The sequence below is a fragment of the Rhodococcus sp. (in: high G+C Gram-positive bacteria) genome, assembly GCF_049591685.1.
Taxonomy (GTDB): domain Bacteria; phylum Actinomycetota; class Actinomycetes; order Mycobacteriales; family Mycobacteriaceae; genus Rhodococcoides.
Genome location: NZ_JBAWFH010000070.1, coordinates 1 through 41,785, shown reverse-complemented (window position 1 = coordinate 41,785; position 41,785 = coordinate 1). Strand labels below are relative to the sequence as shown.

General features: G+C 64.8%; 42 protein-coding genes, 1 tRNA gene and 2 pseudogenes. 16 read left to right on the top strand and 29 right to left on the bottom strand.

From position 1 onward, the window contains the following. Positions 1-965 (bottom strand): 30S ribosomal protein S1 (gene rpsA, locus WBQ44_RS03405; protein ID WP_495565325.1); only part of this gene is annotated, 965 nt, incomplete at its 3' end. Between the two features lie 383 nt (positions 966-1,348). Here rpsA and WBQ44_RS03400 point away from each other — a divergent pair. Then, positions 1,349-2,152, top strand: a complete 804-nt coding sequence (locus WBQ44_RS03400) for a class I SAM-dependent methyltransferase (RefSeq protein ID WP_495565333.1) — start codon at positions 1,349-1,351, stop codon at positions 2,150-2,152. Here WBQ44_RS03400 and WBQ44_RS03395 read toward each other — a convergent pair. Continuing rightward, complete coding sequence (locus WBQ44_RS03395) at positions 2,141-3,238, bottom strand: isocitrate/isopropylmalate dehydrogenase family protein (RefSeq protein ID WP_495565332.1); 1,098 nt, start codon at positions 3,236-3,238, stop codon at positions 2,141-2,143. The genes WBQ44_RS03400 and WBQ44_RS03395 overlap by 12 nt on opposite strands. A gap of 11 nt (positions 3,239-3,249) precedes the next feature. Between WBQ44_RS03395 and WBQ44_RS03390 the strand changes: the two genes are divergently transcribed. The 3 genes from WBQ44_RS03390 to trxA all read left to right on the top strand — a co-directional run bounded on the left by WBQ44_RS03390 (position 3,250) and on the right by trxA (position 5,433). Beyond that, the gene (locus WBQ44_RS03390) at positions 3,250-3,765 is read left to right on the top strand and encodes a 2'-5' RNA ligase family protein (RefSeq protein ID WP_495565324.1); all 516 of its coding nucleotides are present in this window, start codon (positions 3,250-3,252) and stop codon (positions 3,763-3,765) included. Positions 3,766-3,986: 221 nt separating this feature from the next. Continuing rightward, positions 3,987-4,985, top strand: a complete 999-nt coding sequence (locus tag WBQ44_RS03385) for a helix-turn-helix domain-containing protein (RefSeq protein WP_495565323.1) — start codon at positions 3,987-3,989, stop codon at positions 4,983-4,985. Positions 4,986-5,058: 73 nt separating this feature from the next. Next, positions 5,059-5,433 carry a thioredoxin gene (gene trxA, locus WBQ44_RS03380; RefSeq protein WP_495565322.1) on the top strand — a complete coding sequence of 125 codons (375 nt, stop codon included), beginning with the start codon at positions 5,059-5,061 and terminating at the stop codon, positions 5,431-5,433. A 62-nt stretch (positions 5,434-5,495) separates the two neighbouring features. Here trxA and polA read toward each other — a convergent pair whose 3' ends face one another. After that, complete coding sequence (gene polA / locus WBQ44_RS03375; RefSeq protein ID WP_495565321.1) at positions 5,496-8,237, bottom strand: DNA polymerase I; 2,742 nt, start codon at positions 8,235-8,237, stop codon at positions 5,496-5,498. Between the two features lie 295 nt (positions 8,238-8,532). Between polA and WBQ44_RS03370 the strand changes: the two genes are divergently transcribed. Genes WBQ44_RS03370 through WBQ44_RS03355 form a run of 4 tightly spaced genes read left to right on the top strand, consistent with a single transcriptional unit; the run spans position 8,533 to position 12,668 of the window. Next, positions 8,533-9,825 carry a branched-chain amino acid ABC transporter permease gene (locus WBQ44_RS03370; protein WP_495565320.1) on the top strand — a complete coding sequence of 431 codons (1,293 nt, stop codon included), beginning with the start codon at positions 8,533-8,535 and terminating at the stop codon, positions 9,823-9,825. Positions 9,826-9,830: 5 nt separating this feature from the next. Beyond that, the gene (locus WBQ44_RS03365; protein ID WP_495565331.1) at positions 9,831-10,820 is read left to right on the top strand and encodes a branched-chain amino acid ABC transporter permease; all 990 of its coding nucleotides are present in this window, start codon (positions 9,831-9,833) and stop codon (positions 10,818-10,820) included. After that, positions 10,813-11,865, top strand: coding sequence for an ABC transporter ATP-binding protein (locus WBQ44_RS03360; RefSeq protein ID WP_495565319.1), 1,053 nt, complete (start codon positions 10,813-10,815; stop codon positions 11,863-11,865). The genes WBQ44_RS03365 and WBQ44_RS03360 overlap by 8 nt, the downstream gene beginning before the upstream one ends. Continuing rightward, the gene (locus tag WBQ44_RS03355; protein ID WP_495565318.1) at positions 11,862-12,668 is read left to right on the top strand and encodes an ABC transporter ATP-binding protein; all 807 of its coding nucleotides are present in this window, start codon (positions 11,862-11,864) and stop codon (positions 12,666-12,668) included. Before WBQ44_RS03360 ends, WBQ44_RS03355 begins: the two co-directional genes overlap by 4 nt. Positions 12,669-12,841: 173 nt before the next feature. On the opposite strand, the gene WBQ44_RS03350 is transcribed toward WBQ44_RS03355, so the two are convergent. Then, positions 12,842-14,188 (bottom strand): ABC transporter substrate-binding protein, encoded by a 1,347-nt coding sequence (locus tag WBQ44_RS03350; RefSeq protein ID WP_495565317.1) that lies wholly within the window; start codon positions 14,186-14,188, stop codon positions 12,842-12,844. A 182-nt stretch (positions 14,189-14,370) separates the two neighbouring features. Continuing rightward, entirely contained in the window at positions 14,371-14,988 is a 618-nt protein-coding gene (locus tag WBQ44_RS03345) for an ANTAR domain-containing response regulator (RefSeq protein ID WP_495565316.1), read from the bottom strand. Between the two features lie 164 nt (positions 14,989-15,152). On the opposite strand from WBQ44_RS03345, the gene WBQ44_RS03340 reads away from it, so the two are divergent. Then, positions 15,153-15,229: transfer RNA gene (locus tag WBQ44_RS03340), tRNA-Leu, on the top strand. 288 nt (positions 15,230-15,517) lie between these two features. Here WBQ44_RS03340 and WBQ44_RS03335 read toward each other — a convergent pair. Next, positions 15,518-16,489, bottom strand: a complete 972-nt coding sequence (locus WBQ44_RS03335) for an AraC family transcriptional regulator (protein ID WP_495565315.1) — start codon at positions 16,487-16,489, stop codon at positions 15,518-15,520. A gap of 111 nt (positions 16,490-16,600) precedes the next feature. Between WBQ44_RS03335 and WBQ44_RS03330 the strand changes: the two genes are divergently transcribed. Both WBQ44_RS03330 and WBQ44_RS03325 read left to right on the top strand, forming a co-directional pair. Beyond that, positions 16,601-17,482: an NmrA family NAD(P)-binding protein gene (locus WBQ44_RS03330; protein ID WP_495565314.1), complete on the top strand. Its 882-nt coding sequence runs from the start codon at positions 16,601-16,603 to the stop codon at positions 17,480-17,482. Beyond that, entirely contained in the window at positions 17,479-17,958 is a 480-nt protein-coding gene (locus tag WBQ44_RS03325) for an anthrone oxygenase family protein (protein ID WP_495565313.1), read from the top strand. The genes WBQ44_RS03330 and WBQ44_RS03325 overlap by 4 nt, the downstream gene beginning before the upstream one ends. Here WBQ44_RS03325 and WBQ44_RS03320 read toward each other — a convergent pair. Further along, positions 17,955-18,146 carry a hypothetical protein gene (locus tag WBQ44_RS03320; RefSeq protein WP_495565312.1) on the bottom strand — a complete coding sequence of 64 codons (192 nt, stop codon included), beginning with the start codon at positions 18,144-18,146 and terminating at the stop codon, positions 17,955-17,957. The two genes, WBQ44_RS03325 and WBQ44_RS03320, sit on opposite strands and share 4 nt — an antisense overlap. A 76-nt stretch (positions 18,147-18,222) precedes the next feature. Here WBQ44_RS03320 and WBQ44_RS03315 point away from each other — a divergent pair, with 76 nt between their 5' ends. Next, positions 18,223-18,792, top strand: coding sequence for a DNA-deoxyinosine glycosylase (locus WBQ44_RS03315; RefSeq protein WP_495565330.1), 570 nt, complete (start codon positions 18,223-18,225; stop codon positions 18,790-18,792). A 249-nt stretch (positions 18,793-19,041) separates the two neighbouring features. Here WBQ44_RS03315 and WBQ44_RS03310 read toward each other — a convergent pair. After that, a pseudogene (locus tag WBQ44_RS03310) lies at positions 19,042-19,974 on the bottom strand (glycosyltransferase 87 family protein); the annotation flags it as partial. Between the two features lie 120 nt (positions 19,975-20,094). Between WBQ44_RS03310 and WBQ44_RS03305 the strand changes: the two are divergent. Further along, the gene (locus tag WBQ44_RS03305) at positions 20,095-21,108 is read left to right on the top strand and encodes an alpha/beta hydrolase (RefSeq protein ID WP_495565329.1); all 1,014 of its coding nucleotides are present in this window, start codon (positions 20,095-20,097) and stop codon (positions 21,106-21,108) included. Positions 21,109-21,128: 20 nt separating this feature from the next. Here WBQ44_RS03305 and WBQ44_RS03300 read toward each other — a convergent pair whose 3' ends face one another. The 9 genes and pseudogenes from WBQ44_RS03300 to WBQ44_RS03260 form a co-directional block, all read right to left on the bottom strand. Continuing rightward, positions 21,129-22,061, bottom strand: coding sequence for an acyl-CoA thioesterase (locus WBQ44_RS03300; protein WP_495565311.1), 933 nt, complete (start codon positions 22,059-22,061; stop codon positions 21,129-21,131). After that, positions 22,062-23,480 carry a pyruvate kinase gene (gene pyk, locus WBQ44_RS03295; protein ID WP_495565310.1) on the bottom strand — a complete coding sequence of 473 codons (1,419 nt, stop codon included), beginning with the start codon at positions 23,478-23,480 and terminating at the stop codon, positions 22,062-22,064. A gap of 173 nt (positions 23,481-23,653) precedes the next feature. Further along, the gene (locus tag WBQ44_RS03290; RefSeq protein WP_495565309.1) at positions 23,654-24,631 is read right to left on the bottom strand and encodes a TM2 domain-containing protein; all 978 of its coding nucleotides are present in this window, start codon (positions 24,629-24,631) and stop codon (positions 23,654-23,656) included. 82 nt (positions 24,632-24,713) lie between these two features. Next, entirely contained in the window at positions 24,714-25,772 is a 1,059-nt protein-coding gene (lgt, locus tag WBQ44_RS03285; protein WP_495565328.1) for a prolipoprotein diacylglyceryl transferase, read from the bottom strand. Continuing rightward, positions 25,772-26,575: a tryptophan synthase subunit alpha gene (gene trpA / locus WBQ44_RS03280; protein ID WP_495565308.1), complete on the bottom strand. Its 804-nt coding sequence runs from the start codon at positions 26,573-26,575 to the stop codon at positions 25,772-25,774. Before trpA ends, lgt begins: the two co-directional genes overlap by 1 nt. Continuing rightward, on the bottom strand, positions 26,572-27,927 hold the full coding sequence (trpB, locus tag WBQ44_RS03275; protein WP_495565327.1) for a tryptophan synthase subunit beta: 1,356 nt from the start codon (positions 27,925-27,927) through the stop codon (positions 26,572-26,574). The genes trpA and trpB overlap by 4 nt, the downstream gene beginning before the upstream one ends. A gap of 94 nt (positions 27,928-28,021) precedes the next feature. Further along, positions 28,022-28,831, bottom strand: coding sequence for an indole-3-glycerol phosphate synthase TrpC (trpC, locus tag WBQ44_RS03270; protein WP_495565307.1), 810 nt, complete (start codon positions 28,829-28,831; stop codon positions 28,022-28,024). 77 nt (positions 28,832-28,908) lie between these two features. Further along, the gene (locus WBQ44_RS03265) at positions 28,909-29,598 is read right to left on the bottom strand and encodes a TIGR02234 family membrane protein (RefSeq protein WP_495565306.1); all 690 of its coding nucleotides are present in this window, start codon (positions 29,596-29,598) and stop codon (positions 28,909-28,911) included. Between the two features lie 14 nt (positions 29,599-29,612). Further along, a pseudogene (locus WBQ44_RS03260) lies at positions 29,613-31,202 on the bottom strand (anthranilate synthase component I). Positions 31,203-31,278: 76 nt separating this feature from the next. Here WBQ44_RS03260 and WBQ44_RS03255 point away from each other — a divergent pair. Together WBQ44_RS03255 and WBQ44_RS03250 are read left to right on the top strand one after the other, a co-directional pair. After that, the gene (locus WBQ44_RS03255; RefSeq protein WP_495565305.1) at positions 31,279-31,743 is read left to right on the top strand and encodes a peroxiredoxin; all 465 of its coding nucleotides are present in this window, start codon (positions 31,279-31,281) and stop codon (positions 31,741-31,743) included. Positions 31,744-31,836: 93 nt separating this feature from the next. Next, a complete protein-coding gene (locus WBQ44_RS03250; RefSeq protein ID WP_495565304.1) occupies positions 31,837-32,334 on the top strand; it encodes a MarR family winged helix-turn-helix transcriptional regulator in 498 nt (165 codons plus the stop codon). A gap of 23 nt (positions 32,335-32,357) precedes the next feature. Here the strand turns inward: WBQ44_RS03250 and hisI are convergent, their stop codons facing one another. The 12 genes from hisI to WBQ44_RS03190 all read right to left on the bottom strand — a co-directional run bounded on the left by hisI (position 32,358) and on the right by WBQ44_RS03190 (position 41,447). Further along, positions 32,358-32,696 carry a phosphoribosyl-AMP cyclohydrolase gene (gene hisI, locus WBQ44_RS03245; protein ID WP_495565303.1) on the bottom strand — a complete coding sequence of 113 codons (339 nt, stop codon included), beginning with the start codon at positions 32,694-32,696 and terminating at the stop codon, positions 32,358-32,360. 23 nt (positions 32,697-32,719) lie between these two features. Beyond that, entirely contained in the window at positions 32,720-33,493 is a 774-nt protein-coding gene (hisF, locus tag WBQ44_RS03240) for an imidazole glycerol phosphate synthase subunit HisF (RefSeq protein ID WP_495565302.1), read from the bottom strand. Next, positions 33,490-34,320: an inositol monophosphatase family protein gene (locus tag WBQ44_RS03235; RefSeq protein WP_495565301.1), complete on the bottom strand. Its 831-nt coding sequence runs from the start codon at positions 34,318-34,320 to the stop codon at positions 33,490-33,492. Before WBQ44_RS03235 ends, hisF begins: the two co-directional genes overlap by 4 nt. Positions 34,321-34,325: 5 nt before the next feature. After that, positions 34,326-35,060 carry a bifunctional 1-(5-phosphoribosyl)-5-((5-phosphoribosylamino)methylideneamino)imidazole-4-carboxamide isomerase/phosphoribosylanthranilate isomerase PriA gene (gene priA, locus WBQ44_RS03230; RefSeq protein WP_495565300.1) on the bottom strand — a complete coding sequence of 245 codons (735 nt, stop codon included), beginning with the start codon at positions 35,058-35,060 and terminating at the stop codon, positions 34,326-34,328. Positions 35,061-35,099: 39 nt separating this feature from the next. Next, a complete protein-coding gene (locus tag WBQ44_RS03225; RefSeq protein WP_495565299.1) occupies positions 35,100-35,396 on the bottom strand; it encodes a hypothetical protein in 297 nt (98 codons plus the stop codon). 13 nt (positions 35,397-35,409) lie between these two features. Then, complete coding sequence (hisH, locus tag WBQ44_RS03220; RefSeq protein ID WP_495565298.1) at positions 35,410-36,039, bottom strand: imidazole glycerol phosphate synthase subunit HisH; 630 nt, start codon at positions 36,037-36,039, stop codon at positions 35,410-35,412. A gap of 10 nt (positions 36,040-36,049) precedes the next feature. Beyond that, a complete protein-coding gene (locus WBQ44_RS03215) occupies positions 36,050-37,162 on the bottom strand; it encodes an MFS transporter (RefSeq protein WP_495565326.1) in 1,113 nt (370 codons plus the stop codon). A 55-nt stretch (positions 37,163-37,217) separates the two neighbouring features. Further along, positions 37,218-37,844, bottom strand: coding sequence for an imidazoleglycerol-phosphate dehydratase HisB (hisB, locus tag WBQ44_RS03210; RefSeq protein WP_495565297.1), 627 nt, complete (start codon positions 37,842-37,844; stop codon positions 37,218-37,220). Further along, positions 37,841-38,986, bottom strand: coding sequence for a histidinol-phosphate transaminase (locus WBQ44_RS03205; protein ID WP_495565296.1), 1,146 nt, complete (start codon positions 38,984-38,986; stop codon positions 37,841-37,843). The genes hisB and WBQ44_RS03205 overlap by 4 nt, the downstream gene beginning before the upstream one ends. Then, the gene (gene hisD, locus WBQ44_RS03200) at positions 38,983-40,323 is read right to left on the bottom strand and encodes a histidinol dehydrogenase (protein ID WP_495565295.1); all 1,341 of its coding nucleotides are present in this window, start codon (positions 40,321-40,323) and stop codon (positions 38,983-38,985) included. The genes WBQ44_RS03205 and hisD overlap by 4 nt, the downstream gene beginning before the upstream one ends. A 78-nt stretch (positions 40,324-40,401) precedes the next feature. After that, positions 40,402-40,923 (bottom strand): DinB family protein, encoded by a 522-nt coding sequence (locus WBQ44_RS03195; protein WP_495565294.1) that lies wholly within the window; start codon positions 40,921-40,923, stop codon positions 40,402-40,404. 56 nt (positions 40,924-40,979) lie between these two features. Continuing rightward, complete coding sequence (locus tag WBQ44_RS03190) at positions 40,980-41,447, bottom strand: SRPBCC family protein (RefSeq protein WP_495565293.1); 468 nt, start codon at positions 41,445-41,447, stop codon at positions 40,980-40,982. A 68-nt stretch (positions 41,448-41,515) separates the two neighbouring features. Between WBQ44_RS03190 and WBQ44_RS03185 the strand changes: the two genes are divergently transcribed. Then, the coding region (locus WBQ44_RS03185) for a LysE family transporter (RefSeq protein ID WP_495565292.1) at positions 41,516-41,785 on the top strand (270 nt) is incomplete at its 3' end.

Sequence of the window (41,785 nt, the reverse complement as noted above, 5' to 3'; positions counted from 1 at the left end):
ATGTGCACCAGACCCTCGATGCCCTCCTCGACACGGACGAACGCGCCGAACGGCACCAGCTTGGTGACCTTGCCGGGCACGATCTGCCCGATCGCGTGCGTACGGGCGAAGTGACGCCACGGATCCTCCTGAGTGGCCTTGAGCGACAACGAAACCCGCTCGCGGTCCTTGTCGACGTCGAGCACCTCGACGGTGACCTCGTCGCCCACCTGGACAACCTCGGAGGGGTGATCGATGTGCTTCCAGGACAGCTCGGAGACGTGCACGAGTCCGTCGACGCCACCCAGGTCCACGAAGGCACCGAAGTTGACGATGGAGGACACGACGCCCTTGCGGACCTGGCCCTTCTGCAGCTGGTGCAGGAACTCGCTGCGGACCTCGGACTGGGTCTGCTCAAGCCATGCGCGACGCGACAGGACTACGTTGTTGCGGTTCTTGTCGAGCTCGATGATCTTGGCCTCGATCTCCTTGCCGACGTACGGCTGGAGGTCGCGAACGCGACGCATCTCGACGAGCGAAGCGGGAAGGAAGCCACGGAGACCGATGTCGAGGATGAGTCCACCCTTGACGACCTCGATGACGGTGCCCTTGACGGCCTCGTCCTTCTCCTTGAGCTCCTCGATCGTGCCCCAGGCGCGCTCGTACTGTGCGCGCTTCTTGGACAGGATCAGGCGGCCTTCTTTGTCCTCCTTGGTGAGGACGAGTGCTTCGATCTCATCGCCGACGGAGACGACCTCGTTGGGGTCGACGTCGTGCTTGATGGAGAGCTCGCGGGAAGGGATGACGCCTTCGGTCTTGTAACCGATGTCGAGCAGAACCTCGTCGCGGTCGACCTTGACGATGGTGCCTTCGACGATGTCACCATCGTTGAAGTACTTGATCGTGGCGTCGATAGCGGCGAGAAAGTCCTCTGCGGAGCCGATGTCGTTGACGGCTACCTGCGGTGAGGTTGTGGTTGAGGGCATGTGTTGAGTTGCTCCGGACGGGTTGGGTATCGGTTGATGGATGTTCGGTCGGACCTTCACGTTTTTCGTACTGTAAGTCGCTGTTGCGAATAGCGCGTGCACCACGAAGGGCACGAACTGTCGAACAGATGAAGAACAAATGTATTCCCGCCGCGGCTGGGCGATACAGACGCAGCATGGACACACTCGCGTCCCACAGGGTACGCGACCCGGTCACACCTGGGCAAACCTACCCACCCGGCCGTTGTACCCCTGCGCCACTCGGTGCGACTAGCGTGTCGGCGGTGACCGACAGTTCCTCACACGATTCTCCGCCGCACGATCCTTCGCCGGCCGATCGTTCGCCGCCCGATGCGCCTCGGTCCCCCGTCCTACCAGGTCGAATCAAGATCGGCAGCGACGCCAGCGACCGGGCGTCGCGCACCTGGTGGGATTCGGACGCCGACGAGTACCACCGGACGCACGGCGAGTTTCTCGGTGTCGACGCCGCGCAAGGCGAGTTCGTGTGGTGCCCCGAAGGCTTGCACGAGGGCGACGTGCACTTGCTGGGCGACGTCGCGGACAAAGACGTGCTCGAGGTGGGGTGCGGGTCGGCGCCGTGTGCGCGTTGGCTGCAATCGCAGGGCGCGCGGGCCGTCGGCCTCGACATCTCCGCAGGGATGCTGCAGAAAGGTCTCGACGCCATGGCCGCAGGCGGGTCTGCAGTGCCGCTCGTTCAGGCGAGCGCGGAAGGTCTTCCCTTCGCGGACGAGAGCTTCGATGTGGCGTGCTCGGCCTTTGGGGCAGTGCCCTTCGTCGCCGATTCGGCGCGGGTGATGGCCGAGGTGGCGCGGGTTCTGCGCCCTGGTGGGCGCTGGGTGTTCGCGGTCAACCACCCGATGCGGTGGATCTTCCCGGACGACCCGGGGCCGGTCGGGTTGACGGCGACGATTCCGTATTTCGACCGAACCCCGTACGTCGAATTCGACCCTGACGGTACGGCGACCTACGTCGAGCACCATCGCACCGTCGGCGATCGGGTCCGCGAGATCGTCGCAGCCGGCCTGGAACTGCGGGACATCGTCGAGCCCGACTGGCCCGAGTGGCTCGACCGCGAATGGGGCCAGTGGAGTCCACTGCGCGGTCAGCTCTTTCCCGGCACCGCCATCTTCGTCTGCGTCAAGCCGCTTCGAGCGTCAGACGCGTAATGCTCGTGCGAGCACCGTCTCGGTGAACTCGCTGGTTGATGCCTGACCCCCGAGGTCGGCGGTGGCCACCCCCGACTCGAGCGTGCCGCGCACGGCGTGCCGGATACGTTCCGCGGCGTCGGAGAACCGTGCGTCGCCGTCGTGCGCGGTCAGCCAGTCGAGCAGCATTGCCGCGGACAAGAACAGGGCCGTCGGGTTTGCTCGATTATTTCCGGCGATGTCCGGAGCCGACCCGTGCGCCGCCTGTGCCATCGCCTGCGTTGCGGACGAGTTCAACGAGGGGGCCATCCCGAGCGATCCGGACAGTTCACCGGCGAGATCCGACAGGATATCCCCGAACATGTTTTCGGCGACGATCACGTCGAAGTCGCCACCCCGGCGAACCAGATGAGCGGTCAGGGCGTCGATGTGCTCGTCGTCGACGGTGACGGTGGGAAAATCTTCGGCAACGGACCGGCATGCCTCGAGGAACAGCCCGGTCGTCAGCGTCAGCACGTTGGTCTTGTGCACGACGGTAACGCGCCTGCGCCGAGTAAGGGCGAGAGTGAAGGCCTCGCGTGCGATGCGCTCGCAGGCCGTGCGGGTGAACACTCCTACTGCGAGCGCGACGTCGGGAGTCGGCATGAACTCGCCGCTGCCCACGAACATGTTGCGATCGGCGTAGAAGCCCTCCGTGTTTTCCCGCACGATCACCAAATCCATGGTCGGCGACATCGCACGTACGCCCGGGTGTGCAGCGGCGGGCCGGATATTGGCGAACAGGTCGAACTTCTTGCGCACGACTCCGCCCGGTGTGAGCCCCGATGCGAAGGGCTCGGGGTACGACGCACTGTCGTGCGGACCGAGGATCCATGCCGAGAGGGACTCCAGCGCGTTCAGGGTGATACCCGGGATCGGCGAGCCGTGCGAGTCGATCGCGTCCGCACCGAAGGGAAGTTCCACCCACTCCGCCGAGGGGGCGTGAACCGCCGACAGGGCGGTCTCCACCAGCCGCATCGTCGCGGGGACGATTTCGTGCCCGATGCCGTCGCCGATCAACGCGCCGATTCTTACCGTCTTGGATTCACCGTGAGCCACGTCCGTCATCATGGCTCACTATGGTGCAGTCTTTGGAACTGATCCTCGACGACACGCTCGACAAGGCTGTTCGACGCGAGTGGCACATGCTTCTCGACGCCGACCTGCCCAGCCAGGGTCGTCACACGGGAGAATCGAACCGCCCTCACATCACCCTGGCGGTCGCGGACGACCTCGACGAGATGGATGCCCGGATCGACGAAGAGATGCTGGCAGTTCGCTTCCCTGTCCGGTTGGGTGCGTTCGTCGTCTTCCGCGCGAAACACTTGACCCTCGCCCGGCTCGTCGTGCCGTCGAAGGAGCTCGTCAGCCTGCACGGCCGCACGTCGCTGCTGGCGGGTGCCGGCGACGACGTCCGGGCGCACACGACGCCGGGCAGGTGGACACCGCACGTGACGCTTGCCCGGCGCCTGACTCGCGTAGAACTCGCCGAGGCATTCCTGCGCTTGCACGGCTGCCCGTCGGATCTCGTGGGCAGCACCGCGGCGCTACGCCGGTGGGACGGCGAGGAGAAGCGGGAATGGCAGGTTCGCTGACCCCGCGTTTCAGCGGCCGGATCTAGAAACGGTAGTCGCCGAACTGAGTCGCCTCCGCATGGGTGTCGGGCGCGAACCCGAGTGCTGTAGCCGCGTACACGGTGGTCAGAACCGCGAGGAATATCAATGCCAGTGTCATGCCGCAAGCGTGCTACCAGGCGCTCGAGCCCGAAAGTGGCAGATACGACATAGTTCGTCGACTTTCTGCCATACTCGTGTTCATGCTGAAACGAGTGGTCGTACCGCTGCTGCCGCTGACGGAACAGTTCGAGTTGGGCGTTGCCTGCGAGGTGTTCGGATTCGATCGGTCCGACGAGGGCCTGCCCACCTACGACTTCTCGTTGATCGCGGGCGTCGACGAGCCGATCAGATCCCGTTTCGGCTACACCATCGACGTGCCGTACGACCTCGATCAGCTCGACGAAGCCGACCTGATCGTCGTCCCGGCGGGCGGCACGTACACCTCCGTCGACGGCGCCTACTTGTGCAACGCCGACTACGACGCGTCGATCGAGCCGCTGCTGGCAAAGTTGAGGGCTGCGGTTGCCCGCGGAGCCATGGTCGCCAGCCTGTGCAACGGGGCATTCCTTCTCGGCAAGGCCGGCCTCCTCGACGGGCGACGCTGTACGACGCATTGGCGACACTCGGAGCGTCTCGCGGCCGAGTACCCCCTGGCAGACGTCGACTGCGATGTTCTCTACGTCGACGACGGCGCTGTACTGACCAGCGCCGGTACGGCAGCGGGAATCGATCTGTGCCTGCATATCGTGCGTCGAGAACAGGGCAGCATCGTCGCGAACGGTATCGCTCGCCGGATGGTCGTGCCGCCGCACCGCGACGGTGGCCAGGCCCAGTTCGTGACGACTCCCCTACCCACCACGCAGGTGGAAACCCTTGCGCCGCTGCTCGACTGGATGACCGAGAACCTCGACGCCGAGATGACGGTGCAGAAGCTGTCGGTGCGAGTGAACATGTCGGCACGCACGTTTGCCCGCAGGTTCCAGGCAGAAACCGGTACGACGCCGGCTCGATGGCTCAACGACCAGCGAGTGCTCGCCGCGCAACAGTTGCTCGAGAACTCCGACATGTCCATGGACGTGATCGCCGAAAAAGTCGGCTTCGGCAACGCTGCAGTGCTCCGCCAGCACTTCGTCCGAGTACGGCGCACAACGCCCAATTCCTACCGCCGCACGTTTCGGTCGGAACCCGCTCGGGTGTAGCCGGGAAGCATTTCGCACCCTCGTGCGTTGGTGCCTACTACAGAGCGAGAATGACTTCGATGAAAGGGCAGGCGTGGCAACACAGACTTTGACTCAGCAGAACTTCGACGAGATCGTCGGCAACAACGACGTGGTCCTCGTCGACTTCTGGGCATCCTGGTGTGGGCCCTGCCGTCAGTTCGCACCGACCTTTGAGAAATCCTCCGAGGCACACCCGGACGTGGTGCACGCCAAGGTGGACACCGAGGCCGAGCAGGGGCTCGCGGCAGCAGCCAACATCCAGTCGATCCCGACGATCATGGCGTTCCGTGAGGGCGTCCTCGTTTTCGCACAGCCCGGTGCACTTCCCGCACCTGCGCTGGAAGATCTCGTGGGCCAGATCAAGGCACTCGACATGGACGAGGTTCGCAAGCAGATCGCCGAGCAGGAGACGTCGGCAGACGCCTAATTAGTAAATACGTAACGAACGAGGGGCCGATCGCATCCGCGACCGGCCCCTCGTTTGTTCGGTCAGTGAGCCGCTTTGTCCCAGCTCGCACCGGTGCCGACGGACACCTCGAGCGGGACGGACAGCACGATCGCCGACGACATCTTGTCTCGAACGAGCGCCTCGACCTGCTCACGCTCCGACTCGACGACCTCGAGAACGAGCTCGTCGTGCACCTGCAGCAGCATTCGTGAACGAAGCCCGGACGACTTCAGCGATTCGTGAACATCGATCATCGCAACCTTGATGATGTCGGCGGCCGTTCCCTGGATCGGAGCGTTGAGCGCTGCTCGTTCAGCTACCTCTCGCCGCTGCCGATTGTCGCTGGTCAGATCCGGTAGGTAGCGACGCCGGCCGTACAACGTCGAGGTGTAGCCGACCTTCCGCGATTCCTCGACGGCATTCCGCAGATAGTCCCGCACGCCGCCGAACCGAAGGAAGTACGCCTCCATCTGCTGCTTGGCCTCATCGGTCGAGATCTTGAGCTGCGCGGCCAGCCCGAACGCACTGAGTCCGTAGGCGAGCCCGTAGGACATGGCCTTCACACGGCGACGAAGCTCCGGGGTGACTTCTTCGATCGGCACCCCGAACGCGCGCGCCCCGACGAAACTGTGCAGATCCTCACCGGTGTTGAACGCTTCGATCAGGCCCTCGTCGCCCGACAGGTGCGCCATTATTCGCATCTCGATCTGGCTGTAGTCGGCGGTGAGCAACATGTCGTAGCCCTCACCGACGACGAAGCCGTTGCGAATCTGCCTGCCCGCTTCGTTTCGCACCGGGATGTTCTGCAGGTTCGGTTCGGTCGACGACAACCGCCCGGTCGCGGCAACCGTCTGATTGAACGTCGTGTGGATACGTCCATCGTCCGCGACCGACTTGAGGAGGCCGTCGACCGTCACCTTCATGCGGGTGGCGTCACGGTGATCGAGCAAGAACTTCAGGAACGGATGCTCGGTCTTCTCGAACATTCCCTGCAGAGCGTCGGCGTCGGTGGTGTAGCCAGTTTTCGTCTTCTTCGTCTTCGGCATGTCGAGTTCCTCGAAGAGGACGACCTGCAGCTGCTTGGGGGACCCGAGGTTGATCTGCTTTCCGATGATCTCGTACGCCGCGTTCGCTGCCTCGCTGACCTGGTCGGCGAAACGGCTCTGCATTGCGTGCAGGTGGTCGCGATCGACAGCGATACCCGTCGCCTCGAGGTCTGCGAGAACGGACAGCAACGGCAGTTCCATGTCCGACAGCAGCGACGTCGACTCGATGTTTTCCAGCTCGGCATCGAGAGCAGCGGCGAGGTCCGACACGGCCTGCGCGCGCAATATTTCACCCTCGGCGACGGCGGCCGCAGCGACGTCCTCGGTGTCGAGCAACGACAGCTGCCCCTCCACCGAATCCTCGGCTCGCAATTCACGCTTGAGGTAGCGCAGCGACAGATCGTCGAGATTGAAACTGCGCTGTCCGGGTCGGACGAGGTATGCGGCCAGCGCCGTGTCGCTGGTCAACCCGCCGAGCGACCACCCACGGCCACGCAGCGCATGAATGGCCCACTTGGCCTCGTGCAGAGCCTTGGGCTGTGCCGCGTCCGCCAACCAGGCCGCGAGTGCCTGCTCGTCGGATTGATCGAGCAATGCGGTGTCGACGAAGCCGCCCTCACCGTCGGCCGCCGCGATGGCAACGGACACGGCATCGCTGTCGAACGGCCGCCTGGGGCCGACGACGGAAAGACCGTGCCGCTCCCCGCTGGACGCGTGGGTCGCCAACCACTGTGCCAACTCCCCCACCGGCACGGTGCCGCCCTTGACGTCGAAGCCCTCTTCCGCTTCCGGCTCCGCGGACGACAACGTGTCGAACAGCCGGTCGCGCAGCACCCGAAATTCGAGGTCGTCGAACAAACCGTGGATCTTCTCTCGATCCCACGCGGCCAGTTCGAGTTGGTCCGGTGTGTACGGCAACGGAACGTCCCTGACCATTTCGGTGAGTTCGCGGTTGAGCACGACGCTGGACAGGTTGGCGCGCAACGCATCGCCCACCTTGCCCTTCACCTGGTCGACGTTGTTGACCAGTTCCTCCAGCGAGCCGTACTGAGCGATCCATTTGGTCGCGGTCTTCTCCCCGACGCCGGGGATACCGGGAAGGTTGTCGCTCGGGTCGCCGCGCAGAGCAGCGAAGTCGGGGTACTGCGCGGGTGTGAGCCCGTACTTGGTTGCCACCTCTTCGGGCGTGAACCGGGTGAGCTCGGAGACGCCTTTCTTGGGGTAGAGCACCGTCACGTTGTCGGTGACCAACTGCAGCGCGTCGCGGTCCCCGGTGACGACCAGAACCCGATACCCGAGAGCCGCCGCCTGCGTCGTCAGGGTGGCGATGATGTCGTCGGCCTCGAACCCGGCCTCGGCCATGACCGGGATGCCCATCGCCCCGAGGACATCTTTCGTGATGTCGACCTGCCCGGCGAACTCGTCCGGAGTCTTGCTGCGATTCGCTTTGTACTCGGGGAACCGCTCCGCACGAAACGTCTGCCGCGAGACGTCGAACGCAGCCGCGATGTGCGAGGGCTTCTCGTCACGCAACAGATTGATGAGCATCGAGGTGAACCCGTACACCGCGTTGGTCGACTGCCCGCTGGTGGTCTTGAAATTCTCGACGGGCAGCGCGAAGAAGGCGCGGAACGCGATGGAGTGGCCGTCGATCAGCAACAGCGTCGGCTGCTTGCCGTCCGCGGACTTGCCGGTCGAGGGAGCGGATACGGCACTTGCGTCGGTTACGGGGCTCACGATTGCCCAGTCTAGGTAAAGCGTCCGACAGGACGTAAGTGGACGGGAGACACCGGCTCACTCGTCAACCCGGTAGTTCGAAACACAAATGATACTTGCCGGAAATTCCAGACGCCGATTTCGAGCGCTTTCAACGGCTAGAGTCCGACAATTGCAAGCAGCCGAGCCCGAACACGGGCTCACCCCGACAACCGTCCGGAGGACGTGCGTGGCTCCAAATGTTCGATGGACCCGAAGGAAAACACGGTTCCGGTTCACCAACCGAAACTCGCTCCGCCTATTGAGACAGACCCTCATGTTGGCGATTCTCGGATCCATAGCAGCAGTGACGTTCGGCGGAACTGCTCTGGCGCAGGAAACGACCCCAACTCCCCCACCAGCTGTGTCGACGTCGGAGTCACCGCCGGCCGATGCAGTTTCCGTCAGCGGAAGCCTCAACAACGGCGGCGAGCGCCTCGAAGGCGTCGACGTCCGAGCCCTCGATTCGTCCGGTGCCGAGGTGGCCCGAACCACCTCGGAAACCGGCGGCCGCTGGACGCTCGAGATATCCCCCGGCACATACTCGTTCGAAGTGGTCGAAGACAGTCTGCCCGACGAGGTCAGCGTGCAGGGCCAGGTCGAACGAGAGGTTCTCGCCGGCCGGGCCAACACCGTGATCTTCTCGTTCGGTGAGGCGCGAACCGCGACCGAGGTGCCGCTCTACGAGCAATTCATCAGAACCACCGTCGACGGTCTTCGCTTCGGTCTCGTCATCGCGCTCGCCGCGGTCGGACTGAGCCTGATCTTCGGTACGACGGGTTTGACCAACTTCGCTCACGGTGAGCTCGTCACGCTCGGCGCCGTCGCGGCGTGGGTGTTCAACGTCAGTCTCGGCCTCCAGCTGATACCGGCGACGATCCTCGCAGTCATCGTCGGCGTCGCCATCGGCTGGCTGAACAACGCCGCGATTTGGAGACCACTGCGAAAGCGTAAGACAGGGCTGATCGCCCAGCTCGTCGTCTCCATCGGCCTCGCGATCGCGCTGCGCTACCTCATCCTCGTCTTCTTCTCCGACCGCGCCGAACCCTTCGCCGACTACCAGGCACAGACCCAGAACGAGTGGGGGCCCCTCGCGATCACCAACGTCAACCTCGCCTGCATCGTCATCAGCATCGTCGTCCTCGTCGGCGTCGCATTGATGCTGCAGCGCACGCGCATCGGCAAGGCAATGCGCGCCGTGGCCGACAACCGCGACCTCGCGGCATCGTCCGGCATCAACGTCGAACGCGTCGTCACCTTCGTCTGGTGTATGGGTGGTGGCCTGGCAGCCCTCGGCGGCGTCCTGTTCGGCCTATCCGAACTCGGCGGCCGAGTGCAGTGGGAAATGGGCTTCAAGCTTCTGCTGCTCATGTTCGCCGGAATTACCCTCGGCGGCTTGGGAACCGCGTACGGAGCACTCCTCGGCTGCGTGATCGTCGGACTCCTCGTGCAGTGGTCGACGATGATCATCAATCCCGATCTCAAATACATCGGAGGACTGCTCGTCTTGATTCTCATCCTCGTCGTCAGGCCCCAGGGCATACTCGGCTCGCGGCAAAGGATCGGGTGACCTCCATGGATATTCTCGGAGCACTACAGGTTTCGCTGGCCCAGCTGATCGGCCCCTCGGCAATCTTCTACGCCCTTCTCGCAATCGGTTTGAACCTCCACTTCGGCTACGCCGGTCTGCTCAACTTCGGTCAGATCGGCTTCGCATTGCTCGGCGGCTACGGCGTCGGCATCATGACCATCACCTACCAGCAGCCGTTGTGGGTGGGAATCCTCGTCGGTCTCGGCGCGGCCGGATTGTTGGCCCTGGTACTCGGTATTCCGACACTGCGTCTACGAGCCGACTATCTGGCCATCGTGACGATCGCCGCCTCGGAAATCTTGCGGCTCGTCTTCCGGTCGACCGCAAGCGATCCGATCACCAAATCAACCAACGGCATCTTCGGATTCGCCGATCCGTTCACCTCGCTCAGTCCGTTCGATTCGGGCAGGCAGTACGCCTTCCTCGGCGTCAAGTTCTACGGCGACGACCTGTGGGCGATGGTCGTGGGCTGGACTCTCGTCCTCCTTTTGTGCGGGCTGGTGTACCTTCTCACGCACAGCCCGTGGGGGCGCGTACTCAAGGCAGTGCGCGAGGACGAGGACGCTGCACGGTCTCTCGGCAAGAACGTCTTCGTCTACAAGATGCAGGCACTGGTACTCGGTGGCGTCATCGGCGGCATGGGCGGCGTGTTCAACGCACTCCAGACCAAGTCCATCAACCCCGACTTCTACTCGACCGCGCAGACGTTCTTTGCGTTCGGTGCTCTCATCCTGGGCGGCGCGGCCACGGTGTTCGGTCCGGTCCTGGGCGCGATGCTGTTCTGGTTCCTGCTCTCCATCCCCGACGCTCTGCTCCGGCAGGCCATCGCAGGCCCCGACCCCCTGCTGAATCTCACCGAACAGCAGGTCGGCGCAACGCGATTCGTGCTGCTGGGCATTCTGATCGCCGTCCTCATGGTGTTCCGACCCCAGGGCATCCTCGGCAACAAGCGAGAGGTCCAACTCAATGCGTAAAGAAACAGCGCCGCCGCCGACGCGTGCCGCCCGCGCCCTCACAGCCGAGCAACGCGTCGCACTGTTCGCCGACGTCCCCAACAAGCCGGGCGCACCCAAGCCCGACCCCACCCTCGTCGTGGACGGTGTCTCGCGCACCTTCGGTGGCCTCAAAGCAGTCGACGTCGCGCACCTCGAGATTCAGCGCGGGTGCATCACCGGGTTGATCGGACCCAACGGTGCCGGCAAGACGACTCTGTTCAACCTGCTCACCGGCTTCGACCGCCCCGACACCGGAACCTGGTCGATGGACGGGCAATCGCTCGGCAAGATGCACCCACACCAGGTGGCCCGCAAAGGCGTCGTGCGCACCTTCCAGCTGACGAAGGCACTGTCGAAACTGACGGTGCTCGACAACGTTCGGCTCGGCGCGACAGGTCAACGCGGCGAACGCATCCTGAGCACACTGGCACCCTGGACCTGGAAGAAACAGGAACGCGAGGTGACCGAGCGGGCGTACCAACTGCTCGAACGGTTCAAGCTCGACGCCAAGGCCGACGATCTCGCCGGATCGATGTCCGGTGGTCAGCGAAAGCTCCTCGAGATGGCGCGGGCACTGATGACGGACCCCGCGGTGGTCATGCTCGACGAGCCGATGGCCGGCGTCAATCCTGCTCTCACACAGAGCCTTCTAGGTCACATCAAGTCGCTCCGCGACGACGGTATGACGGTGGTGTTCGTCGAGCACGACATGGACGTCATCCGAGACATCAGCGACTGGGTAGTCGTCATGGCCCAGGGCAGCGTCATCGCCGAATCGACGCCGGAGGAGCTGTCCAACAACGGCGCCGTCGTGGACGCGTACCTGGGCAGTCATCACGACCAGGCACTCGAATTCGACTCCGACGGTAATCCGGTGGGCGCGACGGCAGTACTGGCCGAGGCACTGCAACAGGCCGAGGTCGAAGAACTCGAAGCAGGAGGTGACCTGTCGGAGCCGGAGTTCGCGTCTCCGACCGACACCTCGGCGGCGGTGGGCAAGCACGCCAAGGGAGACGAGAAATGAGCGAACCGAACACCGAGAAGCTGACAGCCGCCGAGTTCGCGGCCACGCCGGGCGAACACGCTCGACTGGCCGAGGGTGCTCTCGTCCGCGCGGACAACCTGGTGGCCGGCTACATCCCGGGCGTCGACATTCTCAGCGAGTGCAACTTCTTCCTCCGTGACGGCGAGATCGTGGGCATCATCGGGCCGAACGGCGCCGGCAAGTCCACCCTCCTCAAGACGCTGTTCGGCCTCATCCCGGTCCGGGAAGGCTCGGTGAAGTTGCGCGGTGACAACATCACCGCGGCGGAAGCGCACGTGCTCGTCACCAAGGGTGTCGGCTACGTTCCGCAGACGCAGAACGTGTTTCCGTCGCTCACCATCGAGGAGAACCTCGAGATGGGAATCTATCTGCGTCCCAAGAAGTTCTCCGAAAGGTTCGATTTCGTCAGCGAACTCTTCCCGCTCCTCGGGGAACGCCGAAAGGTGAAGGCAGGCGCCCTGTCCGGTGGCGAACGACAGATGGTCGCCATGGGCCGGGCACTGATGATGGAGCCATCGGTACTGCTCCTGGACGAGCCGTCCGCCGGCCTCTCCCCCATGTTCCAGGATGAGGTGTTCATCCGCTGCAAGAAGATCAACGCGACGGGCGTCTCCATCATCATGGTGGAGCAGAACGCCCGTCGTTGCCTTCAAATCTGCGACCGCGGCTACGTCCTCGATCAGGGGCGAAATGCGTACACGGATACCGGAACCAACCTGATGAACGACCCCAAGGTCATCGAGCTGTATCTCGGCACGTTGGCGGGCAGCAAAGAGAAGTAGGTTCGCTTACCGACGGAATAGCCCGGACTCCCGCAGGGTCCGGGCCTTTCCGTGTGAGTGGACGATCACCCATGGGGCCACGAAGGGGCCGACCATCTGTCTCGGACGTGAGCGAGCCCCGATCCGCGGTGCGGATCGGGGCTCGCTGACTTCGATCAGATGATTACGCCAAATCACTCACCGACGACGATGTAATCCGGTGTCGGCTCGACGAGCTTGTTGTCCGGTCCGAACAGCAAGCTGCCGTACGAACCGGTAGCAGGCTCGCCACCGTCGGTGAAGTTGAGCTCACCGGTGACACCGTCGTAGTCGACGTCGGTGCCCGCCTGGAGAAGCGGAAGGCACTGCGCGAACGTGGTGCACTTCTCGCCTTCCTTGGTGACGCTGTTGATGTTGGCCGCGATATCGGTGCCCGCGGTCGACTTGGCCTGTTCGGCAGCAAGCGCCGAGATGATGACCGCGTCGTACGTCTCACCCGCGTAGTTGAAGTCCACGAGCGCGGGATCGACAGCCTTGAGGCGGTCCTGGAACTGCGGTCCGACATCGGTGAGAGGAGTGGTTCCCCGCATCGTGTTGAGCAAGCCCGGTGCGACGGACTCGCCGAGCGCGTTACCCATGTTCCCGTCGACGCCGTAGACGAGGGTGCCGTCGGACGGACCGATACCCACCTCGTGCATGCGGGTGATGATCTTCGCGGACTCCTCGAAGCCGATGATCGCCACGGCGTCGGGCGCGAAGTTCTTCACATCGTCGACCTCGGCGTTGAACGACTGCGCGTTGGGGTCGTAGATGATCGTCTGAATCTGGTCGGACGGGATACCCGCCGCTTCCAGGTTTTCCGAAGTGTTCGACGCGAGCCCGGTGCCGTACGGGTCGTTGAGCGCCAGGATGGACACACGCTGAGCGCCGTCTTCGGCGATGAGCTGGGACAGAGCCTGGGCCTGCAGAACATCCGTCGGAGCAGTGCGGAAGTACTGCCCCTTGTCCGGGTAGCAGACGAACTGGTCGGAGGTGTTGGCCGGCGAGAACTGCACGACGCCCGCGCTGGTGATCTTGTCGATGACCTTCAAGGACACGGACGACGATGCTGCACCGACGATGACGTCGGCACCGCCGGACAGCAGGCGGTCGACGGTGGTGTTCGCCGTGTCGGTCGTGGTGTCACCGGAATCGCCGGGGATCAGCTGGATGGGCTGTCCGAGGACGCCGCCGGCCGCGTTGATTTCGTCCGTTGCCAGGCGGGCGCCCGCGACCTCGGGTGGTCCGAGGAATGCGAGGCTGCCGGTTTCGGGTAGTAGTGTTCCGACGACCAGAGGCGTCGTGACCGGCGTTGCACCGGCTTGCGCCTGCTCGGGAGTGCAGTCGGTCGATACCGTCGACTCCTCTGCAGCCGAACTTTCACCGCTGGCGGAGCTGGAACTGTCTCCCGAGCTCGAATCATCGCTCGAAGAACAGCCGAAGAGCGCCAATGAAGCAGCACCCAGCACCGCAGCCGTGCGGACATATGTCCGTTTTGCCATCTAGGTCTCCTTGATCGATCTCAATATGAAGCGCACGTGAGTAATGCGCCTCATGTGTGGATCAGACGCTAGCTGTCAGAACGGTTTTGCGATCGGTGAGAACACTGCTCGTGACCTGAATGTGACCTGAACTGCCGATGTTTAACGTGGCCGTAGCGTGAACTGCCATGGCGGCCCGACGCTCAGGCATCGGCGGGCTTGTCGAGGGTGTCGATGATGACCTCCGCGACCGCCTTCATCGTCGTGCGCCGATCCATCGCTGCGCGCTGAATCCACTTGAACGCCTCCGGCTCCGACAGTGACTGAGACGTCATCAGCATGCCCTTGGCCCGCTCGATCAGTTTGCGCGTCTCCAGCCTTTCCTGGAGGTCCGCGATCTCGCTCTCGAGCGCACCGATCTCGCTGTGCCGACTGGCAGCCAGCTCGACGGCGGGCATCAGGTCGGCCTTCGAGAACGGCTTCACCAGATACGCCATGGCGCCCGCGTCACGCGCTTTTTCGACGAGCTCGCGCTGGCTGAACGCGGTCAGAATGACCACGGGTGCAATGCGCTTCTCGGCGATCTCCGACGCTGCATCGATGCCGTCGCGGCGGGGCATCTTCACATCCATGATGACGAGGTCCGGTCGCAGTTCTATTGCGAGATCGACGGCCCGCTGACCGTCCGCGGCCTCACCGACTACCTCGTATCCCTCTTCCCTCAACATCTCGACCAGGTCGAGCCTGATCAAGGATTCGTCCTCGGCCACCACGACACGCAGAGCGCGCTTTCCACCCTCGGGCGCAACAGGAGCATTCATGAAATCTGGTTCTCCTTCGACGAAGTCATCAACGCCGAGAGGAGCCGGACAGTGCACCCCAGGGGCTCACCCCGGCTCCCACCGGGTCGATCAACATTAGAAGGGTACCGGTGTACAGACCCTTCAGCGCATCTTCTAAAGTAGTGAACCGCAAGACAACGCCAGCCCTCGTATCCCAATTGGCAGAGGAAACGGATTCAAAACCCGTCCAGTGTGAGTTCGAGTCTCACCGAGGGCACCACACTCCCCGTCCGCAGTCGACGGACCACTGGCCACCGAAGCCGAAATCGCCGTTGGCTCAACGTCGAAGACGCTGGCAACGCGGCTGCGTCAACAGGCCGACAGTGGGGTTACATACCCAGTAGTCTTCGATGCCACGACACCGGCGCAGGCACCTTGTGCGCGGAGCGTGTCACTCACCGGTTCGGAGATGCTGCAGACCGCTCGGACATGCAGTGGGTCCACTACCAGTGCAGTGCCGACGATCGACACGTCACCGGATACGTGGATCGCCCCGTCACCGACTGAGTCAGGACAGCAGGGACACGTCGGGACGCCGACGGACGCTGCCCGGCGACATTCCGAGGGTTCGCTTGAATGCCCGGCTGAACGCCGCTTCGGAGCGATAGCCGCTGCGCCTCGCCAATTCGGCAACCGTCACATCGCCCGACTGCAACGCGTCGTGAGCCCCCTGAATGCGCCATCGCGCGAGATAGCGCATCGGACTTTCGCCCACCAGGGTCGTGAAGCGCGCGGAGAACGCCGAACGAGACATCGACACCTGTTCGGCCAACGACGCGACCGTCCAGGGCCGGTGAGGCTCCCGGTGGATGATCGCCAACGCCGGACCGACGACGGGATCCTGTAGCGCTCCCAGCCACCCCACTTTTGCCGCGGGGTCGCTCTCGATCCAGGAACGCAGGGCTTGGATGACCAAGATGTCGGACAAACGCGTGATGACTGCTTCTCCCCCGGGACGCAGATGCCGGGCCTCGTCCGCTATGACGCCGAGCGTGCTGTGCATCCACGACAGGTGGGGTGACGGCGCCGCTTCGACGACGATCAGCGGCGGCAATGACGCGATCAACGCAGCCGCCGAAGGGTGGTCCAGGCGAACGGCTCCGCAAACGAGGGTGGTGGGTTCGCCGGCCCCACCGTGCCGGACGATCGCGTAGCGATCGCTGACGTACTGGTGAGGCAGGTCGTACACCATGAGCGCGGACTGTGCAGAGCGTTCGTCGCTGGACAGGGTGTGGCCCGAACCATGTGGCACCAGCGCGAATTGGCCCGGCGAGAGGTAGCGCGCGGGAGATCCCTGGACGTCGAGTCGGCACCGCCCGGCAGTCACGACGTGGAACCACAGACAGTCCGCCATGCTGGGCATCCCGAGCCCCCAGGGCTCGCTCAACTCCGACCGACAATAGAACGCGCCGGTCATTCGAAGGAAGTGCAGCGCCTCGCCGAGCGGGTCGGGTGAGGTCCATGGGTCCGGTCCGCGCATGCACTGATCGTACCTCCTGTTGGACGCAGGAGCATGAAATGGCGACCTTGAGGCATGGACACTCCAGGACTGGACTGTGATGCTGGAGTGCACACCAACGAAGGATTTGTCATGATCACCGTTCTGGGCGCCTCGGGCAACGTCGGCAGCAAGGTGGCGCATGCCGCCATCGACTCCGGACAACACGTCGTCGTCGTGGGACGCGACGGCGCAAAGCTGCAAAAACTGGGCGAACGCGGCGCCGCGGTTCGGGTTGGCGATATCTCGAACACCTCATGGCTCGTCGACGCACTCGCCGGTAGCGACGCCGTGTTCGCCATGCAGCCAAGCAACCCGTTTGCACCCGACTACGCCAACGAACAGGATCGCTTCGGCAGCTCGATCTGTGCTGCCATCACGAAGAACGCGATCTCCACGGTGGTCGCGTTGAGTAGCCTGGGCGCAGATCGCGCCGATGCCCCGGGCGTCATCGGCGCCCTCCATCGGCAGGAACGCCGATTGGCTGCCCTCGACGCCGACCGGGTGATAATTTCGCGTCCGGTGTCGTTCTTCGAGAACTTCTCGCCCGCGGTCGACCAGCTGACCGACAGCGGCACTCACGTCGACTCGGTGCGAAAAGACCTTCCGATTCCGATGATCGCCACTGCCGACATCGCGTATGCCGCGGTCCGAGCGTTGACCGACATCACGTGGTCGGGGTTCGCACACATCACACTGCTGGGCCAGCGCGACATCAGCTACGACGAAGCCACCGTCGTACTGGGCGAAGCCCTCGGTCTCGACACCGCGCGCTATCAACAGTTGCCGTACGAGGCGATGCTCGGCGTGCTGACCGAGATCGGACTTTCGGCCGACTACGCCCGCCACTACGTCGAGATGACTCGCGCCTTCAACAGCGGTGAACTGACGGATCCTGTTGCCCGCACCGAGGCCAACACGACGACGACACGTTTCGAAGATTTCGCCCGATCGTTGGCGGGTCGGTCGTCGTGATCGAAAATGTCACCGCGATCGCAACCGTCGTGGCCGCCGTCGGAACCGGCCTCACTGCCGGGGTGCTGCTGGCTTTTTCTGTTGCGGTGGTGCCGGCGCTCAGCACCAGACCGCGCAGCGAAGCGGCCGCGACGATGCAGGTAATCAACATCGTCATCATCGCGCCGGTATTTCTGGCGGTGTTTCTCGGGAGCGCTGTCGCCGGCGTCGTCGCCGTCGTAGGCGCGATCGCGACCAACGACTCCGAGCGCCTGTACATCGGAATCGGAACAGCCGTGTACGTCACCGGCTGCGTGATCGTCACCGCTGCGGTGAACGTGCCCCTGAACAACGCGCTTGCACAGACCGATCCTGCGACCACCGACGGCGCCGCGACCTGGGACAGCTATCGCTCGCGGTGGACCCGGTGGAATCACGCCCGAACGGCCGCGGCCACCGCGGCCTGTGTCTTGTCGACGGTGGCGGCCGCGATCTAGGGCGTCCGATGACGCGTGCGGATCTCTTCTTCGAAACGTTCGATCAGACGGTCGGTCTCGGCCAGGGATTCGTCGCGCGCACCTTCGTCCATCGACGCGTCCCTCCCCCGACGTAGGGCCGCCAGTTCTGCTTCGAGTTCGTGATTGTCGAGTACGCGTGGATCCAACATCTCGTCATTGTCCGCCATCCAACCTGTGCCGCGTGCGGTAATGCCACCGTGAGATCCTGAACTTGTGACGACGGTGCACAGTTTCGATCCGATAATGAACGACACCGCGCACACACTGATCTTGGGGTCGATGCCCGGCGCGGCGTCTCTGGCGGCGCAGCAGTACTACGCCCACCCCCGCAACGCCTTCTGGCCCATCATGGGTCAGCTGTTCGGCGCCGATGCGTCGCTTCCGTACAGCGAGCGGGTGAACGTGTTGTCACACAACGGCATCGCCGTGTGGGACGTGCTGAAACTGTGCACGCGACGAGGGAGCCTCGACTCGTCGATCGTCGAATCCTCCATTGTCGCCAACGACTTCGTAACCCTGTTTCGCGACCATCCGTCGATCGATACCGTCTACTTCAACGGGGCCAAGGCCGAAAGCAGCTACCTGCGGCACGTGGCGCCGCTGACCTCCGGATTTGACCTGCGGTTGGTGCGGCTCCCCTCGACCAGTCCCGCTCATGCGTCGATGTCCTTCGATACCAAGCTCGTGGCGTGGCGTGCTGTTGCGAACCCCGCTGTTGCGAACCCCGCTGTTGCGAACCCCGCTGTTCCGAACCCCGCTGTCGGGAACTCCGGCACGACGACCGAGCCACCTGATCGACAGGGCTGTCAGTAGCACGCCGAATACCATGGGATAGGCATTCCTGGTAAGCAATTCGGTCCACGCTGCGCCGCCGAACATGAACGTCCCGATAACGGCGACTCCCCCGGCCGCCGTCCAATACCACGCTACGAACGGCAGTAACAGGGTGGCGGGAACGAGCTTCCGCCATACCCCGGGTGCGCGGCACGAGTAATCGAGAACCAGGACCGCCAACGGCACGCACCATACCCAGTGATGCCCCCAGGAGAAGGGCGACACCATCGGAGTTGTCAGGCCGCACAGCGTCAACGACAACAGGTGAGCCCCGCGGCGTCGAGCGACGACAGCGCCCCACAGACCGAGCGCAGCTACGACGAATGCACACGCCGCCCACACCGCGAACGGCGGCGCACCGTCATTCCACACTCTGGCGAGCATTCCGTGGATCGACTGATTCGCAGGCGATCGGAGCAGTCCGATCCGATCCGACTCGAAGATCGCCGACGTCCAGAATCTCCACGCGTCGCCGAACAAGACGAGGAATCCAACGACGACGGTTGCCGCGAACGTGGCCGCCGCGACGAACGCAGTGCGCCACTCGCGCAGCGCAAGCAGGTAGACGACGAAGAACGCGGGCGTCAGTTTGAGACCTGCTGCCACGCCGACTCCGACACCGCGCAGCCTGCTGTCTTCGCGGCGCCCGAGATCCCACAGCACCAGGACCAGGAGCAGCAGATTGATCTGACCCAGCCACAGTGTCATGCGTACCGGTTCGAGCCACGTCGACGCCGCGACCACTCCCAGGCTGACGATGTGCGTACTCGAGCCGCGGTAACCCAACAACCTCCAGCTGAGCAGCACCGCGAGGTACAGCAGTCCGAGGTTCAGCGCGCCGACCAGAACAAAAGTCAGCGGAATCGACAGCATCGCGAGCCCCGCGAACACCAGCGCAGCGAACGGTGGATAGGTGAAGGGAAGACCGGTCTCGAAGAGCGTGAACGTGTAGAGCGACTCCGCGGACAGCACAGTACCGCCGCCGTGGCGATATACGACGGCATCGACTCCGTTGCCGAAAAGCCCGAAGTGCGAGAAGTACCCGAGAAGCGAGCCGTGTGCGCACAGTGCCACCACCGCAACCAGCAGCGATACCGTCACCCACAAGCGCCCGTGGTGTCTGGTGTCGACCGTCTGCTGCCCCGAACTTCCGTTCGCCATACCTCGGGACGCTACTTCGCGATGCAGAAAACTCACGGACCGACACGAACCGACCGTACGTTTCGCAACGAATTCGTTAGCCTGCGCCCGCCGTTCCCATGTCACGATCGAGCCATGCAGATGTGGCTGGTGGGACTCAAGTGGCGAATGGGACACAAGTGGTGGAAAGTGCGATCGGCATCGGCGGCTGTTGCGATGGTCGCCGCAGCCTGCGTGTTGACCGCCGGACTCCCCGCCGATGCAGCACCGAGTGACGGCGTCAGGGTGACCGGCTCACGGGCGATCAGCGAGACCCATACCGTGCTCGACGTCTATTCACCGTCAATGGACAAGATCATTTCGAACGATGTGCTGCGCCCCGCGACGGGCGGAACCCTTCCCACGCTCTATCTGCTCAACGGGGCTCTCGGCAACGAGGACGGCGTCGGATGGTTGAACAACTCTTCCGTCCAAGAATTCTTCGCCGACAAGAGCGCCACGGTGGTGGTACCCATCGGCGGACGGTTCAGCTTCTACACCGACTGGCAAGCTCCCGACCCCGTGCTGGGGACGTACAAGTGGCAGACGTACCTGACGCGCGAACTACCACAGGCCATTGCGTCCGAGTTCGGTTCCACAGGCCGCAACGCGGTCGCCGGACTGTCGATGAGCGGCGGACCGGCGCTGGACCTGGCGGCTCAGGCACCTGATGTGTTCGACGCCGCGGCCTCGTTCAGCGGGTGCCCTGCGCCCTCGAATCCCCTTGCGACGGTGGGCATCTCGGCGATGATCGCGGGAGGTCTGAACAATCCGTTCAACATGTGGGGCCCACCCGGTAGCCCGGGCTGGCGCGAACACGACCCCACCGTCAACGTCGAACGCCTTCGCGGAACTGCCGTCTACGTCAGCGCATCGGCCGGCCTACCGGGATCGGTGGATCGCATTCCCGTCGGTGCCGTTCCCCCGTTCGGCGGGATTGCCGTCGAAGGCCTCGTCAACTACTGCACTTCGTTGTTCGTCGATGCCCTTCACCGACACGGTATACCGGCGACGATCTCGATGCGGGAGCGCGGCGCACATACGTGGCCACTGTTCGAGGATCAACTGCGAGAAGCATGGGACACCACGATCGCGGGCGCTCTCGGCACCCGCTGAGCGCCTCGAACCGCCCGAATCTAGTCGGCGGCCACCGCCGGCTTCTTCGGAAAGTGCCGGATGAGCCCTTCCTGCACGACGGTCGCCAGAAGCAGACCCTCTACCGAGAAGAATCGGCCGGTGGCCAGACCACGCGAGCCCGCAGCCACCGGAGACTCGGTGGCGTACAGAGCCCAATCGTCGAAACGAAACGGACGGTGAAACCAGATGGAGTGGTTGACCGTCGCGGCCACGATGCGGTCCAGGCCCCACGACAAGCCGTGCGTGGTGATGATCGAATCCAGAACCGTCGTGTCCGACGCGTAACCCATGGTCGCCGCGTGAAAGATCGGGTGGTCGGGAAGCGGACCGTCGGCCTTCATCCACACCCGATTGTGATTCAACTTCTCACCGGTTCCCTGAAGGATCCACGTCGGGTCGTTTGCATAGCGCATGTCGATTGGCTTGAGCGCGTTGACGAACATCTGCAGACGGTCTTCGTACCCGATGAAATGATCACCCAGCGGAGGCAGTGCATCCGGGTACGGCACATCCGGAACTTCGACGCTGTGCTCGAGGCCCTTGCCGAAATCCTGGAACGCCGCGAGCATGACGAAAAGTTCGTGGCCGTCCTGATAGGCCGTCACCTGCCGATTCGCGAAGGCTCGGCCGTCTCGATGCCGCTCCACGTGATAATCGATCGGCTTGCGGACGTCGCCACCGCGAATGAAATGCGCATTGATGGCGTGGACGTCGCGCGTGGTGCCGGCGACCGTCCGGCCCGCCGCCATCAAAGCTTGCGACACCAATTGACCGCCGAAGGTTCGGCTGCCGACCTGGCGAGGATGCACCCCCCGGAACTTGTCCTCGCCGATCTCCTCGAGGTCGAGCAAATCGAGGAGCGTCTCCAAATCCGTCTTGACTGCAGAACTGCTCGGCGCGACGATCGCGCCGATTCCCCCCGTATCGGTCACTTACCGGTCCTCTTCTCCAATTCGATGCACGTGGATCAAGTTGGTCGAGCCTACTGTGCCGGGAGGGGCACCGGCCACGATCACGACCTGATCGCCCTTGTTGTAGCGACCGAGCTCGAGTAACGCCTTGTCGACCTCGAGCACCATGGCATCGGTGGTGGCGACCTCGGGAACCAGGAAGGTCTCGGTACCCCAGCTCAACGCCAGCTGCGAGCGAACCTCGGGGATGGACGTGAACGCCAGAAGCGGCAACGAGGTGTGCAGCCGTGCGAGACGACGCACCGTGTCACCCGATTGAGTGAAGGCGACGAGCGCCTTGGCGTCGAGACGCTCACCGATGTCGCGAGCCGCGTAGGAGATCACGCCTCGCTTCGTGCGGGGCACATGCGTCAGCGGCGGAACACTGTCGCCTTCGGTCTCGACGGTCTCCACGATTCGGGCCATCGTGCGGACGGTCTCCATCACGTAGTTACCGACAGAAGTCTCACCGGACAGCATCACGGCGTCGGTGCCGTCGAGCACGGCGTTGGCGACGTCCGACGCTTCCGCGCGGGTCGGACGCGAGTTCTCGATCATCGATTCGAGCATCTGCGTCGCGACGATGACCGGCTTGGCGTTGGCGCGTGCAATCTGAATGGCGCGCTTCTGAACCAGGGGAACCTGTTCGAGGGGCAACTCGACACCGAGATCACCGCGGGCGACCATTACTGCGTCGAAGGCCAAGACGATGGCTTCGAGGTTGTCGACGGCCTCGGGCTTCTCCAGCTTGGCGATGACCGGTACCCGGCGACCGACGCGGTCCATGATCGCGTGGACGAGCTCCACGTCGGCAGGTGACCGCACGAAGGACAGTGCGATGAAGTCCACGCCGAGCTGCAGCGCGAATTCGAGGTCAGCGATGTCCTTTTCGGACAGTGCGGGGACCGAGACGTTCATGCCCGGTAGCGAGACGCCCTTGTTGTTGCTGACCGGTCCGCCTTCGGTAACGCGGCACAGGACGTCGTTACCCTCGACGCCGGTGACCACCAGGCCGACCTTTCCGTCGTCGACGAGAAGTCGGTCGCCTTCCTTGGCATCCTGTGCGAGCTCCTTGTACGTGGTGGACACCCGGTCGTGGGTGCCTTCACACTCGTCGACGGTGATGCGCACCAACTCACCGTTGGCCCAGGTGGTCTTGCCCTCGGCGAACCGCCCGAGTCGGATCTTCGGCCCCTGAAGGTCGGCGAGGATGCCCACGGCTTTGCCGGTGTCGTTCGATGCCGCCCGGACCCTCTCGTAGTTCGCCTGATGATCAGGGTGATCACCATGGCTGAAGTTCAGTCGGGCGACATCCATTCCACTCTCGACGAGTTCGCGGATTCGCTCACTGGTAGCAGTTGCAGGTCCAAGGGTGCAAACGATCTTCGTACGTCGGCTCACGATCACGAGCGTAGCCGGTAGCTCCCCTCGCCACCACGGCAGAGGGGTCTCGGCGAAAGCTACCAGCCAGTAACGTCGTAATAATGCAGGTCAGGACACCTGTATCGGTTCAGTGTTCGATCCGCGTTCAGCCGCAGTTCGCCGGTGGGGACCGACACGGGCTCGTCGACGGGTCACTCCCGGAGGGGGCGACCGTTCTTGTCGCGAACACTGCCGGTCAGCATCATGATGCCGTCGATGAGCGGCCAGATGCCGCCGATCCCGCACGTCAACCACGTCACCGCGATCTGCGCGACGGCGATGCCCGGCTGATTCAGGTAGAAGCGGCCGGCTCCGAACGCACCGAGCAGAATTTCGAGCAATCCGGCGGTGAGCTTGGATTTGTCCGAAAGCGGCTCCCCCGTCATAGGGTTGCGTCCGAACGGCGCCGCGGGATCGAGGCCGTACTGCATCGACGGCTCCATGCCGTACGCACCCGAATAGTTGGGCGCGGGGTAGCCGGCGGGAGGCCCGTAGTTCTGCGGCGGATAACCCTGCTGGCCGGTAGGTTGTCGGCCGTAGGACTGTTGGCCGTAGGGCTGTTGGCCATAGGACTGTTGGCCGTAGGGCTGTTGGCCGTAACCCTGCTGGCGGTAACCCTGCTGTCCGTAAGGCTCTTGTCCATAAGACTGTTGGCCGTAGGGCTGTGGCCCGGTGGCAGGGTTGTTGTCGCCATGGTCGGAGGCCTGGGGGTCCTTGGGGTCCGGTGGCCCGTACACCGGCCCGGAAGCCTGGCTGCCGAACGAGGTGTCCCCCGGACGATAGGACGCGCCGTACGGATCGGTGGGCGGATGCTTCTCGAAGTCGATTCCGGACGTCGGGGCCGCGCCCTCCGACAAGTTCGGCGGAGGGTAGAACGGCGGTGGATAACTCGGGGTCTCGCCCCAGCCGGGGCCGTTGCCGACACCGGAATGAACGTCCCAGCCGGGTCCCGAACCGGAACCCGAGCCGGTAGCGCCGCTCACCGGGCCGATCTCCGATGTCGCGGGAGGCTCCGACAGCGAGGCTTCGGCAGTGGCGTCGTAGTCGAACGCGGACCCGAACTCAGGAGCGGACTCGCGGTTCCTGTCGGACTCGGGGTTGTCCGACTCGGGTTTGCCTGACTCGGTCATCGTTCACTCCTCGGCGTTGATCGACAGTTCATCGAAAGACGGTGCATCGAAAGACGTTGGCGCACAGTACGGCGACACCGACTTACTCGCTCTTCGGGGCTTCCTGGTCGGTGGGCGTCACCCTGTCGTCCGTGCGAACACTGGATCCACCGGTGCTCGTCGACGCACTCGTCGCCGCCTCGCTCTCTGCCTCTCCCCCGCTTGCGCCTGGATCGGATTCTGTGTCGCTACTCGAATTTGTTTCGAGCACAGCGCCATCGGAGATCAGTGACGCCGGGTCGTCGCGACCCTTTCGGGCGAGGACGAAGTACCCGACGGCAAGGACGAACACGATGGCGGAGGTGTAGGTGTTGATGCGGATGCCGGCGATCTGCGTGGCGTAGTCGTCGCGCAGCAGTTCCACCCAGAACCGGCCGGCACAGTACCCCGCAACGTACAGGGCGAACAAACGCCCGTGCCCGATCGCGAAGCGCCGATCGACGATGACGAGCAGTACGACGACAGCGAGGCTCCACAGGAGTTCGTACAAGAACGTCGGGTGTACGACTTTTTCGACGAATCCGGTGGAGACTCCGGTCAATTGATCGACGCGGCCGGCCTCGTCGACACGTTCGTAGATTTCGAGACCCCAGGGTTGGGTGGTCTCGCGGCCGTAGAGCTCTTGGTTGAAGTAGTTGCCGATTCGGCCGATGGCCTGCGCGAGCAGAATCGGCGGGCCCACGGCATCTCCGAATGCGGGCAGTGGAATGCCACGGCGGCGGCACGCGATCCACGCTCCGACGGCACCGAGAAGGACCGCACCCCAGATACCGAGGCCGCCTTCCCAGATCTTCAGCGCACGAACGGGATCGCCGCCGGGACCGAAGTACGTGGTCCAGTCCGTGGCCACGTGATAGAGGCGGCCACCGAGCAGACCGAAGGGGACGGCCCACACTGCGACGTCGAGAACCGTGCCCTTGGTTCCGCCGCGCGCGACCCAGCGACGATCACCCCAGACGATGGCAACGACGATGCCGACGATGATGAACAGCGCGTACGCGCGCAAGGCGATCGGACCGAGAAACCACACCCCTTGCGGAGGGCTCGGGATATAGGCGAGTACTGCGGTCGATGTCGAGACGGCCGGCGAGAAGTCGGGGATCACGAGGCCACGTTAGCCGAACGCACGCCTTCGGCGAGTTCGCTCGTCAGGTCGGCAACCGCGCGGAGACCGTTGTCGACGGCGGTCACGAGCGCGGAGCCGACGATTACGGCGTCGGCGTAGCGGGCAATCTCCGCTGCCTGGGCGCCGGAGCGCACGCCGAGACCGACTCCGACAGGGATGTCGGAGTGGCGACGGATGCGCTTCGTCAGTTCGGGCGCGGCCGACGACACGGCGTCGCGTGCACCCGTCACACCCATAGTCGACGCGGCGTAGACGAATCCGCGACTGGCAGCGACGGTGCTGGCGATGCGCTCCTCCGTCGACGACGGTGCGACGAGGAAGATCCGGTCGAGATCGTGCGCGTCGGATGCAGCGATCCACTCGCCCGCTTCGTCGGGGATCAGATCCGGCGTGATGATGCCGAGACCGCCGGCGCTCGCCAAATCACGCGCGAAAGCGTCGATGCCGTAGCGCATCACGAGGTTCCAGTAAGTCATCACGACGGCTTTTCCGCCGGCTGCGGATACCTTCTCGACGACGGTGAACACGTCCCGCACCCTGGCGCCGGCCCGGAGCGCGGTGTCGGCGGCCGCTTGGATGGTCGGGCCGTCCATGACCGGGTCCGAGTACGGGATTCCCACCTCGACGATGTCGCAGCCGGAGGACACCATCGTCTCGAAGACCTCGATCGACTTCGGCACCGTGGGGAAACCGGCGGGCAGATAGCCCACGAGCGCCGCACGGTTCTCGGAGCGGCACTGCGCGAACGTGTCCGCAAGCCTCGAACGCTGCTCAGTCATGGCTTTTCACCCTTTTCATCGGCGCCCTTTTCATCGGCGCCCTTTTCATCGGCGCCCTTTTCATCGGCGCCCTTTTCATCGTCGACCTTGGCTTCGCCGTCTCCGTCCACGAGACCGAACCATGCTGCGGCCGTGTCGACGTCCTTGTCGCCTCGACCGGAGAGGTTGACGAGCACGATGGCATCCTTGCCGAGCTCTTTCCCCAGCGTGAGAGCGCCCGCTACGGCGTGTGCGGACTCGATCGCGGGGATGATGCCTTCGGTTCGGCAGAGCAGACGGAACGCCTCCATCGCCTCGGTGTCGGTGACGCCTCGGTACTCGGCGCGACCGATGTCGTGCAGGTGCGAGTGTTCGGGTCCGACGCCGGGGTAGTCGAGACCGGCGGAGATGGAATGGGATTCGATGGTCTGGCCGTCTTCGTCCTGCAGCAGGTACGAGTACGTTCCGTGCAGGGTGCCCGGGGTTCCGCCGCTGATCGTGGCGGCGTGCCTACCGGTGTCGACGCCGTCGCCTGCCGCCTCGAGGCCGAGGAGCCGCACGGACGGATCGTCGATGAACGCGTGGAAGATGCCGATCGCGTTGGATCCGCCGCCGACGCACGCCGCGATAGCGTCGGGCAGCCGACCGGTCGATGCCTGGACCTGCTGGCGAGCTTCGAGGCCGATGATGCGCTGGAAGTCGCGCACCATTGCGGGGAACGGGTGCGGACCGGCGACCGTGCCGAAGCAGTAGTAGGTGTCGTCCGCGTGTGCGACCCAGTCGCGCAGCGCCTCGTTGATGGCGTCCTTCAACGTTCGCGAGCCGGACTTGACTGCAACGACCGATGAGCCGAGCAGACGCATACGAGCGACGTTGAGCGCCTGACGCTCGGTGTCCACTTCACCCATGTAGACGACGCATTCGAGTCCGAGCAGGGCGCAGGCCGTGGCGGTCGCGACTCCGTGCTGCCCGGCGCCGGTCTCTGCGATGACCCTCTTCTTGCCCATTCGCTTGGCGAGCAGCACCTGGCCGAGGACGTTGTTGATCTTGTGAGAACCCGTGTGATTGAGGTCTTCTCGCTTGAGCAGGATGCGAGCGCCACCGGCGTGCTCCGACAAACGCGTGGCCTCGAACACCGGCGACGGGCGCCCGGTGTAGTCCCGCTGCAGTCGGTCGAGTTCGGCGAGGAACTCGTTGTCGCTGCGCATCTTGTCGTACTCGACGGTGACCTCTTCGATGACACCCATGAGCGCCTCAGGGACGAATCGTCCGCCATAGACACCGAAATGGCCGCCGATGTCGGGATCGTGCTGACTACGGTCGGTCAGCCCCAGGCTTGCCTGTGGGAGATCGCCGCCTTTGAAACGGGTGATCGAAAGGTCGCTGCTCACCCGTTCAGTCTGCCCCAACAGCCGTCGATGGTGACCGTCGGGGTTTACCCCGTGACGGTGCGACGCCGAAGGAGGGTCAGCGGGCCGGCTTGGGGCACGAGGGGTGGGTCCCCGCGGTGACGAGATCCGACACCGCCGTACGCGGATCACCGCTGGTGACCAGGCCTTCACCCACCAGAACGGCGTCAGCTCCGGCGCCGGCGTAGGCAAGCAGATCGGCCGTACCGCGAACACCGGACTCGGCAACCCGGATGACTTCGCTGGGAAGTCCCGGGGCGATCCTGGAAAAGCTGTCCCGGTCGATCTCGAGTGTCTTGAGGTTACGTGCGTTGATTCCGATCACCCGTGCGCCCGCCTCTAGCGCACGATCTGCTTCCGCTTCGGTGTGCACCTCTACCAGGGCCGTCATGCCGAGCGACTCGGTGCGATCGAGGAGTGAGGTGAGCGCATCCTGCTCGAGCGCTGCGACGATCAGGAGTACGACGTCGGCGCCGTGTGCCCGCGCCTCGTGAATTTGATAGGGCCCCACCACGAAATCCTTGCGAAGAACCGGAATGTTCACGGCCTTGCGGACGGCATCCAGATCGGCGAGCGATCCATGGAAGCGTCGCTCCTCGGTCAGCACACTGATGATGCGCGCGCCGCCTGCTTCGTAGGCCTGCGCCAGCTCGGCCGGGTTTCCGATATCGGCCAACGCACCCTTGGAAGGGCTTGCACGCTTGACTTCGGCGATGACGCCGATGCCTTCGGCGTGCAACGCGGCAGTCGCATCGAGCGGTGCGGACGCCTTCGCGGCGGCGGCCTTCACGGTGGCGAAGTCGACGACCGATTCGCGCGCAGCGACGTCGGCTCGTACACCGTCCAGAATCGAATCGAGAACAGTCATGGTGACCCGAGTCCTTTCCATCTCCCGACCTGATGTGAGGAAACTCATCGAGGCCTGCCCTAGCGTAGTTGGCGCTTTCAGTCGCGCGAATTCCGGGTGCCGGACCGATCGGTGGGGTCTTCTCCCGCGTCCAGTGCGTCCCACAGCATCCGCTCGGTCAGGTCCTCGCCCTCCCCATTCTGCTCGGCCGACTCCGACGCTGTCTGCGTTCTACGCGCGGCCTCTTCACGTCGAGCAGCGGGTGCGTCGTACTTGGACGACAGCCCCTTGTCCGCAGTTGGCTTGCGCAGCAACAACACGGCGGCGACCACTGCACACAGCGCCCCGACGAGGGTGAGTGCCGCGGGCAGCGCGAAAGCCTGACTGGCCACCACCTCCGCCCGGCCCGGCAGTTCGGCAAGATCGGCCGCCCGGCCTGCGGACACATCACCTATCAGTGCGCTCACAGCCGGTACGGCTGCGCCGACGGCAACCAGCCCTACGAGCACACCGAGGACGCGCGACGCCCAACCTCGCACGGCGAACGATGCGGCGACCGCCGCGACCAGCGCGAGAGCGAGGGGCGTCGACGCCGCAGCCCAGGTGCTCCCGAGCAAGTCGGTGGTTCGCTGTTCGCCGAGTCCGTCGAACGACGTGACCTGCACCCACGTCATGCGAGACCCGCCCCACAGGCAGACCGCAGCGATCAGCAACAACAGGACGGGAAGGGCACCGCGTGTCCGTCCGTTCACCGCCTTCTCACTGGCCACCGCCTTCTCACTGCTCACCGCCCTCTCACTGCTCACCGCCCGTTCACCGCTCGCAGCGATTCGGCGGCGGCGACGGCGCCGAGAACGGCCATTGCCTTGTTCTTCGCTTCGGTGTCCTCGTACTCGGCAACCGAATCGGCAACCACGCCGGCACCCGCCTGGACGTACGCGGTGCCGTCCTTCATCAGTGCGGTGCGAATGGCGATGGCCGTGTCGGCGTCACCGGAGAAGTCGAGATAGCCGACGATTCCGCCGTAGATTCCGCGTCGAGTGGGCTCGAGCTCGTCGATCAACTCCATCGCGCGCACCTTCGGCGCACCCGACAACGTGCCCGCCGGGAAGCAAGCCTTGACCGCGTCGAGAGCCTGCTTGCCCTCGGCCAACCGGCCTGCGACCGTCGACACGAGGTGCATGACGTGGCTGTAACGCTCGATGTGTCGGTAGTCCGACACCCGGACCGTGCCTGGCGCGCACACGCGTCCCAGATCGTTGCGGCCGAGATCGACCAGCATCAGGTGTTCGGCATTCTCCTTCTCGTCGGCGAGCAGATCTTTCTCGAGGAGTACGTCCTCCTCTTCGGACTCACCGCGCCACCGCGTTCCCGCGATCGGGTGTGTCGTGGCGATCCCGTCGACGACGGTGACCAAAGCTTCCGGACTGGAGCCGACGATCGAGAATGCTGTTTCTCCGGTGGGCCCCGGCACGTGCATCAAGAACATGTAAGGGCTCGGATTCGACGCGCGCAGCATCCGATAGACGTCCAACGGCGTTGCGCGCGTGTCCATTTCGAAGCGCTGCGACAACACGACCTGAAACGCCTCCCCCGCCTCGATCTCACCGATCAGGCGGTCGACGTCGCGTCCGAACCCCTCAGAGGTGCGCTGGCGGCGGTACTCCGGCGTGGGCCGAGCCACCGTGGACACCGTCGAAGGGGCAGGCGCCGCGAGGTCGGCGCACATGCGGTCGAGTCGGCGTACCGCGTCGTCGTACGCCTAGTACACCCGATCGTCGGTGCCGTCCCAGTTGACCGCATTGGCGATCAGGGTGATGGCACCTTCGTGATGGTCGACGGCTGCGAGGTCGGTCGCGAGGAGCATGACCATCTCGGGCACGTGCAGGTCGTCTTCGGCGTGCTCGGGCAACTTCTCGATCCGTCGGACCGCGTCGTATCCCATGTACCCGACCATCCCGCCCGTGAGCGGCGGAAGGTCCGGAAGCCGTTCGGAGCGTAGCAGTTCCAACGTCCGGCCGAGTACGTCGAGAGGGTCGCCCCCCGAGGGCACGCCTGCGGGCACGTTGCCCTGCCAGACCGCCTCGCCGTCGAGCGTCGTCAGTGCCGCCGGCGTGCCCGCTCCGATGAACGACCACCGTGACCACGAACGTCCGTTCTCGGCCGACTCGAGCAGGAAGGTACCGGGTCGATCACCGCCGAGTTTCCTATACGCCGACAGCGGAGTTTCCGAATCGGCGAGAACCTTGCGCACGACGGGCACGACCCGGTGCTCCGCGGCGAGGGCGCGAAACACTTCCCGACTCGTGGTCGACGCGCAATCCTCGGCAGCGCGGGGACTGGAATCGACGGTGTTGTGTGCACCGGAAACGGTAGTGGACTCGCCATGCATGTCCCCATCATCCCAGGTTCCTCAGCTCGGACGTACTGCGCGGTGGCTGCGGGCCACGAAGCGGTAGCCTCCGGGCATGAAACAGGGAGATCGCGTCGAAAGCTTCACGCTGCCGGACCAGAACGGGACGCCCCGATCGCTGGAAAGTTTGCTTCAGGAGGGGCCGCTCGTTCTGTTCTTCTACCCGGGTGCCTTGACTCCCGGGTGCACCGTCGAAGCGTGCCACTTCCGCGATCTCGCCGCCGAGTTCGCCGCGGCCGGCGCGACGCGAGCCGGAATCAGCACCGATACCGTCGCCAAGCAGGCCGAGTTCGCCGACGTGAAGGCCTTCGACTACCCGCTGCTGTCCGACGAGGCAGGTGTGATCGCCCAACAGTTCGGCGTCAAGCGGGGTCTGCTCGGCAAGTTGTCACCGGTCAAGCGATCCACGTTCGTCATCGACACCGACCGCACGATTCTCGAAGTCTTCACCAGCGAGTTCCGTTTCGAAGCGCACGCCGACCACGCTCTCGAATTCCTACGAAGCCGCGCGGCGAAGTAAAACAGCACGCGGCGTCACGTGAACGTTCAATCGGGTGAAACACTGTGGTGAGTACAACCAACCGTGTGCGCCCGAGACGAAAGGCTTCCCGTGATGGACGCGTCGGCAGAACGATCCGAACCCCGTTGGCTCACCGACGACCAACAGGCTGCGTGGCGTTCGCTCGTCGCCATCGTCACCAGGCTGCCGGCCGCCCTCGATACTCAGCTCCAGCGTGACGCGTCGTTGACGCACTTCGACTACTTCGTCCTGTCCGGGCTGTCCGAGGTACCCGATCGGCGAATCCAGCTCCGCGACCTGGCCAACTACGCCAACGCCTCGCTCTCCCGCCTGTCCCATGTGGTCACCAAGCTGGAGAAGGCCGGATGGGTCCGCCGCGAAAGCATTCCCGGCAGCCGTGGTTCGTATGCCGTGCTCACCGACGCCGGAATGGCGAAGGTCATGGAGGCGGCACCCAGCCATGTGAAGACCGTGCAGGCGTTGGTATTCGAAGGCCTCGACGACGATCGTGTCCGCCAGCTCGAAGCACTCAGCTCGGTGATGCTGGCCCAACTGGACAAAGCAATCGCAGAGGGAACCGGACGAGCCTGAACACTGGGACGGGCCGGCGGCGGTCAGTCGAGCAGGACGTCCGCGTCGAAACAGGTGTGAGTGCCCGTGTGGCATGCCGCCCCGACCTGGTCGACAACGAGTAGTACGGTGTCGCCGTCGCAGTCGAGACGCACCTCGTGCACGTATTGCGTGTGGCCCGAGGTTTCGCCTTTGACCCAGTAGGCCTGACGCGAGCGCGAGTAGTAGGTTCCCTTTCGGGTTTCGAGAGTGCGCGCGAGGGCTTCGTCGTCCATCCACGCCACCATCAACACGTTGCCGGTGCCGCGTTCCTGCGCGACGGCACTGACCAGGCCTGCGTCGTTTCGCTTCAGTCGCGCGGCGATCGCTGGGTCGAGACTCATGTGTACGTCATCCCTCTCGTGGTTCAGCGAACGACGATGTTGTCGGAGCGCATGGCGTCCTTGACCTGACCGATGGTGAGATCACCGAAGTGGAAGACGCTGGCGGCCAATACCGCGTCGGCTCCAGCAGCGACCGCAGGCGGGAAATGTTCCACCGCGCCCGCGCCTCCGCTGGCGATGACCGGCACGTGCACCGCCGAACGGACCGCGGCGATCATCGGTAGGTCGAAGCCGACCTTGGTGCCGTCGGCGTCCATCGAATTGAGCAGAATCTCGCCCACGCCCAATTCCGCTCCCCGTCGCGCCCACTCGACGGCGTCGATGCCGGTTCCGCGCTTACCACCGTGCGTCGTCACTTCCCAGCCCGACGGGGTGTCCTGCTGACCGTTCGGCACCGTCCGTGCGTCCACCGACAGCACGATGCACTGCGAGCCGAACCGCTCGCTGAGCTCACGCAACAACTCCGGCCGTGCGATGGCAGCGGTATTGACGCTGACCTTGTCGGCGCCGGCTCGAAGCAGTCTGTTGACGTCCTCGACGGTCCGTACACCGCCGCCGACGGTGAGCGGAATGAAGACCTGCTCGGCGGTACGGCTGACGACGTCGAGCATCGTTCCGCGATCGGACGTCGACGCGGTGACATCGAGGAAGGTCAATTCGTCGGCACCCTGCGCGTCGTACGCCGCAGCCAACGCCACGGGATCACCCGCATCGCGGAGGTTCTGAAAGTTGACGCCCTTTACCACTCGACCCGCATCGACATCGAGACACGGGATGACCCGCACGGCGACCGTCATCGCACTCGTCCTTTCAGAAAATCCGCGGGATCGCCGAGTTCGGTGATCACCGACAACAGTTCCTCGTGCGCGCCGGGAGACGCCGCCAGCACCGACGTCGAGTCGATGGTCCATGGTTCGCCGGCGAGGTCGGTGACGACACCGCCCGCAGCCTGCACCAGCAGGGCGCCGGCCGCGTTGTCCCATGCACGATGCCCGAACACGACGCAACCACCGAGAACGCCGCTTGCGGTGTAGGCGAGGTCGACGCCCGTGGCTCCGTGCATCCGCAGCCGCGAGGACACCTTCGAGAGCTCCTCGAGGATACGCACGCGGTACAGCCCTGGCGTCCGCCCACGGCTGGCAATGTTGAACGCACCGAAACCGATCATCGAATCGGACAATGCCCGATGCGTGAGCTTCGGCAGAGCCTCGCCGTTGAGGAAGACGGGCCCGTCGACGGCGGCCACGAAACGTTGCTGAACCAAAGGAAGCCAAGTGAAACCGAGTACCGGAACGCCGTTGTCGAGCAACGCCAGCAGCGTGCCCGCAGACGGGAGACCCGACGAATAGTTGAACGTGCCGTCGATGGGATCGAGCACCCACACCGGCCCCTTGTTCAGGTCGGGTCCACCGAACTCCTCGCCGTGAACCGGAATTCCGGTTTCTTCGAACAGTTCGGCCGTCAGCCGCTTCTCCAGCTCGAGATCGATCGCCGTCGCAAAGTCGTCCGGGCCCTTCTGCACCGCGCTGGGCGCACCGACACCGGCGACGAACCTGTCGTGAATCCCGTCGAGCAAGCGGCCGGCGACGTCGACCAACCGCTGAGGGTCCTCGGGCAAGCTCATCCGTGCTATCCGGACACAGCCGCGAGCGCGTCCGGCAACGTGAACCGGCCCGCATACAGCGCCTTGCCCACGATGGAACCTTCGACACCCGCGTCGACCAAACCGGCGATGGCTCGGAGATCGTCGATGGTCGACACACCACCCGACGCGATCACCGGCTTGTCGGTCTTGTCGCACATCTGCTGCAGCAGCTCGAGGTTCGGGCCGGTGAGAGTGCCGTCCTTGGTGACATCGGTGACGACGTACCGCGAGCAGCCGTCGCGCTCGAGCCGTTCGAGAACATCCCATAGGTCTCCCCCGTCGCTGACCCATCCGCGGCCCCGCAGGCGGTGCTGACCGTCGACGATCAGGACGTCCAGGCCGACGGCGACGCGGTCGCCGAACTCTCCGATTGCTCGTGAGCACCATTCGGGGTTTTCCAAAGCTGCGGTACCCAGGTTGACGCGGGCGCATCCGGTGGCCAGCGCCGCACGGAGCGACTCGTCGTCGCGAATACCGCCGGACAGTTCGACCTTGACATCAAGTTCACCGACGACCTCGGCAAGGAGTTCGCGATTGGATCCGCGACCGAATGCCGCATCGAGGTCCACGAGGTGGACCCACTCGGCTCCATCGGTCTGCCACGCCATGGCGGCATCGCGCGGGGATCCGTATTTCGTTTCGCTCCCCGCCTCTCCTTTAACGAGACGGACAGCTTCGCCGCCTGCGACATCGACAGCAGGCAATAGGACCAGGCTCACGTGCGTTCATGCTACTGCCACGGGCGACTGGTCAGACGGTCAGGGTGGCCCGCTCGGCAGGTCGCGAGGAGGCAGGTCGGGCGGGGGCAGGTCGGGCGGGGGCTGGGGATGCGGGGTGTCGTGGGCCGACTCGCCGAAGGTTCTGCGCGTCATCGACGTCGATACGACGCCCATCGCGGCAATGGCCGCGACTATTCCCACCACTACGACCAGGAGGCCGAAACCCGGCCCGGGCCGCCACCACGCGATGACCGTCGTGGTGGCAACGAGCACGAGCGTCGCCGCACCCAGAGATGCCACCGCGAGTCGACCGAACGAGAACTGCCGATCGCTCATGCCATGGCCGAAGTCACAACGACTCGACCCAGTTCTTCAACAAAGCCGCACCGGCGTCGCCCGATTTCTCCGGGTGGAACTGCGTCGCGGACAGTGGGCCGTTTTCCACCGCAGCGAGGAAATCGCCGCCGTGGTCTGCCCAGGTCAACAGCGGCGGTGCAATGGTGTCACCGACCTCCATCTCCCACTTCTGCGTCGCGTAGGTGTGCACGAAGTAGAACCGGGTGTCGGCGTCGAGACCGTCGAACAGGACACTGTTTTCCGGCGCGCGAACGGTGTTCCACCCCATGTGCGGAAGCACGTCCGCCTGCAGCCGTTCGACGGTGCCCGGCCACTCGCCGCAGCCGTCGGCCTCGACGCCGAATTCGACGCCGCGCTCGAACATGATCTGCATACCGACACAGATGCCCAGCACCGGCCGTCCGCCCGCGAGACGCTGATCGATGATGCGGTCGCCCTTCACCTCGAGCAGCCCCTCCATGCAGGCGGCGAATGCACCGACGCCCGGCACGACGAGTCCGTCGGCGGCAAGGGCGATCTTCGCATCCGAAGTGACGGTGACATCGGCGCCCACACGATCGAGGGCCCGCTTCGCAGAGTGCAGATTGCCCGAGCCGTAATCGAGCAGGGCCACAGATTTCATGACGACCAGTCTATCGGTCGCCGAGGAGGCGAAAGAGAGCGACCGCCGCGGCCATGACGAGGGCGACGACGGCTGCCATGGCGAATCCCCCCGAGTAACCGACCGTTCCCACCACGAGACCGAGGGACAGGGCACCTGCACCGGTGCCGGCGTCGAAGCCGATATTCCACGCTGCGCTGGCCTGGCTGTACCTCTCGGGACCGGCGACGTCGAAGGCCATCACGAGACTGTCGTTCTGGGTGGCGCCGTAGCCGACGCCGAACACTGCTGCAGCGGCCAGGAACACGAAGCCGGCGTGCATTCCCGCCACCGCGAACGCGAAGAGGCCGACGCCACCGGCGACGAAGAGCAGTGCCGGAGCGAGAGCTCGCCCGATACCGATCCGGTCGGCGACGGCACCCGCACCGTAGCGACCGACGAGCATCGACCCACTGATGACGGCCAGGGCGACGCCGATCAACGACTCACGGCCGGGTTCGGCGATGGGGAGCAGGCTCGACAGACCACCGAACGACGCCGACGCCGCGGCGATGGCGAGACAGGGCACGACGAAACCTCGTGCCGTCGTTCGGTTCTCGGCGGCCGGCCGCGCAACAGGTGCAGCGGGACGAACGGGAGGCAGAAACGCGATCGCGATCAGACCCACCATCGGCACCACCGCGCCGACCACGAACACCGCGGTGGGCGACACCGCATACAGCGCCAATCCCGCAGGTAGCGTCACCATCTGGGCGAGCGCCACCGCGATTCCCTGCGCTCCGGTAGCTCGGCCCAGTTGACCGTGCGGGGCGAGTTCGGCCACCAGCGCGGCGCCTGCGACGGTCAGCATGCCGAAACCGACACCGCGCACAGCCGACACCGACAGCGCAGGCCCAGTACTCACCGACAGCACGAAGAACGCCGCGGGCAGTCCGAGAAGAATGCACCCGGCCGCGAGGACGGAGCGGTGGCCGAATCGGACGAGCAGCCTCGGCACAAACAGCTGAGTGAGCACCGTCGTCGCCATGAAAATCGCGGTGCTGGCCCCGGCCACGGCATCCGAACCACCGCCCACCGACACGGCCAACGGAACGACGGGAAGCAGGAGCCCCCACCCGCCGAAAGCGGCCGCTCCCATGGCCATCGCTGCAGGCAGGCCCCTGATCGAGAGCAGTGATGCGGATTGCGTCAAGCCGAGGTCACAGACTTCCCTTGGTGGACGGGATCCCGGTGACGCGTGCGTCGTACTCGACTGCCTGGCGAAGCGCGCGGGCCACCGCCTTGAACTCAGCTTCGGTGATGTGGTGCTGATCGCGGCCGTACAGAACCCGCACGTGCAGTGCGATGCGGGCGTTCATGGCCAACGACTCGAACACGTGGCGGTTGATGACCGTGGCGTAGGGAACGCCCGGGTAGCCGCCGATGATCGAGTGGACCATGTAGTCCGGCTCTCCCGTGTGGACGCAGTACGGCCGGCCTGATACGTCCACCGACGCGTGGACCTGCGTCTCGTCCATCGGGATGAACGCGTCGCCGAAGCGGGTGATCCCGGACTTGTCCCCGAGGGCCTGCCCGAGGGCCTGGCCGAGGACGATCGCGGTGTCCTCGACGGTGTGGTGGGCATCGATCTCGATGTCGCCCTTCGCGTGGACGGTGAGATCGAAGCGCGCGTGGGTGCCCAGTGCGGTGAGCATGTGGTCGTAGAACGGGACGCCTGTGGCGATGTCGACCACTCCGGTGCCGTCGAGGTTCAACTCGACGGTGATGTCCGATTCCTTGGTGGTGCGTTCGATCCGCGCGATTCTGGGTGCTCTGGCAGTGGTCATGACGTCGCCTCCGCTGTCCTGGTGGTGTCGAGTTCGCTGTGCACGAGTTGCGCGCTCACGTCGAGGAATCGGTCGTTCTCGGAATCGAGGCCGATGGTGGTGCGCAGGTAACCGGCAATTCCGACGTCGCGGATCAGAACACCCTCGTCGAGGTACCGCTTCCACGTGACCGCAGCATCGGAGAAACGTCCGAACAGAACGAAGTTCGCGTCGCTGGGGACAACGTCGAAACCGAGTTCGGTCAGAGCCGCGACGACTCTGTCGCGTTCGGCCGACAGCTGCGCGACACTGGCGAGAGTCTCCGACGCGTGACGCAGAGCCGCGAGTGCAGCCGCCTGGGTGACGACGGACAGGTGGTACGGAAGTCGTACGAGCAGCATCGCCTCGACGACCGCGGGCGCTGCGACGAGGTAGCCGAGCCGGCCTCCGGCGAATGCGAATGCCTTGCTCATGGTCCTGCTGACGACAAGCTTCTCGGGGTGGTCCGCGATCAAACCGATCGCCGACGGCAGCGACGAGAACTCTGCGTATGCCTCGTCGAGCACCACGATTCCGGAACTCGCATCGAGGATCCGCCGCAGGTCGTCGACCGGGATGCTGTGCCCCGTCGGGTTGTTGGGGCTGGTGACGAACACGACGTCGGGATTTCGCTCGACGATCACGTCCACCGCGTAGTCGATGTCGAGCGAGAAGTCGTCGCTCCTCCTGGCGTCGATCCACTCCGTCTGCGTCCCGGACGAGATGATCGGGTGCATCGAGTACGACGGAACGAACCCGAGGGACGTGCGCCCGGGCCCGCCGAACGCCTGAAGTAGCTGCTGCAGAATCTCGTTGGATCCGTTGGCCGCCCAGACGTTGGAGACGTCGACGTCGAAACCCGTCTGCCCCGTCAGGTATTCGGCCAACTTGGTGCGCAGTTCGACTGCATCGCGATCTGGGTAGCGGTGCAGCGCTAGCGCCGCCCGACGCACCGACTCGGCAACGTCGTCGACCAGGGCTTGGGTTGGCGGATGCGGATTCTCGTTCGTGTTCAGCTGAACCGGCACCGTGAGCTGCGGCGCACCGTACGCGGATTTACCCCGCAGGTTGCCACGCAAGGGTAAGTCGTCGATCGAAACATCGTGTCCGACAACGCCTGTCACGACGTCAACCCCTCGAAACGGACGCGCACTGCCTCGCCGTGCGCGGGGAGATCCTCGGCGTCGGCAAGCGCGATGACGTGCCGTGCGACGTCTTTCAGGGCTGCCTCGGAGTAGTCCACGACGTGAATTCCGCGCAGGAACGTCTGAACGCTCAGACCGGACGAGTGCCGCGCGCACCCCGCCGTGGGCAGGACGTGATTGGATCCGGCGCAGTAGTCGCCCAGGCTGACGGGAGACCAGGCGCCGACGAACACGGCGCCCGCACTGCGGACGCGCGCAGCAACGTCCGACGCATTCTCGGTCTGGATCTCGAGGTGCTCCGCGGCATAGGCATCGACGACGGCGAGTCCCTGATCGATACCGTCGACGAGGACGATGCCCGACTGCTCGCCGGACAGTGCCGTGCGCACACGTTCGGCATGCTTGGTGATGGCCAGCTGCGCTTCGAGCGCGACGTCGACCGCGTCGGCCAACTGCTCGCTGGTGGTGACCAGCACGCTGGCCGCCATGACGTCGTGCTCGGCCTGACTGATCATGTCGGCGGCCACGTGCACCGGGTCGGCGGAGTCGTCGGCCAGGATGGCAATTTCGGTAGGACCTGCTTCGGAGTCGATACCGATCAGCGATCGGCAGAGCCGTTTCGCTGCGGTGACGTAGATGTTGCCCGGTCCGGTGATCAGGTCGACCGGCTCCAGGGCGGCGCCGTCGGTGTCGGTGCCGCCGTAGGTGAGCAGTGCGATGCCCTGTCCCCCGCCCACCGCCCATACTTCCTCGACGCCGAGGAGCCGGGCCGCGGCAAGGATGGTCGGGTGCGGCAATCCGCCGAATGCGGCCTGCGGCGGGCTTGCCACGACGAGCGAACCCACCTCAGCTATCTGCGCCGGCACCACGTTCATCACCACGGACGACGGGTACACCGCGTTGCCGCCGGGCACGTAAAGCCCGACGCGCTCGACCGGCACCCAACGTTCGGTGACCGTTCCGCCTGCAACCACCTCTGTGGTCGAGTCGCTGCGGCGTTGATCGCCGTGGACCGCTCGGGTGCGCTCGATCGCGACCTCCAACGCTTCACGCACCGCCGGATCGAGCTCGTCGAGTGCACGTACCAATGCCTCGGCAGGCACCCGAACACGGTCGGGACGGACACCGTCGAACTTCTCGGAGAATTCCATGGCGGCGTCGACACCCCGGTCACGCACCGCCTCGACCACCGGCCGCACCTGATGCAGGACCGCGTCGACATCCACTCCGCCTCGGGGAAGAGCACCGCGTAATTCGGCAGTGGATGGAGTCCGGCCGCGGAGATCCACGCGGGCGAGCTCGAGACGGGCAGGCATAGTTTTCCCTTCGATGTTCATGAGCGAACGTGCACTACAGCGGTGATTCCGCTCCACCAGGATAGTGCGGACCGTTTACTACCGACCTCGCACGTCCCACAGGTGGTGAATCGGGTCGTGCGCGTAGTAGCGAGCCAGGGTGTCGACACTGAACCGAGCACCGTCGCTGCGCAGTCCCCCGCGCGTCCGATCGGCAGACGGTACTGCGGCGAACGCCGCAGACGCCGCGTGGGCGGCATCGGCCAACTCGTCGGCGACAACGACGGGGTTCTGCGCGAGATAGTTTTCGGCTTCGGCGGTGGCGTCCTGATCCCAGTTCGGGAACGACGGCTCGTCCTCGGCGCACACCAGCGTGAGCCGCCGCAGGAAAATACGGTGCACGTCTCGGACGTGCGCTGCGTATTCGAGCGGCGCCCAGGTCGAGTCGTCGGGCCGCACCGCCACGTCGGGGCGAGCCAACACGTCCCGCCACGCCTGCACGTCGCCGTCGATCAGCTCGGGGATGTTCTCGTACGCCACTGCGGAAGCGTCGAAGCCGCACTCCGGACATTGCTGCTCGAGCACCCAGGTCCAGTTCTTCGAATCAGGAACGATAGCCATGAGCGACACAGTAGAACGCCACCCGATCGGGCGCGAACGGCTTTTGCCACCCCTCGTCAGGAGTACTTTCGCGCCAGCGCTTCGAGCGTCGCGCCGATACCCTTGGCGTTCTGCTGCGGCATTTTGAACACCTCGAGGAGCTTGGGTGCCTTCGCGGTGTCGTATCGGAAGGCTTCCGTCACCGTGGTCAGTCCCGGCTGAGTCTCCTCGAATTCCCACCGCCACGAATGACCGAGAGGGTGCCGCCACTCGATCACCTTCACACCATCGCCGTCGACGAATTCGGTGACGGTGCTCGTGATCCGATATGGGACGCCGTACTGCTTCATGCCGACGGAGAACTTCGCACCCGGCGTCAACCGGTCCGGTCCGGAGACGGTGTCCTTGACGGTGCCCGAGCCGTCGAGCTCGCCATGCCGATGCGGGTTCGCGACGAGGGCGAACAACTCTGTGGCGGGTGCGGCGATGTCGGCCTGGCGGGCGACGACGCGAGCACCCCTGTCGATCGTGCGAATGGGGACCATCAAGGCCCTATACCCGTCGGGCAGGTATTCATTCTTCGGTCGAGTGTGAAGCGTTGTTCAATGGACGGATGAACTGGCATGTCTGGCTCGCTTTTCTCGGCGCAAGCGTCCTGATCAGCATCTCCCCCGGCGCGGGTGCCATCGCGTCGATGTCGACCGGCCTGCGCTACGGACTGCGCCGCGGATACTGGAACATGGTCGGACTCCAATTCGGCCTACTGCTGCAAATCGCCATCGTCGCAGTGGGTCTCGGGGCCGTGCTGGCCAATTCCGCGCTCGCCTTCTCCGCCATCAAATGGTTCGGCGTCGCCTACCTGGTCTATCTCGGAGTGCGACAG

Excerpts from the sequence above, each read along its gene's own strand:
- hisI (WP_495565303.1), bottom strand. The coding sequence starts at position 32,696 with ATGAGTCTCGACCCAGCGATCGCCGCGCGACTGAAGCGAAACGACGCA.
- WBQ44_RS03385 (WP_495565323.1), top strand. The coding sequence starts at position 3,987 with ATGCTGAAACGAGTGGTCGTACCGCTGCTGCCGCTGACGGAACAGTTC.
- WBQ44_RS03370 (WP_495565320.1), top strand. The coding sequence starts at position 8,533 with ATGTTGGCGATTCTCGGATCCATAGCAGCAGTGACGTTCGGCGGAACT.
- hisD (WP_495565295.1), bottom strand. The coding sequence starts at position 40,323 with ATGCCTGCCCGTCTCGAGCTCGCCCGCGTGGATCTCCGCGGCCGGACT.
- WBQ44_RS03395 (WP_495565332.1), bottom strand. The coding sequence starts at position 3,238 with ATGACGGACGTGGCTCACGGTGAATCCAAGACGGTAAGAATCGGCGCG.
- trpC (WP_495565307.1), bottom strand. The coding sequence starts at position 28,831 with ATGACTGTTCTCGATTCGATTCTGGACGGTGTACGAGCCGACGTCGCT.
- WBQ44_RS03360 (WP_495565319.1), top strand. The coding sequence starts at position 10,813 with ATGCGTAAAGAAACAGCGCCGCCGCCGACGCGTGCCGCCCGCGCCCTC.
- WBQ44_RS03195 (WP_495565294.1), bottom strand. The coding sequence starts at position 40,923 with ATGGCTATCGTTCCTGATTCGAAGAACTGGACCTGGGTGCTCGAGCAG.
- WBQ44_RS03305 (WP_495565329.1), top strand. The coding sequence starts at position 20,095 with ATGTGGCTGGTGGGACTCAAGTGGCGAATGGGACACAAGTGGTGGAAA.
- WBQ44_RS03330 (WP_495565314.1), top strand. The coding sequence starts at position 16,601 with ATGATCACCGTTCTGGGCGCCTCGGGCAACGTCGGCAGCAAGGTGGCG.
- WBQ44_RS03365 (WP_495565331.1), top strand. The coding sequence starts at position 9,831 with ATGGATATTCTCGGAGCACTACAGGTTTCGCTGGCCCAGCTGATCGGC.
- WBQ44_RS03320 (WP_495565312.1), bottom strand. The coding sequence starts at position 18,146 with ATGGCGGACAATGACGAGATGTTGGATCCACGCGTACTCGACAATCAC.
- hisB (WP_495565297.1), bottom strand. The coding sequence starts at position 37,844 with ATGACCACTGCCAGAGCACCCAGAATCGCGCGGATCGAACGCACCACC.
- hisF (WP_495565302.1), bottom strand. The coding sequence starts at position 33,493 with ATGACGGTCGCCGTGCGGGTCATCCCGTGTCTCGATGTCGATGCGGGT.
- WBQ44_RS03315 (WP_495565330.1), top strand. The coding sequence starts at position 18,223 with ATGAACGACACCGCGCACACACTGATCTTGGGGTCGATGCCCGGCGCG.
- WBQ44_RS03350 (WP_495565317.1), bottom strand. The coding sequence starts at position 14,188 with ATGGCAAAACGGACATATGTCCGCACGGCTGCGGTGCTGGGTGCTGCT.
- WBQ44_RS03250 (WP_495565304.1), top strand. The coding sequence starts at position 31,837 with ATGGACGCGTCGGCAGAACGATCCGAACCCCGTTGGCTCACCGACGAC.
- trpA (WP_495565308.1), bottom strand. The coding sequence starts at position 26,575 with ATGACTGAGCAGCGTTCGAGGCTTGCGGACACGTTCGCGCAGTGCCGC.
- WBQ44_RS03235 (WP_495565301.1), bottom strand. The coding sequence starts at position 34,320 with ATGAGCTTGCCCGAGGACCCTCAGCGGTTGGTCGACGTCGCCGGCCGC.
- WBQ44_RS03355 (WP_495565318.1), top strand. The coding sequence starts at position 11,862 with ATGAGCGAACCGAACACCGAGAAGCTGACAGCCGCCGAGTTCGCGGCC.
- WBQ44_RS03345 (WP_495565316.1), bottom strand. The coding sequence starts at position 14,988 with ATGAATGCTCCTGTTGCGCCCGAGGGTGGAAAGCGCGCTCTGCGTGTC.
- WBQ44_RS03225 (WP_495565299.1), bottom strand. The coding sequence starts at position 35,396 with ATGAGCGATCGGCAGTTCTCGTTCGGTCGACTCGCGGTGGCATCTCTG.
- WBQ44_RS03215 (WP_495565326.1), bottom strand. The coding sequence starts at position 37,162 with ATGGCCATGGGAGCGGCCGCTTTCGGCGGGTGGGGGCTCCTGCTTCCC.
- WBQ44_RS03190 (WP_495565293.1), bottom strand. The coding sequence starts at position 41,447 with ATGGTCCCCATTCGCACGATCGACAGGGGTGCTCGCGTCGTCGCCCGC.
- WBQ44_RS03335 (WP_495565315.1), bottom strand. The coding sequence starts at position 16,489 with ATGCGCGGACCGGACCCATGGACCTCACCCGACCCGCTCGGCGAGGCG.
- WBQ44_RS03290 (WP_495565309.1), bottom strand. The coding sequence starts at position 24,631 with ATGACCGAGTCAGGCAAACCCGAGTCGGACAACCCCGAGTCCGACAGG.
- hisH (WP_495565298.1), bottom strand. The coding sequence starts at position 36,039 with ATGAAATCTGTGGCCCTGCTCGATTACGGCTCGGGCAATCTGCACTCT.
- WBQ44_RS03390 (WP_495565324.1), top strand. The coding sequence starts at position 3,250 with ATGGTGCAGTCTTTGGAACTGATCCTCGACGACACGCTCGACAAGGCT.
- WBQ44_RS03255 (WP_495565305.1), top strand. The coding sequence starts at position 31,279 with ATGAAACAGGGAGATCGCGTCGAAAGCTTCACGCTGCCGGACCAGAAC.